This is a genomic window from Streptomyces cavernicola (assembly GCF_029968035.1).
GTDB lineage: Bacteria > Actinomycetota > Actinomycetes > Streptomycetales > Streptomycetaceae > Streptomyces > Streptomyces cavernicola.
Genome location: NZ_JASCIQ010000019.1, coordinates 55882 through 111603, shown reverse-complemented (window position 1 = coordinate 111603; position 55722 = coordinate 55882). Strand labels below are relative to the sequence as shown.

The 55722-nt window shown below is 70.4% G+C and carries 55 protein-coding genes, 1 other RNA gene and 2 pseudogenes (2 of these 58 cut by a window edge); 23 read left to right on the top strand and 35 right to left on the bottom strand.

Features of this window, described 5'->3' with window-relative positions:
* Both QIS96_RS19300 and QIS96_RS19295 read right to left on the bottom strand, forming a co-directional pair.
* Positions 1-305, bottom strand: the beginning of a protein-coding gene (locus tag QIS96_RS19300) for a TetR/AcrR family transcriptional regulator (protein WP_282543888.1). Its footprint begins 355 nt before the window's first position; only the first 305 of its 660 coding nucleotides appear in the window; the start codon lies at positions 303-305; the stop codon falls past the left edge of the window.
* Positions 306-440: 135 nt separating this feature from the next.
* Positions 441-773: a nuclear transport factor 2 family protein gene (locus QIS96_RS19295; protein ID WP_282543930.1), complete on the bottom strand. Its 333-nt coding sequence runs from the start codon at positions 771-773 to the stop codon at positions 441-443.
* A gap of 249 nt (positions 774-1022) precedes the next feature.
* Here QIS96_RS19295 and QIS96_RS19290 point away from each other — a divergent pair, with 249 nt between their 5' ends.
* The 4 genes from QIS96_RS19290 (at position 1023) to QIS96_RS19280 (ending at position 4035) form a co-directional block, all read left to right on the top strand.
* On the top strand, positions 1023-1913 hold the full coding sequence (locus QIS96_RS19290) for a glycosyltransferase (protein WP_282543887.1): 891 nt from the start codon (positions 1023-1025) through the stop codon (positions 1911-1913).
* 1019 nt (positions 1914-2932) lie between these two features.
* Positions 2933-3091 (top strand): NPCBM/NEW2 domain-containing protein, encoded by a 159-nt coding sequence (locus QIS96_RS37885; RefSeq protein WP_408907215.1) that lies wholly within the window; start codon positions 2933-2935, stop codon positions 3089-3091.
* 88 nt (positions 3092-3179) lie between these two features.
* Entirely contained in the window at positions 3180-3758 is a 579-nt protein-coding gene (locus tag QIS96_RS19285) for a hypothetical protein (protein WP_282543886.1), read from the top strand.
* A gap of 25 nt (positions 3759-3783) precedes the next feature.
* Positions 3784-4035, top strand: coding sequence for a hypothetical protein (locus QIS96_RS19280; protein WP_282543885.1), 252 nt, complete (start codon positions 3784-3786; stop codon positions 4033-4035).
* Positions 4036-4253: 218 nt separating this feature from the next.
* On the opposite strand, the gene QIS96_RS19275 is transcribed toward QIS96_RS19280, so the two are convergent.
* From QIS96_RS19275 to QIS96_RS19250, 6 genes are all read right to left on the bottom strand, one after another.
* Positions 4254-5267 (bottom strand): protein-L-isoaspartate O-methyltransferase family protein, encoded by a 1014-nt coding sequence (locus QIS96_RS19275; RefSeq protein ID WP_282543884.1) that lies wholly within the window; start codon positions 5265-5267, stop codon positions 4254-4256.
* Between the two features lie 17 nt (positions 5268-5284).
* The gene (locus QIS96_RS19270) at positions 5285-5692 is read right to left on the bottom strand and encodes a lasso peptide biosynthesis B2 protein (RefSeq protein ID WP_282543883.1); all 408 of its coding nucleotides are present in this window, start codon (positions 5690-5692) and stop codon (positions 5285-5287) included.
* A gap of 8 nt (positions 5693-5700) precedes the next feature.
* Positions 5701-5988 carry a PqqD family protein gene (locus QIS96_RS19265; RefSeq protein WP_282543882.1) on the bottom strand — a complete coding sequence of 96 codons (288 nt, stop codon included), beginning with the start codon at positions 5986-5988 and terminating at the stop codon, positions 5701-5703.
* A complete protein-coding gene (locus tag QIS96_RS19260; RefSeq protein WP_282543881.1) occupies positions 5981-7735 on the bottom strand; it encodes an albusnodin/ikarugamycin family macrolactam cyclase in 1755 nt (584 codons plus the stop codon). Before QIS96_RS19260 ends, QIS96_RS19265 begins: the two co-directional genes overlap by 8 nt.
* A 72-nt stretch (positions 7736-7807) precedes the next feature.
* A complete protein-coding gene (locus QIS96_RS19255) occupies positions 7808-7954 on the bottom strand; it encodes a hypothetical protein (protein ID WP_282543880.1) in 147 nt (48 codons plus the stop codon).
* Between the two features lie 148 nt (positions 7955-8102).
* Complete coding sequence (locus QIS96_RS19250; RefSeq protein ID WP_282543879.1) at positions 8103-8573, bottom strand: ATP-binding protein; 471 nt, start codon at positions 8571-8573, stop codon at positions 8103-8105.
* A 132-nt stretch (positions 8574-8705) separates the two neighbouring features.
* Between QIS96_RS19250 and QIS96_RS19245 the strand changes: the two genes are divergently transcribed.
* Together QIS96_RS19245 and QIS96_RS19240 are read left to right on the top strand one after the other, a co-directional pair.
* Positions 8706-9872, top strand: coding sequence for a helix-turn-helix domain-containing protein (locus QIS96_RS19245; protein WP_282543878.1), 1167 nt, complete (start codon positions 8706-8708; stop codon positions 9870-9872).
* Complete coding sequence (locus QIS96_RS19240; RefSeq protein ID WP_282543877.1) at positions 9869-10615, top strand: 5-formyltetrahydrofolate cyclo-ligase; 747 nt, start codon at positions 9869-9871, stop codon at positions 10613-10615. The genes QIS96_RS19245 and QIS96_RS19240 overlap by 4 nt, the downstream gene beginning before the upstream one ends.
* Before the next feature lie 424 nt (positions 10616-11039).
* Here the strand turns inward: QIS96_RS19240 and rnpB are convergent.
* Positions 11040-11443: RNase P RNA component class A (gene rnpB / locus QIS96_RS19235), an RNA gene on the bottom strand.
* A gap of 77 nt (positions 11444-11520) precedes the next feature.
* On the opposite strand from rnpB, the gene QIS96_RS19230 reads away from it, so the two are divergent.
* Entirely contained in the window at positions 11521-12303 is a 783-nt protein-coding gene (locus tag QIS96_RS19230) for a MerR family transcriptional regulator (protein WP_282543876.1), read from the top strand.
* Positions 12300-12962 carry a hypothetical protein gene (locus tag QIS96_RS19225; protein ID WP_282543875.1) on the top strand — a complete coding sequence of 221 codons (663 nt, stop codon included), beginning with the start codon at positions 12300-12302 and terminating at the stop codon, positions 12960-12962. Before QIS96_RS19230 ends, QIS96_RS19225 begins: the two co-directional genes overlap by 4 nt.
* Here the strand turns inward: QIS96_RS19225 and QIS96_RS19220 are convergent.
* A complete protein-coding gene (locus tag QIS96_RS19220) occupies positions 12913-14406 on the bottom strand; it encodes an RNB domain-containing ribonuclease (protein WP_282543874.1) in 1494 nt (497 codons plus the stop codon). The two genes, QIS96_RS19225 and QIS96_RS19220, sit on opposite strands and share 50 nt — an antisense overlap.
* Before the next feature lie 175 nt (positions 14407-14581).
* On the opposite strand from QIS96_RS19220, the gene yaaA reads away from it, so the two are divergent.
* Complete coding sequence (yaaA, locus tag QIS96_RS19215) at positions 14582-15382, top strand: peroxide stress protein YaaA (protein ID WP_282543873.1); 801 nt, start codon at positions 14582-14584, stop codon at positions 15380-15382.
* A gap of 97 nt (positions 15383-15479) precedes the next feature.
* Positions 15480-16103, top strand: coding sequence for a bifunctional 4-hydroxy-2-oxoglutarate aldolase/2-dehydro-3-deoxy-phosphogluconate aldolase (eda, locus tag QIS96_RS19210; protein ID WP_282543872.1), 624 nt, complete (start codon positions 15480-15482; stop codon positions 16101-16103).
* Positions 16104-16119: 16 nt separating this feature from the next.
* Here eda and QIS96_RS19205 read toward each other — a convergent pair whose 3' ends face one another.
* The 4 genes from QIS96_RS19205 to QIS96_RS19190 all read right to left on the bottom strand — a co-directional run bounded on the left by QIS96_RS19205 (position 16120) and on the right by QIS96_RS19190 (position 20197).
* Positions 16120-17442: a bifunctional RNase H/acid phosphatase gene (locus QIS96_RS19205; RefSeq protein WP_282543871.1), complete on the bottom strand. Its 1323-nt coding sequence runs from the start codon at positions 17440-17442 to the stop codon at positions 16120-16122.
* Positions 17443-17445: 3 nt separating this feature from the next.
* Positions 17446-18189: a zinc ribbon domain-containing protein gene (locus tag QIS96_RS19200; RefSeq protein ID WP_349017400.1), complete on the bottom strand. Its 744-nt coding sequence runs from the start codon at positions 18187-18189 to the stop codon at positions 17446-17448.
* On the bottom strand, positions 18186-19049 hold the full coding sequence (locus QIS96_RS19195; RefSeq protein ID WP_282543869.1) for a Nif3-like dinuclear metal center hexameric protein: 864 nt from the start codon (positions 19047-19049) through the stop codon (positions 18186-18188). Before QIS96_RS19195 ends, QIS96_RS19200 begins: the two co-directional genes overlap by 4 nt.
* Before the next feature lie 92 nt (positions 19050-19141).
* A complete protein-coding gene (locus QIS96_RS19190) occupies positions 19142-20197 on the bottom strand; it encodes an ABC transporter substrate-binding protein (RefSeq protein ID WP_282543868.1) in 1056 nt (351 codons plus the stop codon).
* Between the two features lie 567 nt (positions 20198-20764).
* On the opposite strand from QIS96_RS19190, the gene QIS96_RS19185 reads away from it, so the two are divergent.
* Both QIS96_RS19185 and QIS96_RS19180 read left to right on the top strand, forming a co-directional pair.
* Positions 20765-21931 carry a hypothetical protein gene (locus QIS96_RS19185; RefSeq protein WP_282543929.1) on the top strand — a complete coding sequence of 389 codons (1167 nt, stop codon included), beginning with the start codon at positions 20765-20767 and terminating at the stop codon, positions 21929-21931.
* A gap of 222 nt (positions 21932-22153) precedes the next feature.
* Complete coding sequence (locus tag QIS96_RS19180; protein ID WP_282543867.1) at positions 22154-22330, top strand: hypothetical protein; 177 nt, start codon at positions 22154-22156, stop codon at positions 22328-22330.
* Between the two features lie 364 nt (positions 22331-22694).
* Here the strand turns inward: QIS96_RS19180 and QIS96_RS19175 are convergent, their stop codons facing one another.
* The 3 genes from QIS96_RS19175 to QIS96_RS19165 all read right to left on the bottom strand — a co-directional run bounded on the left by QIS96_RS19175 (position 22695) and on the right by QIS96_RS19165 (position 25949).
* On the bottom strand, positions 22695-23636 hold the full coding sequence (locus QIS96_RS19175; RefSeq protein ID WP_282543866.1) for a 3-oxoacyl-ACP reductase: 942 nt from the start codon (positions 23634-23636) through the stop codon (positions 22695-22697).
* Positions 23637-23682: 46 nt separating this feature from the next.
* On the bottom strand, positions 23683-24768 hold the full coding sequence (locus QIS96_RS19170; protein ID WP_282543865.1) for a Zn-dependent alcohol dehydrogenase: 1086 nt from the start codon (positions 24766-24768) through the stop codon (positions 23683-23685).
* Between the two features lie 287 nt (positions 24769-25055).
* On the bottom strand, positions 25056-25949 hold the full coding sequence (locus QIS96_RS19165) for a MaoC/PaaZ C-terminal domain-containing protein (protein WP_282543864.1): 894 nt from the start codon (positions 25947-25949) through the stop codon (positions 25056-25058).
* A gap of 258 nt (positions 25950-26207) precedes the next feature.
* Here QIS96_RS19165 and QIS96_RS19160 point away from each other — a divergent pair.
* Positions 26208-26660, top strand: a pseudogene (locus QIS96_RS19160) (response regulator); the annotation flags it as partial.
* A 35-nt stretch (positions 26661-26695) separates the two neighbouring features.
* Here QIS96_RS19160 and QIS96_RS19155 read toward each other — a convergent pair.
* The 3 genes from QIS96_RS19155 to QIS96_RS19145 all read right to left on the bottom strand — a co-directional run bounded on the left by QIS96_RS19155 (position 26696) and on the right by QIS96_RS19145 (position 31736).
* Positions 26696-28075 (bottom strand): MFS transporter, encoded by a 1380-nt coding sequence (locus tag QIS96_RS19155; protein ID WP_282543928.1) that lies wholly within the window; start codon positions 28073-28075, stop codon positions 26696-26698.
* A gap of 230 nt (positions 28076-28305) precedes the next feature.
* On the bottom strand, positions 28306-29493 hold the full coding sequence (locus QIS96_RS19150) for a lipid-transfer protein (RefSeq protein WP_282543863.1): 1188 nt from the start codon (positions 29491-29493) through the stop codon (positions 28306-28308).
* 23 nt (positions 29494-29516) lie between these two features.
* Positions 29517-31736 (bottom strand): acyl-CoA dehydrogenase, encoded by a 2220-nt coding sequence (locus QIS96_RS19145; RefSeq protein WP_282543862.1) that lies wholly within the window; start codon positions 31734-31736, stop codon positions 29517-29519.
* A 130-nt stretch (positions 31737-31866) separates the two neighbouring features.
* Here QIS96_RS19145 and QIS96_RS19140 point away from each other — a divergent pair, with 130 nt between their 5' ends.
* Entirely contained in the window at positions 31867-32463 is a 597-nt protein-coding gene (locus tag QIS96_RS19140; protein ID WP_282543861.1) for a hypothetical protein, read from the top strand.
* Between the two features lie 81 nt (positions 32464-32544).
* Here the strand turns inward: QIS96_RS19140 and QIS96_RS19135 are convergent, their stop codons facing one another.
* The 3 genes from QIS96_RS19135 to QIS96_RS19125 all read right to left on the bottom strand — a co-directional run bounded on the left by QIS96_RS19135 (position 32545) and on the right by QIS96_RS19125 (position 33949).
* Complete coding sequence (locus tag QIS96_RS19135) at positions 32545-32757, bottom strand: hypothetical protein (RefSeq protein ID WP_282543860.1); 213 nt, start codon at positions 32755-32757, stop codon at positions 32545-32547.
* 102 nt (positions 32758-32859) lie between these two features.
* Entirely contained in the window at positions 32860-33141 is a 282-nt protein-coding gene (locus QIS96_RS19130) for a DUF397 domain-containing protein (protein ID WP_282543859.1), read from the bottom strand.
* Positions 33101-33949, bottom strand: coding sequence for a helix-turn-helix domain-containing protein (locus QIS96_RS19125; RefSeq protein WP_282543927.1), 849 nt, complete (start codon positions 33947-33949; stop codon positions 33101-33103). Before QIS96_RS19125 ends, QIS96_RS19130 begins: the two co-directional genes overlap by 41 nt.
* A 142-nt stretch (positions 33950-34091) precedes the next feature.
* Between QIS96_RS19125 and QIS96_RS19120 the strand changes: the two genes are divergently transcribed.
* From QIS96_RS19120 to QIS96_RS19100, 5 genes are all read left to right on the top strand, one after another.
* Entirely contained in the window at positions 34092-34460 is a 369-nt protein-coding gene (locus tag QIS96_RS19120) for an ATP-binding protein (RefSeq protein WP_282543858.1), read from the top strand.
* Between the two features lie 53 nt (positions 34461-34513).
* Positions 34514-34783, top strand: coding sequence for a type II toxin-antitoxin system Phd/YefM family antitoxin (locus tag QIS96_RS19115; RefSeq protein WP_282543857.1), 270 nt, complete (start codon positions 34514-34516; stop codon positions 34781-34783).
* Positions 34776-35231, top strand: coding sequence for a PIN domain-containing protein (locus QIS96_RS19110; protein WP_282543856.1), 456 nt, complete (start codon positions 34776-34778; stop codon positions 35229-35231). The genes QIS96_RS19115 and QIS96_RS19110 overlap by 8 nt, the downstream gene beginning before the upstream one ends.
* A gap of 154 nt (positions 35232-35385) precedes the next feature.
* Positions 35386-36429 carry an FG-GAP repeat protein gene (locus tag QIS96_RS19105; protein WP_282543855.1) on the top strand — a complete coding sequence of 348 codons (1044 nt, stop codon included), beginning with the start codon at positions 35386-35388 and terminating at the stop codon, positions 36427-36429.
* A 32-nt stretch (positions 36430-36461) separates the two neighbouring features.
* A complete protein-coding gene (locus QIS96_RS19100; RefSeq protein ID WP_349017401.1) occupies positions 36462-36821 on the top strand; it encodes a hypothetical protein in 360 nt (119 codons plus the stop codon).
* A gap of 1798 nt (positions 36822-38619) precedes the next feature.
* On the opposite strand, the pseudogene QIS96_RS37880 reads toward QIS96_RS19100, so the two are convergent.
* From QIS96_RS37880 to QIS96_RS19070, 6 genes and pseudogenes are all read right to left on the bottom strand, one after another.
* Positions 38620-42939 (bottom strand): annotated as a pseudogene (locus QIS96_RS37880) (putative T7SS-secreted protein); the annotation flags it as partial.
* Positions 42939-43355, bottom strand: coding sequence for a hypothetical protein (locus QIS96_RS19090; RefSeq protein WP_282543854.1), 417 nt, complete (start codon positions 43353-43355; stop codon positions 42939-42941). The pseudogene QIS96_RS37880 and the gene QIS96_RS19090, both read right to left, overlap by 1 nt.
* Positions 43277-43609, bottom strand: a complete 333-nt coding sequence (locus QIS96_RS19085; RefSeq protein WP_282543853.1) for a hypothetical protein — start codon at positions 43607-43609, stop codon at positions 43277-43279. The genes QIS96_RS19090 and QIS96_RS19085 overlap by 79 nt, the downstream gene beginning before the upstream one ends.
* A 73-nt stretch (positions 43610-43682) precedes the next feature.
* Positions 43683-43808 (bottom strand): hypothetical protein, encoded by a 126-nt coding sequence (locus tag QIS96_RS37720; protein ID WP_349017397.1) that lies wholly within the window; start codon positions 43806-43808, stop codon positions 43683-43685.
* Positions 43809-44407: 599 nt separating this feature from the next.
* A complete protein-coding gene (locus tag QIS96_RS19075) occupies positions 44408-45346 on the bottom strand; it encodes an N-acetylmuramoyl-L-alanine amidase (RefSeq protein ID WP_282543851.1) in 939 nt (312 codons plus the stop codon).
* Positions 45347-45392: 46 nt separating this feature from the next.
* Positions 45393-45989, bottom strand: a complete 597-nt coding sequence (locus tag QIS96_RS19070) for a class I SAM-dependent methyltransferase (protein WP_282543925.1) — start codon at positions 45987-45989, stop codon at positions 45393-45395.
* A gap of 303 nt (positions 45990-46292) precedes the next feature.
* Here QIS96_RS19070 and QIS96_RS19065 point away from each other — a divergent pair, with 303 nt between their 5' ends.
* Positions 46293-47099, top strand: a complete 807-nt coding sequence (locus QIS96_RS19065) for a DUF5336 domain-containing protein (RefSeq protein WP_282543850.1) — start codon at positions 46293-46295, stop codon at positions 47097-47099.
* A gap of 149 nt (positions 47100-47248) precedes the next feature.
* A complete protein-coding gene (locus QIS96_RS19060) occupies positions 47249-48259 on the top strand; it encodes an LLM class F420-dependent oxidoreductase (RefSeq protein WP_282543849.1) in 1011 nt (336 codons plus the stop codon).
* Positions 48260-48294: 35 nt separating this feature from the next.
* On the opposite strand, the gene QIS96_RS19055 is transcribed toward QIS96_RS19060, so the two are convergent.
* The 4 genes from QIS96_RS19055 to QIS96_RS19040 all read right to left on the bottom strand — a co-directional run bounded on the left by QIS96_RS19055 (position 48295) and on the right by QIS96_RS19040 (position 52383).
* Positions 48295-48903, bottom strand: coding sequence for a hypothetical protein (locus QIS96_RS19055; protein WP_282543848.1), 609 nt, complete (start codon positions 48901-48903; stop codon positions 48295-48297).
* A 123-nt stretch (positions 48904-49026) separates the two neighbouring features.
* Positions 49027-50103, bottom strand: a complete 1077-nt coding sequence (locus QIS96_RS19050; protein ID WP_282543847.1) for a prenyltransferase/squalene oxidase repeat-containing protein — start codon at positions 50101-50103, stop codon at positions 49027-49029.
* Positions 50100-50843 (bottom strand): class I SAM-dependent methyltransferase, encoded by a 744-nt coding sequence (locus QIS96_RS19045; RefSeq protein WP_282543846.1) that lies wholly within the window; start codon positions 50841-50843, stop codon positions 50100-50102. Before QIS96_RS19045 ends, QIS96_RS19050 begins: the two co-directional genes overlap by 4 nt.
* Positions 50844-51003: 160 nt before the next feature.
* Positions 51004-52383: a glycosyltransferase family 4 protein gene (locus QIS96_RS19040; protein WP_408907213.1), complete on the bottom strand. Its 1380-nt coding sequence runs from the start codon at positions 52381-52383 to the stop codon at positions 51004-51006.
* A 223-nt stretch (positions 52384-52606) separates the two neighbouring features.
* Here QIS96_RS19040 and QIS96_RS19035 point away from each other — a divergent pair, with 223 nt between their 5' ends.
* Entirely contained in the window at positions 52607-53251 is a 645-nt protein-coding gene (locus tag QIS96_RS19035) for a TetR family transcriptional regulator (protein WP_282543845.1), read from the top strand.
* Positions 53252-53783: 532 nt separating this feature from the next.
* On the opposite strand, the gene QIS96_RS19030 is transcribed toward QIS96_RS19035, so the two are convergent.
* Together QIS96_RS19030 and QIS96_RS19025 are read right to left on the bottom strand one after the other, a co-directional pair.
* Positions 53784-54017 (bottom strand): ferredoxin, encoded by a 234-nt coding sequence (locus QIS96_RS19030; RefSeq protein ID WP_282543844.1) that lies wholly within the window; start codon positions 54015-54017, stop codon positions 53784-53786.
* Between the two features lie 12 nt (positions 54018-54029).
* Positions 54030-55487 carry an aldehyde dehydrogenase gene (locus QIS96_RS19025; RefSeq protein ID WP_282543843.1) on the bottom strand — a complete coding sequence of 486 codons (1458 nt, stop codon included), beginning with the start codon at positions 55485-55487 and terminating at the stop codon, positions 54030-54032.
* Positions 55488-55673: 186 nt separating this feature from the next.
* Between QIS96_RS19025 and QIS96_RS19020 the strand changes: the two genes are divergently transcribed.
* Positions 55674-55722, top strand: partial view of an MBL fold metallo-hydrolase gene (locus QIS96_RS19020; protein WP_282543842.1) — the 5' portion only. Its footprint extends 995 nt past the window's final position; 49 of the gene's 1044 nt are visible here — the first part of the coding sequence; it begins with the start codon at positions 55674-55676; its stop codon lies beyond the right edge, outside the window.

Sequence of the window (55722 nt, the reverse complement as noted above, 5' to 3'; positions counted from 1 at the left end):
GCGGCGTGCGCCTGCGGGTCGGGGTCGGCGGCGAGGTCGGCCGCGAGGCGGTCGGCGGTGCGGCCCTTCCACACCTCCAGGAGGGCGAGCAACAGCCCTTCCTTGCCGCCGAAGTGGCTGTAGAGGGCCCCGGTGGTACGCCCGGCCGCCCCGGCGACGGCCTCGGCGGACACGGCGTGGAACCCCTTGGTGGCGAAGAGCTCGGCGGCGGCGTCGATGAGCCGGGCCCGCGTCTCGACCTTGCGCTGTTCCTGCGTACGGCGCGGTGCTTGCGTACGGCGCGGCTCTTGCGTACGGCGAGCCATGGGCCCTCTCCCTCCCCCACGCACCGCGGGCAGATATATCGGGGCGGCGATATAACCGACAAGGAGAGGAACCCACAGAACTGACAACTCGTCAACTACTAGGCATGAAAGGGAAGATGAGAATCCTGAGAACTCCTATGCCTGCCCCGTCTCGAACCGGGCGACCTTCCCGCCCTCGACGGTGAACTGCCAGCGCGTACGCATCTCGCCATAGGTGTCGTTGCGGTAGCGGGCGGTGAGGGTGAGCCCGTCGTCCGACTGCGTCTCGACGTCCATGTGACCGTTGGAGGAGAAGATCTCCCGCTCGGTCCAGTCACCGAGATCCCGCTCCGTACCGTCGTCCGACATGGTCGCGCCGGGCGCGAGTGCATCCTGGAAGGCCTTCCTGTCCTGGGTGTTGAGCGCCGCGACGAAGGCGCGTACGGCGGCGTCGGCGAGCAGCTCGACCGGCAGAACGTCGTCGTTCATCTCGCTCACGGGGACTCCTTCGCTCGGTTTCGGGGGCAGCCCGAGACGTACACCAATCACCCACGCGGGCAGCGGACCTTGGTCCGGTCGCGGCGGGTCGTGGGCGCGGCGGCCGGGCGGCGCACGGTGACACTCAGCGTGGACCTGGACACGAACACGAAGACAGCGGCGGACCGGGGCAGGGCGAACGGCTAGCATCGCGCACCCGAACAAGCCGGAACCGCCCCACTCCACTCGCCCGGAGGCGTCATGCCACTCCCCCCGCCCCGCCTCGGCGTAGCCGTCGTGACCATGGGCAACCGCCCGCGCGAGGTGGCCGCCCTGCTCGCTTCGGTGGCCGCGCAGGACGTACCCCCGGACCGCGTCGTGATCGTCGGCAACGGCTCCCCGCTGCCCGAATTCTTCGGCCTGCCGGGCGAGTTGACGGTGATCGAGCTGGCCGACAACCTCGGCTGCCCCGGCGGCCGCAACGTCGCCCTGCGCAGGCTGCGCGCGTTCGGCGACGTGGACGTGGTGATCGAGCTGGACGACGACGGGCTGCTCGTGGACAAGGGCGTCTTCCGCGGCGTACGGGACCTGTTCGCGAGCGACCCGCACCTCGGCATCGTCGGCTTCCGCATCGCGGACGAGCACGGCGAGACCCAGCGCCGCCACGTACCGCGGCTGCGCGCGCAGGACCCGATGCGGCGCGGCCTGGTGACGACCTTCCTCGGCGGCGGCCACGCCTTCGCCATGCGGATGCTCGAGCAGACCGGAGACTGGCCGGAGGACTTCTTCTTCACCCACGAGGAGACCGACCTCGCCTGGCGCGCCCTGGACGCGGGCTGGAAGATCCTCTACGAGCCGACCCTGCTCCTCCAGCACCCGAAGACATCCCCGGCCCGGCACGCGGTCTACTTCCGCATGACAGCCCGCAACCGAGTCTGGCTCGCCCGCCGCAGGCTCCCCCTCCCCCTGATCCCCCCGTACTTGACCACCTGGACCCTCCTCACCCTCAGCCGCACGTCGTCCCTCGGCGGCCTACGTGCATGGGCGGCCGGCTGCGCGGAGGGGGTACGCACTCCGTGCGGCGAGCGAAGGCCCATGCGGTGGCGCACGGTGTGGCGGATGGCCCGGTTGGGGCGGCCGCCGGTGGTCTGAGCGCGCTTGCGGCCGCGCCTTGCTCAACGGTCGCAGTACGCCCCCACACGAAGGGCGTTGCGATGCTCGCCGACCCGGTCGGCACAGGGGAGGTGGGGCGGACGAGTCGGCCTGTACGCCGGGTTTAGTCACCTGGGGAGCGGCTGGCTGGGGCGATGCCGGGAGCATGCCGCCTGAGCTGCGGAAACGCCGTTTCAGGGCGTTGCGCGCGTGGCTGCGCTTTCCCGGCTCGCACTCCCCCGGCGCTCCCCGGACTCCCCAGAGACTCCCCGGGAAACGCGCTGGATTCGGGCCGGTCGAGGTCTTCAGGCCGGCCGCTCATTTCTTCACCCCATCGTTCGCGCTCGGACTGACGGAGCTGGCCAGACCGCTCTGGGGTTGGTGGGACCCATGGAGGGCGGCGGGTGACTTACCGCCCCCGCTGTGACTGAGCGCCCCACTTGGCTCGGCGAGCGCGAAAGCTGGCCACGGCGGGCGCTCAACTCCAGTGGCGGCCCGCAGCCTCCAGATGGACAGTCGAATACATGGGTTGAGTTCTGGCTTGGGGACCACCGATACCCCACCACCGTCAACCTTGAGGCCCAGTTCCTTGACCGGCAATCTCAGCCACAGCGGGCGACGATCACTGAGGGACGATCCGGCAGTGTGGGCTCGCATGCTCCATTCAGGCGACGTATGAGGTGCGACCGGTTCACGCGACGTACATGGTGGACGGGAAGGCCGCTGTCAGCCCGCTCACGACCAGGCGGAACATTCCGATTCGCCCCACGGCCCCAGCAACGAGTGACGGGGCGTGCTCCACGCACGCGCTAGGCGGGTCACGCCGCATGCCCGTGAAGCGAAACCGGCCGGTGCATACCCGACTGCTGCGAGTTTCGTCGAGGTGATGGTACTGATGGATAAGGGTCCGAAGATGCATTCAACCTTCGCGCGGATGACGCGGGCTGCCGGGGCCTGCATTGCAATCGCCGTTCCCCGACTGGGAGCGCGTTGACGTTCGAGGTTTTGGCCGATGGTAAATCCGTACACAAGAGACAACCCACCTCGGGGAGTCGCGGAATCTCAACCTCGATATCACGGGTGTTCTTCGCCTCAAGCTCGTTGTCACCTATGCCTCATCAGTCGATGTGGCCACCTATTCCCATGGCGCGTGGGGAGATGCACGTTTTGAGTCGTAGCGCCTTCGGCTAATAGCTCTTCTCGGCTCAGATTGCGCCCGCTCATTGGAGGTCAATTATGACTTACGGGAAAGCAATCAGTGCTTCGGTGACTGCAACCGTCTTGCTCGGTCCGGTGGCGGCTTGCAGTGGCAGCGAAACCTCAAATCCGGAGGGGCCACGCAGCACGGCATCCAGTGCCCCCCATGGATTGGTCACCGAATCAGACGCTGAACATATTCTGAATTCACCTGTTGACCGTGATCCTTACACGATCAAACCAGAGGATGTACCTGACCTCCCAGGATGTCCCGCCTACACACGCATTGCTGATCAGTTCGAGCAGCATGTCACTTATGTGTCTAGCGAAGGGGAGCAGATCGGTGAACGCGTGGTAAGAGACGGAAAGGATACGGAACCCCTGGAGGACCTCCGGACTTGTTCCGGGGGAACGGCAGCAGACGGCACAGAAATCGCCATTCAGGTCACTTCCGCGCCGGGTGGACCGGGTAATATCAATGGACAAACCAAGGTGGATGGCGAAACTTTCGAGTTGCGAGCACGGGTCGTTGACGGTGACAATATCTATATCATTGGTATTGGAACGCCGGAGCAGGCCGATACCGCCATTGAGTTCGCCGTAGCCCGCTACAGCGGCGCCCCTCTTCCGGAAGATCATTCCAGCTGACTGCCGCGATCAGTGCGCTTCGACCGTGGCCTACCATCTGGACCGGCTGTGTGCGCAGGGCGTCGTCGTGGAGACGCGCGAGCGCCTCAGCGGGCGCTGCCCGCACTGCGGGCAGCGAACGTGCGGCCCGCCCGCCGAACCCCAGTGGGTCGACGGGCGCGCCAGTGAGCCGCGCGAGCCACTCCCACCCATGCTCGGTCAGTGCCCCCGCCGCAAGATAGCCGCGCAGGCCGGCGGCCGGGTACTCGATGACGTCCTCAGGGAGCTCGTGGACTGAGAACCATTCGAGAGCCAGGCACTTCGCCGGCTCGCTGTTGACCTGTTCGCCCTCCCACTCGATGGCCTCGAAGAACAGGCCGATACGCTCCATTTCAGCGCTCTGCCTGTGGTGGACGACGTGCACGAGTCGCAGGTGCTCGGGTCGACTTCGATGCCGGTCACCTTGCGTAGTTCACGGGCGGCGACGTGGCGAGCGGGCTCGCCCTGGTCGAGCCTCTAAAGGCGAGACACGCTGGCGCGCCAAGTGCCGTCATCGCAGCTGAGCTTGGCTCCGAGTTCGTGAGTGCGGAGGGCTCCCTCGTCCAGCCACTGGCCAATGAGGGATTGGAGGCGTTCGAGCGCGGGTGAGTCCGGGGCATCCGCGATGATGAGTTCGTCGGTGGCGATGGCCGCGTGTGCCGAGCCGTCCGCGGTCCGCATACCGACACCGATGCCGACTCCCTCGTCGTGGACCGCTTCGAGGAGTCCCTGGGGGCCGGCCGCGATGAGCCAGTTCTTGAAGTGGAAGTAGTCGTCGCCGACCACGAGCCCTTGGATGGTGTGCGGTCGGTCTCGGAGCGCGGTCAGGAGTGCGGCCGCCGTGCGCGTTTGGTCGGCTCCGAGGAGGATCAGCTCGAACTCGGGCCGTCCCGGATCGACCGCTCGGGAGACCGACGGGGCGGGCCGCGGCGCGACCATCGGGGTGTATCCGCCATGGTGAACGACGACCTGCTGCGGCAAGTGGTGTTCGTCGACCGTGACATGGGCGATGGCGTAGGCGCCGGGCAGGTCGGCGATGCGTACGCCGCTGATCAACGACCCATCGGGCTTGAGTTGTTGGAGCCACGCATCCGGGATGGCCGGCGGGGTGGTCCCGACGAGGATGCGGTCGTACGGCGCCTGGGCGGGGTAGCCGAGGAGACCGTCTGCGGTGACGGCCCTGACGCTGTAGCCGTGCTCGGCGTACAGCTTCTCGGCGCGCTCGGTGAGCTTGGAGTCGATGTCGACGGTGGTGACCTGTCCCTGTGGTCCGACGATGTGGTCCATGAGGGCGGCCGAGTAGCCGGACCCGGTGCCGATCTCCAGGACGTTCGCGCCGGGGCGGAGATCCAACATGCGGAGGTGTCGGTGCGTGACGGCGGCCGGGGTGCACGGTCGTACGGCCTGGCCGTCGGCGCCGTGGTAGGTCTCGACAGGAACGGCCCTGTCCGCGTTCGCGACGGCGTCCTGCTGGGGTGTTGCTTCGGTCATCGGTCGGTCCTCGGTCGTCAGATGCGAAGGGTGACGTGGAAGGGGCGGTCGGGGGTTTCGGGCTCTCCGACGGGGCCGGATTCCGCTTCGATCCAGGCGTGGGACTCGCAGGGGTCGAAGCGGCAGCCTATGCACCAGTCCACGGAGCGACCGCGCAGCGCCAGAGCGAGGAACGCCGCCAGGGAGATCTCCAGGCAGGCGGCCCTGCCGGGAAAGAAGCGGCTGACCCAGTCGCGGGCGGCAACGGCCCTCACGCCCTCCTCCGCAGTGGCAGGCCGGTGGGCACACCTCTTCGTGATACGGGCGACGGCGAGGGTGCAGCGTAGGGGCGCCGCCTGGACGAGGGCACTGGCCACGGCGAGTGCAGCGATGGCGCCGAGGCGGTCCGGCAGGGGCGGTCGTTCGGTTCGCGTGGGTACGGCCATGGGGATGCTCAACGATGCCACCGCCTCCGAGTCGGAGCACACAACATGCGGCAGTCGACGAGCTGTTGGGCGAGAGCGTGCATGTCGGCGCGTACCTGTTGCGGGTCCGCGCCAAAGGTCTCGGCTACGCGGTCGGCCGCCTGGTCAACGGTGGCGCCTTCGTCCAGGTAGCGCCACCAGAGCGCGCCGGAGAGCGTGAGCGCGTACCAGCGCCCCTTGCCGCGGAGGTCGAGGAGCATGCCGCCGCGATCGGTGATCGTGGCGCGCACCGTGGCAGCCGGTCGGAGGTCAGGCATCCTGCATCGCCACCGTCGAAGTGCGCTGCCGCTGGAGCCAGAGTTCCGTAGTGATGAGGGCCTCCAGCGCTGCGAGGTTGCCGGGTACGCCGGCGGCGAGGCGTTCCAGTTCGACACCGGCCACAGCGCGGTCGATCCAGCCCTCCGCCGCGAGCCGGCTCTCGGCGAGGAGATGGCGCAGTACGTCGACGTTCCTGCGCAGCCCGGTGTAGGCATTGCCGTCGTACGCGCCCTTGGTACGGCGGGCGAGCAGCCAGTCGGGCACCAGGCCCTTGAGGGCGGCGCCAAGGAGCGGTTTCTGTGCCGTAGTTGAAGCGCGCTCCCGTACAGGGATGGCCATGGCCGCACGTACGACGGCGCTGTCGAGGAACGGGGCGTGATGCGGCAGGCCGACGCCGTGGGACTGGTTGCGCAGCTCCGCTTCGTACGTGCCGAACTCGTGCAGTTCGGCCCAGGCGCGGTGACGGCTCGTCTCGCTGCTGGGGATGCTGCACCCCTCGGCAGCCGACGCCGCCCGGAGCGACAGGCACCGCCTCGCGTCCGGGGTGAGCCAAGCTGAAGCTCCCGAGGCTCGGATCCAGTGGAGGCGGGCCTGTGACTCCGGCCGTCGGCGGCCCGGCCGGGCGGCAAGGTCGTAGGCGAGGTGTTGCAGCGCGCGGGCATGCGTGGTCCGCGACAGCTGCGCTGCGCCGGCGGCCACGGCGTACGTCGGCAGGTGCCGGAGGCGGGCACGGGCCAGGCAGTGGCGCATGAGGTCGGACACCTTCCGTTCTCGGGCGAGATCGGCCAGGTAGAAAGGGGATGCGCTGAGCAGGGTGTCGGCGCCGGAGCCCGTCAGGTGCAGGTCGCTGCCGTGATCGGTACAGGGGCGCTGGTACGCAGCCCTCATGCGCCAGCGGGCAGCGTCCGGGAACGGCTGGTCGGTACCGGGGGCGCCCAGCAACTCCGAGAAGAACAGGCCGTCGGAGGCCGATACCAACTCGTGGCGCAGGCCAGGCTGGTCGGCTGCCGCACGCAGCGCGTACTCGACGTCCTCGTTGCGGCTCGTCGTGTCAGCGTGGGTGACGGCGAACACCTCGGCGCCTGCGGTCCCGGTGGCCAGGAGCGCCAGTGAGGTGGAGTCCAGGCCGCCGGAGAAATCGGCCGTGATCTTCCCTGCCGCCTGCGTGCGACTGGCGATCCCCGTGAGGAGCGCCTCGCGCAGCTCAGCCGCCGCTGCTTCGAACGGCACGGTGCGCGGCTCCTCGTACTTCTGGATTCGGTGCCGGCCGTCGCGCTGCACGAGCAGCACGTGGCCACCCGGCAGGCGTCGTACGCCCTCGAAGGACGTGCCGTCACCGACCACTTCGGGCACAGTGGGGCACACGAGTCGTGCCGTGAGGGCCTCGTAGTCCAGCGCGGCGTCGAAGCGTGAAGCGAGAGCGCGGGCCGAGGTCGACCACTGAGTTCCGGTCGGTGTCTCGGCGAAGTACACCGGGCGGGTGCCGGCCACGTCCGTGATCACTGCCATGGTGTCGCCGGTGTCCGCCACCACCCAGTAGCTGCCGGGCCATTCGGTCAGCCTGGCCCAGCGGCCGGACCGTACGTGTTCCAGACCGTCCCATAACTGCCGGTCGTCGGCGTAGCAGTTGCCCAGCACGAACAGACGGGTCGCACCGTCGAAGACGACTCGGCTCCGGCCATCGACGAGTGAACCCGCGGCTTCGGGCCAGCGGCTGGGCGGTTCCGGACTGCTCAGGTGATACATGCCATCCCCTTCTCCTGGTCCGACCAGGCGGGCGGGGCCGGAGGCGGCCCCACCCGCGGTGATCGGGTCCGCCTACTCGAAGTAGCGGCCCTTGTCGGAGCTGTCCTCGGCGTACTTGCCGAGCGTCACCTTCGACACCGCGTCCAGCTCGATGAGTTGAGGCGCCGCGTACTCCTCCTCGGGCTGGGCGGCCGTCTCGTTCGTGACCTGATCAGTCATCTGCTGTTCCCTTCTCTGGTGGGTGGGGTGGGCTGCCGTCGCCAGCGCCGCGAGGGCGGTCTGCGACGGTCATCTGAGGGGCCGCGGTCTCACGCGACCAGGCCGAACTCGGGGCACAGCACCGCACGGCATCCGGTTCACCAGGGCCTCACCTCGGCCAGGCAGGCTGATCCGAGCTTGAACTCGGCCCAAACCACCTTGTGTTGGCCGTCGGCTCCACGCCCCAGCCGTCCGCGCACTCGGCGACGAGGAAGAGTCCTCGGCCGGTGGCGCAGTCCTCTCCGGGGCTCTGCTGTTCGGGGAGGCCCATTCCGGCGTCACGTACTTCAAGGCGTAGCCGATCGTCGTCAACCGCGAGTTCTACGAGGAATCCGTCGGCCCCTGAGTGCACCAGGGCGTTCGTGGCCAACTCCGATACGCAGAGTTCGACGTCGTCGCTTCGGTCGGCGATGCTCCAGTCGGAGAGCGTGTCCGTGGTGAACTTCCGTGCCGCCCGCACCGAGACGGGGTCATCGTCGAACGCCTGTTGCCGCGGCGTGGGTTGCCGTGGCGCGTGTGCAGCCGAAGCCATGACGTTCTCCGTCCCGGTGAGGAGCAACTTGGTGCTGTGGACGTCCACGGAACCGCTCCTCGGAGGCACGAACCAGAGCAGAATTGCCGCATGCGTGAGGCATCCATGCCGCACACGCGGGCATGACCTGGGGTGCTTCCACTCTGAAATCAGCGTCGATCACGCGGGGAGACCGAAGCCATGGCACTGAAGCGGCACGCCTTCGCCCGCCGCCGCCATGCGGTGGGATACACGCAGGAGGCCCTGGCTGAGGCGCTGAGCGTGGAGCGATCCACCGTCTCCCGTTGGGAATCGGGACGCGTGGACCCGCAGCCGTACATCCGCCCGCGCATTGCCGCGATCCTTCAGGTCTCCGCCGAGGAGTTGAGCCGGCTGCTCGCCGTGTCGACTGAAGACGCGATGCCTGCCTCCGAGCGGACCCAGTACGCCATGCGGCACCCTTCGCGCGTGGACCTGGTCACCGTCGCTGAACTACGGGGCGGCATGCAGGACTTGGCTGAGCGCTACGACCGCATGCCTTCCGCGACCTTGCTCGCCCACGCCGGCCGACACGTGAATCAAGTCGAGTTCCTCGCAGGCGAAGCGCCGGCGGGCCGGGTCCAGCGCGAGGTGCGGGTTCTCCAGGCCGACGCCGCTACGTTCATGGGTCAACTCGTCTGGGACGCCTCACAACGGCGGGACCACGGCACAGCCCGGACGTACTACGCGCAGAGCGTGGACGTGGCCCGCCACCTGCGGGACCGGACGGCGGAAGGGCACGCGCTCTTACGCACCTGCTATGTCGCCCTCTACGGCGCCAACGACTACCGCGAAGGCCTCGACCTCGCCCTGCAAGCCGCCCACACGACACGACTCACGAGCCATGTGGTCACCGGACTTGCCATGCTGCATGCGGCCGAGGCGCACGCCTACCTCGGTGAAGGCCGCGAGTGCGAGCGGGCCCTCGCCGGTGCCGAAATGCACCTGGAACAGGCGAGCAGTACGGACGCGGCCCACGACCTGCTGTCCCCCACCCACTTCGGGCGGCTCGCCGGATCGTGCTACCTCACGCTCGGCAAGTACGGCAGGGCGCAACAGCTCCTCGACGAGACCGCCACGGAGCTCCAGGACCGCCGGAAGTCCCGCGCGATCGTCGTCGGGAACCTCGCTCTCGCCTGGATTCGCCAGGGAGAGCTCGACGCCGCCCTCACCGCGTTCAACGACGCCGTAAACGAACTGCACGGAACCCGCGGAGGTGGTGGGATGAACATCGTCTTCCGCGCCGCCCGCGAGCTTCGAACCTGGCGGAACGAGCCAGCGGTGCAGGAGGCGCAGGACCGGCTGATGGCCCTGATGGAAGCGGCGTGAAGGGGACCGAGGTGCGCACACTGATTGATGAAGAGAAGCAGCGCGTTCGCGAGCGGGTCTGGGATCTGCTCGACAACGCCGACGCCGTCCACGACGCCTCGGTTCACGGCCGCATCCCGAACTTCAAGGGCTCGGACGAGGCTGCTACACGGCTGGCCGGCCTTCCTGCCTGGCGTGACGCCGAGTTCATCAAGGCCGTGCCCGACAAGGCACAGCTTCCGGTGCGCGCGCGTGCTCTGTCCGAGGGGAAGACGGTGTTCATGGCCGTGCCCAAGCTCGCCGACCCGCGCCCCTTCTACCTGCTGGACCCGGCGGCCCTCACCGTCCAGCCGGTGGAGGCCGCGTCGAGCAAGATCGCGGCGACCGTCGCCCCGAAGGTGGACGTCGATGCCCTACGGCCCGTGGACATGGTGGTGGTCGGCAGCGTTGCCGTGAACCGGGCCGGCGTTCGCATCGGGAAGGGCGCCGGGTACTCCGACCTGGAGTTCGCCTTCCTCATGGAGGCCGGACTGATCAGTCCACAGACAATCGTGGTGTCCACGGTCCACACTCTCCAGGTCGTTGACGAAGAACTGCCCGCCACCGAACACGACTTCGGCGTGGACCTGATCGTCACCCCGGACGAGGTGATTTCCTGCAGTTCGCCACATCGGCCGGCGGGACTCGTTTGGGAACACCTGGACGCGCAGAAGATCGCATCCATTCCAGTCCTCGCGGCACGGGCTCCATCGGCTGGACGCTGAGCGGCGAGCAACAACAAGAGTGCCCCGCCCACGGCACGAAGCCGTGGGCGGGGCACAGTTCGTTCATCTGGCAGCGCGCCTTCGATTCGAGACGACGGAGGCGTTCTTGTGTTCACCCTGGGAGTCGTTTCTGTCATCGCCCTGCTCATGGTGCTGGACCCGAAGCTAGGCGCGGCTATCGCAGTGGTTGGCGCTACGTTCCTAGTCGCATCCTGGGCCAGGCAGTTCGGTCTGCCAGGCGGGCAGGACGGCGGTACAGATCGCACCGGATGACAAGTGTCAGGAGCCAGCCAGGTCCAGCGCCGAGGACGGTGGCCCGTTCGCCGATCGCGTTGCCGATGGCCGAGAAACGTGCCGGTGATCGGGAAGGAGATGACCTGCTGCTGAGGCGCAGCCCTCCGCCGCAGGTCACCGGCGGAAGGGGCGGACGAGTCGGCCTGTACGCCGGGTTCTGTCTCCCTCGGGCCTTGCGGACCGGGGGGAGGCGGTCATCCATCTGGGGCCGGCGTTGCCGTCGGCCTCGTGCGGTCTACCCGCGGACTCGGGCGGGCAGCCCTCGATCATCCGCGCAGAGTGCCTGTTACAGCACCCCTCTTGACCTTGCTCCGGGTGGGGTTTACCTAGCCGCCTGAGTCACCTCAGGCGCTGGTGGTCTCTTACACCACCGTTTCACCCTTACCCAGCACCGAAGCGCTGGGCGGTTTGTTTTCTGTGGCACTGTCCCGCGGGTCACCCCGGGTGGCCGTTAGCCACCACCCTGCCCTGTGGAGCCCGGACGTTCCTCGGAGAGAGTCCGAAGACCCTCGCCGCGACCGCCCGGCCGGCTCGTCCGCCGTGCCGACCATGCTACCCGCGTCGCGGAGAGCGGTTGACCTTGCCGCAGCGGCAACGTTTCTACTGGGCTCATGCGGATCGGAGAGATCGCCGCGCTCGCCGGGGTCACCACGCGGGCCGTGCGCCACTATCACCAGCAGGGGCTGTTGCCGGAGCCGGAGCGGCGGGGCAACGGGTATCGGGAGTACGGCCTTCGGCATGCCGTGGAGCTGGCCCGGATCCGGCGCCTTACCGAGCTCGGGCTTGGCCTGGCCGAGGTCAGGGATGTGCTCGCGGACGACGCCGGGCGTGAACTCGTAGAAGTACTGGAGGAGTTGGACGGGGATCTGGCGCGGCAGGAGGCGGCGGTCCGGGAGCGGCGGGCGCGGCTCGCCGAGCTGCTCGCGCAGGCTCGGGCCGGGGAGTTGCCGCCGGAGGGGCCGGTCTCCGCGGACCTGGCCCGGCTGTTCGCCGCGTTCGGGCCGACCGAATCGGCGATCGCCGCGAAGGACCGTGCGCATCTGGCGCTCTTCGACCAGGTCGGCGGCCCCGCGAGCGGCGGGCTGATCGCGGCGCTGCGGCCGCTGGCCGAGGATCCGGAGTTCGTGCGCCGGGTGGAGGGGCTGTACGGGCGGTTGGACGAGCTGGCGGAGGCCGGCGAGGACGATCCGCGGATCGGGCCGCTCGGGGAGGAGCTCGCCGCCGCCATGCCGGAGGACGTGGTGCGGCTGATCGCCGGAGCCCCGGCCGAGGAGTCGCTGAGCGGCGGCTTCGGGGCGGCGTTCCTCGGGGACTTTCCGCCCGCGCAGGCGGCGGTCGTACGGCGCATGATCGCGGGGCTCGCGGAGCGCGCGCGTGGGGGTGGGCGGCCGTGAGCGGCGCGCGGGTGCTACGGGCCGTACAGCGGCTCACCGTGCTCGAACTGCACGGGATGCACAGCCTGTTGCTGTGGGTCGCGCGGCGGCGGCACGGGGTGTCCGAGGGGGCGCGGGCCTTCGCGTACACCGGGCCGCAGACAGCGATGCTGTTCGGGCTGCTGTTCGTGGCCGTGCTCGAAACGGTCGCGCTCGCGGTGCTGATCCCGTGGCCCGCGGTGCACGCGATCGTGCTGTTCCTCGATGTGTACACCGTGCTTCAGGTGCTCGCGCTGCACGCCGCATGTGTGGTCCGGCCACATGTGGTGGGCGCGGACGGTTCGCTGCGCATCCGGTACGGGCACCTGCTCGACCTGCGCATCCCCGCCGAGGGTGTGGGCCGCGCACATGTGGCGCGGCACTACCCCGCCGGCAAGCGGGTCCAGGAGCACCCGGACGGCAGCCTCGACCTCCTGGTCGGCTCGCAGACGACGGTGACGGTGGAGCTCGCGGCGCCCGTGACATTCGTACGGCCCCTTGGGCGGCGGGTGGAGGTGACGACGGCGGTGCGGTTCCACGCGGACGATCCACAGGCCCTCGTCGCGGCGCTCAAGAACGGTCGGCCCACGCTCACGCCGGGGCGAACCGGACCTTCGCCGAGCCCGGGTCGGCCTGGGTGAGGCGGACGCGGAGGCGCTCGCCGAGGGGCAGCTCCGCGGTGCCCTCGATGCGGGCGACGACCGCGGGGTCCTCCAGGTGCACGGTGCCTACGGCGGGTTCCTGCTCCTTGACGTCGATCACGGTCGCCTCGAAGGTCTCGCCGATACGGTCCCGGAGCAGCGCGGCCTCGACGATGTCGATGCTCTCGCGCTCCACGGTGTTGGCCCGCCGGGTCCCGTCGGCCATCTCCTTGGGCAGCTCGGGCAGGGCGTCGAGCACCCACTGCGGCGGGTCGTCCCCGGCGCAGGCGGCCAGGCAGATCTCCCCCGCGTACCGGTCGACGAGGCGGCGCAGCGGGGCCGTGCAGTGCGTGTACGCGGCGGCGACGGCGGAGTGGACGCGCGGCTCGGGCAGCTCGCCGCCGGTGAAGGCGGTGTAGCCCGCGCCGCGGAGCAGGGTCGTGCACTCCTGGAGGAACGCGGCGTGGTTCGGCTCGCGCGGGTCGAGTGCGCGGACGAGGTCGGCGTACGGGACGTGGTGCGGCCAGTCCACGTGCAGGGCGGTGGCGGCGCGGCGGAGGCGGCCGACCGCGCCGTCGGGGGCGGCGGGCAGGGTGCGCAGGATGCCGGTGCCGTGCTCGGTCATCAGGTCAGCGGCGGCGATGCCGGTGAGCAGGGAGATCTGGGCGTTCCAGGCGTCGGCGGGGCGCAGGGCGCGGTAGGTGAGCGCGTAGTGGCCGTCGCGTTCCACGATCTCCTGCTCGGGGACGTTGAGGGAGATCCCGCCGCGTTCCACCTCGCGCTGTTCGCGGAGCAGCCCGATGTCCTCGAGCAGGGCGAGGGGCTCTTCGGCGGTGCCGGTGTCGATGGCCTTCTGGACGCTCTCGTAGTCGAGTTTGGCGCGGCTGCGGACGAGGGCGCGGCGGACGTCGAGGGCGGTGCGGTGGCCGTCCGCGTCCAGGTCGATGGTCCACAGGAGGGCCGGCACGTCCTGGTCGGGGAGGAGGCTCGCGGCGCCCTCGGAGAGCAGCGGCGGGTGCAGGGGCACCTTCTCGTCGGGGAAGTACAGGGTGACGGCGCGGGCGTGGGCCTCGCGGTCGAGGGCGCCGCCGGGGGTGACGAAGGCGGCGACGTCGGCGATGGCGTACCGCACCCGGTAGCCGCCGCCGTCCCTGCGGGAGAGGTGCATGGCCTGGTCGAGGTCGGTCGCATCAGAGGGCGGTCGCGAAGCGACTCGTTGGAAGGGTGGTGGCGGGAGACGGGTGGGCGGGTCGATCGTGAAGAACGGGATGTCGGTGGCGTCGGCGTCGGGCAGCCGGGGCTCGCGCGCGGCGGCCTCCGCCTCGGCGAGGACCTCGGGCGGGAACTCCTGCGGCACGTCGAGGTCGGCGCGCAGCGCGTGGAGGGCGGCGCGCAGCGGGGTCGCCTCCGTGGCCGGGGGCACGTGCAGGTGACGGCGGGGCATGTGTGTGAGCGTATTTCGTCTGCCCTGTTTCCTCCCGTTCTGGGCGTTCTGGCTCGCTCCCTGGACGCGGTCCTGGCGTACCGCGTCCGGCCGTTACGCTGCCTCGGGGGCCGCACCCCGTATCACCTGGGGGCCGCACCCCCCGCCTCGTACCACCGCAGAAGGAGAACCCGTCGTGCTCGTGCTCTTGCCTCCGTCCGAGGGAAAGGCCGCTTCCGGGAAGGGCGCGCCCCTGAAGCCGGAGGAGCTGTCCCTGCCGGGTCTGGCCGAGGCGCGGCAGGCAGTGCTCGACGAGCTGGTGGAGCTGTGCCAGGCCGACGAGGAGAAGGCGCGCGGGGTGCTCGGCCTCAGCGAGGGTCTGCGCGGCGAGGTCGCGAAGAACGCGGAGCTGCGCACGGCGGGGGCGCGACCGGCCGGGGAGATCTACACCGGCGTCCTGTACGACGCGCTCGACCTCGCCTCGCTCGACGCGGCGGCGAAGCGGCGGGCCGCGAAGTCGCTGCTCGTGTTCTCGGGGCTGTGGGGCGCGGTGCGGGTCACCGACCGCATCCCCTCGTACCGCTGCTCGATGGGCGTGAAGCTGCCGGGGCTCGGCGCTCTGAACGCGTACTGGCGCGGGGTCATGGCGGACGTTCTCCCGGAGGCGGCCGGGCAGGGCCTGGTGCTCGACCTGCGTTCCTCCGCGTACGCGAGCGCGTGGAAGCCGAAGGGCGAGGTGGCGGGCCGGACGGCGACGGTGCGGGTGCTGCACTCGCAGCTGGTCGACGGGGTGGAGAAGCGCTCCGTGGTGAGCCACTTCAACAAGGCGACCAAGGGCCGGATCGTGCGCGACCTGCTGCGGACGGGCGCGTCCCCCGCGTCGCCCGCGGAGCTCGTGGAGGCGCTGCGCGGACTCGGGTACGCCGTGGAGGCCGAGGCTCCGGCGAAGGCGGGGAAGGCCTGGCAGCTGGACGTGGTGGTGACGGAGATTCACTGAGCCGGGAGAGCCGGGAGAGCCTGGAGACCCGAGAGGGTGCATTGCAACATGTGCAACGCTCTTTGCGCATGCTGCACACGGCGGGCAGGATGGTGCCATGACTTCGCGCTCTGTCCTTGACCTCGCCCCCGTCGTGCCCGTCGCCGTCGTGGAGGACGCCGCGGACGCGGTGCCGCTCGCCCGAGCCCTGGTGGCGGGCGGCCTGCCCGCGATCGAGGTGACGCTGCGCACCCCCGCCGCCCTCGACGCCATCCGCGCGATCGCCGCCGAGGTGCCGGACGCGGTGGTCGGCGCCGGCACCGTGATCTCCCCTCAGAACGTCCGGGACTCGGTGGACGCGGGTGCGAAGTTCCTGGTCAGCCCCGGCTGGACGGAGGCGCTCCTGGACGCGATGAAGGCGTCGGGCGTGCCGTTCCTGCCCGGCGTCTCCACGACGTCCGAGGTGGTGGCGCTGCTCGAACGCGGCGTCAGCGAGATGAAGTTCTTCCCCGCCGAGGCCGCCGGCGGCACCGCCTACCTCAAGTCCCTCGCGGGCCCGCTCCCCCAGGCCCGCTTCTGCCCGACCGGCGGCGTCACGCCCGCCTCGGCGCCCTCGTACCTCGCGCTGAAGAACGTCGGCTGCGTGGGCGGCAGTTGGATGCTTCCCGGCGACGCGGTCGCGGCGAAGGACTGGGCGCGCATCGAGGACCTGGCCCGCGAGGCCGCGGCCGTACGGGGCTGACTCGCGCCCGTGCCGCTCAGCGCAGGTGGGACGTCTCGTTGAGGAGCCGCAGCGAGGCGTTCCCGTCGCCGTAGTACGCGATGGCCGAGAGCGACGCCGCCGACAGCTCCATCCGGAACAGCGCCTGCGGCGGCGCCCCGAGCGCGAGCCGCACCAGCGTCTTGATGGGCGTGACGTGCGTGACGAGCAGGACCGTACGCCCCGCGTACCGCGCGACGAGGCGGGCCCGCGCCTCCTCGACCCGCGTCGCGACCTCGGCGAAGGACTCACCGCCGGGCGGGGCCGCGTCCGGCGCGGACAGCCAGGCGTCCAGCTCGTCCGGGTAGCGCTCGCGGGCCTCGGCGAAGGTCAGGCCCTCCCAGACCCCGAAGTCCGTTTCCCTGAGGCCCTGTTCGACGGTGACGCCCAGGCCGAGGCGGGCCGCGACGGCGTCCGCGGTCTCGCGGCAGCGGCGCAGCGGTGAGCTGACGATCTCCTGGACGGTGCCGCGCGCGGCGAGGGCGGCGGCGACCCGCTCGGCCTGTTCGCGCCCGATCGCGGAGAGCTCCGGGTCGGATCCGCCGCTGCCGGAGAACCGCTTCTCGGGCGTGAGCGCGGTCTCGCCGTGCCGCAGCAGGACGAGGGTGACGGGCGGGCCCAGATCGGGGGCGGACCAACCGGCGGCGGGGGCCTGCACGGTGGGTGCCTGGGCAGTGGCTGGGGCCTGCGCGGCGGGTGTCTGGGCAGCGGCAGGGGCCTGGACCGCGGCCTCCGTCACCGCGCCCGTACGCGAACCCGCAAGCGCGGCCCGCGCCTTGGCCGCTCCGGCCGTCGCGTCGCCGGGCGGGCCCTCGGGCTCGGGGAGGTTCGCGGAGGTCTTCCCCGCATTGCGCGCGGCGCGGGCGTCCTGCGCGTCCAGCTCGGCCGTGGAGTCGGCCGCCGTCCACTGTTCGCCGCGCTTGCCCGCGTCCATCGCCTCGTTGGCGAGCCGGTCCGCGTGCTTGTTCTCCGCGCGTGGGATCCACTCGTACGTGACCGTGCCCGGCGGGAAGATCCCGCGGGCCCGAGCGGCGAGCGGGCGCATGTCCGGGTGCTTGATCTGCCAGCGGCCCGACATCTGCTCGACGACCAGCTTGGAGTCCATCCGGACCGCGACCGAGGCGTCCGGGTCGAGCTCATGGGCGGCCGTCAACCCGGCGACCAGGCCCTTGTACTCGGCGACGTTGTTCGTCGCCACACCGATGAACTCGGCCCGCTCGGCGAGGACTTCACCGGTGGTCGCGTCCAGGACCACCGCGCCGTACCCCGCGGGGCCCGGGTTGCCCCGGGACCCGCCGTCGGCCTCGACCACGAAGCGCATGGACTACAGCCCGGACTCCGCCGTACGGACCAGGATGCGGCGGCAGTTCTCGCAGCGCACGACCGCGTCGGGGGCGGCGGCACGCACCTCGTTGAGCTCGGTGATGTTGAGCTCCAGGCGGCAGCCCTCGCAGCGGCGCTGGTAGAGGCGGGCCGCGCCGACGCCGCCCTCCTTCTCGCGCAGCTTGTCGTAGAGCTTCAGGAGGTCGGCCGGGACGGAACCGGCGACGACCTCGCGCTCCTTGGTGACCGTGGCGGCCTCGCCGTCGATCTCCTCGAAGGCGGCGTCACGGCGGGCCGTGGCGTCGTCGATCTTCGCCTGCACGGAGGAGACGCGCTCGGTCAGCTCGCCGACGCGCTCCTGCGCGGACTCGCGGCGCTCCATGACCTCCAGGACCACGTCCTCCAGGTCGCCCTGGCGCTTGGCGAGCGAGGCGATCTCCCGCTGCAGGTTCTCCAGGTCCTTGGGGCTGGTGACCGCGCCGGAGTCCAGGCGCTGCTGGTCGCGGACGGCGCGCTGGCGCACCTGGTCCACGTCCTGCTCGGCCTTGGTCTGCTCGCGGGCGCAGTCGCTCTCCTCGGTCTGCGCGGCGACGAGCAGGTCCTTGAGCTGCGTGAGGTCCTTGGTGAGCGACTCGATCTCGGCGTGCTCGGGCAGCGCCTTGCGCTTGTGCGCGAGCTGCTGCAGGCGTACGTCGAGCGCCTGGACGTCGAGGAGGCGGATCTGGTCGGCGGGCGCGGCGTTCAGTTGGGGGCTCCAGTTGAGTCAGTGGGTGCGGAGACGGACGACGCCGCGTGGGCGGTCCAGGGGTCGGTGACCGTACGCGAGACATGGACCCGAAGGCCCCATCCGTTGCGGTCGGAGATCTCGTCGAGCTGGGCGGCGGCCTGCTCGCACCAGGGCCACTCGGTGGCCCAGTGGGCGGCGTCGAACAGCGCGAGCGGAGTCTGCTGGGTGGCCTCGGAGGCGGGGTGGTGGCGCAGGTCGGCGGTGAGGAAGCCGTCCACGCCGGCCGCGCGGACCGCGTCGAAGAGGCTGTCGCCGGAGCCGCCGCTCACCGCGACGGTACGGATCACGGCGTCCGGGTCGCCGGCCGCGCGCACGCCCTGTGCGGTGCCGGGCAGCCGCTTCGCCGCGCGGGCCGCGAACTCCCGCACGGTGAGCGGGTGGTCGAGCTCGCAGATCCGGCCGAGCCCGCGACGGCCCGCGGGGTCCGTGGCGTCGGGGACGAGCGGGCGCACGACGCGCAGGTCGAGGGCGCCGGCGAGGGCGTCGGAGACCCCCGGGTCGGCGGTGTCGGCGTTGGTGTGCGCGACGTGCAGCGCCACGTCGTTCTTGATCAGGTCGTGCACGGCCCGGCCCTTGAAGTGCGTGGCCGCGACCGTCGTCGTACCGCGCAGGTAGAGCGGGTGGTGCGTGACCAGGAGGTCGGCGTCCAGCCGGACCGCTTCGTCGACGACCTCCTGCACCGGGTCGACGGCGAACAGGACGCGCGTGACCTCGGCCTGCGGGTCCCCGCAGACGGTGCCGACGGCGTCCCACTGCTCGGCCCGCTCCGGGGGCCACAGAGCGTCGAGGGCGGCGATGACTTCAGACAGACGGGGCACGGGTTCAGGCTACCTGGCCTTGCGTGGTCCGATCACTGGGCGTTGCCTGCGAACGGACGGGGCCGGGGGCACGAGCCCCGGGCCCCGTGCGATCACTTCGCCAGGTACTCGTCGAGGTCGTCCAGGACCTCGTCCGCCGCCGTCACGCCGAGGCCCAGGTACCAGGTCTCGTCCGGGACGTTCTTCGCCCGGCCGTTCTTCACGGCGTCGAGCTTCTTCCACAGCGGGTTGCCCTCGGCCGTGGAGCGGTCGGTCTTCTCGGCGTCGCCGTAGACGCCGGTGAAAATCCAGTCGGCGTCGGCCTCGTCGATCTTCTCCGGGCTGATCTCCGCGGCGAGGTCGTTGATCTGCTGGTTCTTCGGGCGCTCGACGCCGGCGTCGTCGAGGATCGTGCCGATGAACGAGGCCTTCGCGTAGAGGCGGATCATGCCGGGCATGTAGCGCAGCATCGTGACGGTGGGCTTCTCGCCGCTCTTGTCGACGGCCTCGCCGAGCTCCTTCGCCTTCTTCTCGTACGCGGCGAGCTGCTCCTTCGCCTCGGCCTGCTCGTCGAGTGCGGCGGCGTTGAGGAGGTAGTTCTCCTTCCAGGTGAATCCCGGGCGAATGGAGAACACGGTCGGGGCGATCTTGGAGAGCTGCGGGTACATCTTCGCGGCGCGCAGCTCGCTGCCGAGGATCAGGTCGGGCTTGAGCTCGTTGATCGCCTCAAGGTTGAGGGCGTTGATGGTGCCGACGTTCTTGGGCTTGCCCGCGTCCTTCGCGAGGTAGCCGGGGATGCCGTCGTCGCCCTCGGTCGGCGCGTACCCGACAGGCTTCAGGCCGAGCGAGACGACGTTGTCCAGCTCGCCGACGTCCAGGACGACGACCCGCTTCGGCTTCGCCTTCAGCTCGGTCTTGCCCATGGCGTGCTCGATGGTGCGCGGGAACTCGCCGGGCTTCGCGTCGGTGCCCATCTTCGCGGTGTCCTCGGCGGCCTTCGCGAAGTCCTCGCCGCCCTGGGCCACGGACTTGCTGCCGTTGCCGTCCTTCTTCCCGGCTCCGCCGTCGGCACCGCCGGAGCCGGCGTCGCCGCTCGAACAGGCGGCGAGGGAGAGCGAGGCGGCGACGGCGAGTGCGACGGCTGCGGTGCCGCGGCGGCGTATGGACATCAAAGCTCCTGCATGAGGAAGGCCCGGTGGGGACGGGGAGGGGGCCCAGGTTCTTAGGGTGGCCTTACTTTAAGCCAATTTCGGTTCAGCACAACCACCTCGGCTTTCTCAGGCGAATCTGGACATGGCCACCCTTTGGGGTGAAGCGGTGGGCCGCTCGTGCCACGGCAGCGCGTGCGAAAACTAGCTTTCTGGGCCGGAGGTGACAGCTCACTCATGACCACGACGGCCTGTGCCACGAAGACCGCGACCGGCCCGCAAGTGACCGGTGACAGCGACGAGTTCGACGAGAACGACGCGTACGACACGTACGCCACGTACGACGGAGACGAGTACGACGGGCACGACGGCAGCGCTGAGGACCCGGTCACGGGGATTCCGCTCACGACGGAGGAGCCCACGCAGAGCACCGCCTCGGACACCGCCCCGCAGGACACGGACGCCGAGGACGCGTCAACTGCCGAGACCGATACGGAAACCGACACGGAGGCCGAGGCGGAGGCCGGCGCCGACGGCTCCGAAGACATCGCAGCCGAAGACGTCGCAGCCGAAGCTGCCGAAACGGTCCTGCAGGAGCTCCCGCCGCGCCCCGCCCACCCCCCGATCACACCCTCCTTCGCCATCACCGCGAACGGCTCGTACGCCGCCCGCCTCGCCCCGCGCCGCGCCGCAGCAGAGGAAACGGGAGAGGCGGGAGAGGCCGCGGAGATCGTCTGGTGCCCCGAGCGCTGGACCCTCGACGGCCCCGAGCCCTACGCCGTCCCGCTCCCCCTCGACCAGCCCGAGGAGTACGGCACCGAGGTGCTGCCGATGGCGGACGGCCGGGTCCTCGTGCACCGCACCGTCGCGGAGCGGCAGTCGTTCTCGCTGCTCTACCCGACGGGGCCCGGCACCGGTGAACACGTCCTGGGCGCCCTGGAATGCGAGGAGTTGAGGCTCCTGCCGCCCTCGCCGAGCGGCTCCTGCGCGTACGCCCTGACCGTCGGCCCGCACTCCTCGGCGGTCTGGCTGGTCGCGGGCGGGGCCTTCGGGCCCGAGCGGGTCGCCGAGGTGCCGGGCCGCTGCACGGGCGGGGTGTGGCTGGATCGCACCGGTCGGATGCTCGCCCTCGACCAGGAGCTCGACGGCCGGACCAAGACCGTCGCCCTGGACCTGGAGCGCGGCGGCGAGGTGACGCCGCTCCTTCAGATCGCCGAGGAGAGCGACGACCGGCTGCTGCTCGCCGACGCCGCGAGCGGGCTGATCCTGGTGCGCTCCGACGCCCCCGGGCACGACCGGCTCGGCTGGGGCGTGCTCGGCTCCACGCTGCCGGTCCGCTTCCCGGAGTGCCTGCGCCTGCCGGACTGCGCGGTGACGCCGTTCGCGATCCAGCCCGGCCAGGCGCTGATGCCCGAGCATTGCGCGGTGGCGCTGCGCATCGACGGCCCGGCGGGCACGTGGATCGGGCTGTGGCGGCCGGTGGAGCGGCGCGTCCAGCACGTGGCCGCGCCCGTGGGCTGGCTCACCGGCGCCGGGATCTGGACGCCCGAGGGCGAACTGCGGCTCCCGTACGCGACGGACGCCGAGCCCTGCGGAGTGGCCCGGGTCGTGGCGCCGCCGCCGGCCCCGCCCGAGCCGGCGCCCGCGCCCGCGTCGGCTGCCGCGCTGCGTCCGGTTCCCCTTCAACAGGCCCCGCTCCAGCAGGCGTTGACGATGCGCCGGTTCGCGCGTCGGGGGCAGCGCGTCGAGGCGTGAACGGCCTTGCGCCCCAAGGGTTTTCACGGCCCGTTCACCGGTCCTCCAAGGGATACCGACGGGTACCGCAAAGGGCCTGAACGGCGTGGCGGGGAGGGCGTCCGAACCGTTACGAAGGCGTGTCACAACCCGTTACGCACCCGGCGTGTCTGCCGCGTACAGGACAGTTAGACTCGCCCGGCTGTCCTTTGACGATCTTCTTACGGGGTGACGTTTTTTCCCATGGCCGAGAACAGCAACGCGTCCGCTGAGCAGAGTGCGGCGGACGCCGCGGCCGAGCAGCGTGGGCACGGTAAGCACCGTGGCCAGGTCTCCGTCCAGGAGGCTCCGGAGCACGCTCCGGCGCCGCGTGGCCGCCACCGCAAGCCGTCCGACGAACGACACTCGGAAGCGGCGTAATCCTCCCCTTCCGACCTGCTGCCCCCGGACCCCGCCCAGGCGTCCGGGGGCACGCTTTTTCCCCACCCCGCCCCTTCCCGAAAGTCCTGCCGGACAGCCCCCGGGGGCCGGCCCCCGGCCCCCCTCCCCCAAGCTCTCGGCTTCGCTCGACCAGGGGGGACCCCCATCTCAAACGCCGGAGGGGCTGAAATGTGCGGGGTGGGGCTGCGATGAGTGCCCCGTCAGGGGCGCGGGGAACTGCGCGAGCAACCACGACGGCGGGAAAGCCGAACAACGACCGGGTTCGGGGCGAAGCCCCGGTCTGTGTTCAGGGGCGCGGGGAACTGCGCGACCAGCCACGACGGCGGGGGGAGGAGGAAAAAATTCACCCCTTCTTCAGGCCAAGGACCTCCGACGCCGCGAACGTCTCATTCGCCGGCCGCTCCTCGTAATAGGGCGACAGCAACCCCTCCAACTCCTCGTACGAGAAGACGTCCTTCGACGTGTCGAACTTCGCAGCCACCCGCGGGCGTTCGACGACCGCGACCATCCCGCCGTGGACGACGAGCAGCTGCCCGTTGACCTTCCCCGCGGCAGGCCCGGCGAGGTAGCCGACCAGTGGGGCCACGTGCTCGGGGGCCAGCGGGTCGAGCTCACCGGCACCGGGCTCGTTGAAGCCGGCGAAGACGTCCTCGGTCATCCGCGTACGGGCGCGCGGGCAGATCGCGTTGGCCGTCACCCCGTACTTGCCGAGCGCGAGCGCGGAGGACGTGGTGAGGCCGACGATTCCGCCCTTGGCCGCCGCGTAGTTGGGTTGTCCGGCCGAGCCGGCGAGGAAGGCCTCGGAGGAGGTGTTGACGATCCGGCCGTAGACCGGGCCACCGGTCTCCTTGGCGCGGGCCCGCCAGTGCACCGAGGCGAAGTGGGTGGTGTTGAAGTGGCCCTTGAGGTGGACGCGGATCACCGAGTCCCACTCGTCCTCGGTCATGGAGAAGATCATCCGGTCGCGCAGGATGCCCGCGTTGTTGACCAGGATGTCGAGTTTTCCGTACGTGTCGGTCGCCGACTGCACGAGCGCGCGGGCCTGTTCGTGGTCCGCGACGTCGCCGAGGTGGGCGATCGCCTGGCCGCCCGCGGCGCGGATCTCGGCGGCGACCTCCTCCGCGGGTGCGGCCGAGGCCTCACCGGAGCCGTCACGGCCCGGCTGCCCGAAGTCGTTGACGACGACGCTCGCGCCGAGCCGGGCCAGCTCCAGTGCCTCGGCCCGGCCGAGCCCGCGGCCCGCGCCGGTGACGATCGCCGACAGGCCGGCAAGTGGCTGTGACATCAAAGTCCTTCCACAGTGAGGGAGTTGGGGAGACAGACCCGAGGAGTCAGAGCTCGATGATCGTGCGGAGCGCCTCGCCGCTGCGCATCTGGTCGAGCGCGTCGTTGATCGAGGCGAACGGGACGCGGTGCGTGATCAGGCTCTCCAGGTCGATCCGGCCGGCCCGCCACAGGGCGATGGCCCGCTCGTACGAGGTGAGGACGTCGCCGCCGCCGTACATGGACGGGAGGATCTTCTTCTCGTCGAAGAACAGCTCGAACATATTGATCTGCAGGAAGTCGTCGAGGGCGCCCGCGCCGACCACGCACAGGGTGCCGCCGCGCCGGGTCTTCTCGTACGCGGTGCGGGTGGTGGCGGACTTGCCGACGACCTCGAAGACGTAGTCGAAGCCCTCGCCCGCGGTGAGGCGCTGCTTGGCGTCGTCGAGTCCGTCCGGGGCGACGGCCTCCGTGGCGCCGAAGCGGAGGGCCGCCTCGCGCCGCGACTCGACCGGGTCGACGGCGACGATCTGGGCCGCGCCCTTGAGCCGCGCGCCCTGGATCGCGGAGATCCCGACGCCGCCGCAGCCGATCACGGCGACCGACGAACCGGCCGCCACGGCCGCGGTGTTGACGGCCGCGCCGAGCCCGGTGGTGACGCCGCAGCCGATGAGCGCGGCGATGTCGAAGGGCACGTCGTCCGGGATGGCGACGGCACACTTGGCGTCGACGACGACCTCCTCGGCGAACGTGCCGGTCCCGGCGAAGCCGAAGACGTCACCCGAACCGCCGCCCGTACGCCGGAAGTTGGGCACGCCCGCGTTCATGAACCCGGCGAGGCACAGCTGGGTCTGGCCGCGCTTGCACGAGGGGCACTCCCCGCAGGCGGGCAGCCAGCAGACCAGGACGCGGTCGCCGGGCTTGACGTGCGTGACGCCGTCGCCGACCTCGACGATCTCGCCCGCGCCCTCGTGTCCGGGCACGAACGGGCCGGGCTGCGGCAGCACGCCGCTCATCGCGGACAGATCCGAGTGGCACAGGCCCGTGGCCCGCACCCTGATCCTCACCTTGCCGGGCCCGAAGCCCACCGCCTCGACGTCGTCGAGGACCTCCAGCTTCTCCTGGCCTATCTCGTGCAGTACGGCTGCGCGCATGGTGCGGCTCCTCTCGTACGTCAACCGGCCTGTTCGTACGTCAACGGGCCTAGGGCCTGTCGTTTGGATCTTGCCGGGGTCGCGGGGTGTGGCACGCGCATCTGCGGCGTTGTCGTCGGTTGCCATGGCTCCGCCATGTCGCCCTCCTCCGCCTTGCAGCTGCACGCTCCCCCAAGCTCTCGGCTCCGCTCGAGCAGGGAGGTACCCCCATCACCCCGCTCGACTCGACCGATCGGCACCGCCGACCAGATCCGGCCTGATCCAAACGACAGGCCCTAGCCCGCAAGTCAGTTGTGCTCGACCACCGTGTCGGCGAGGACCGGTGCGTCGTCCCGCTCCGCCGCGCTCACGGCCACCTGCACGCGGCGCTCGTCCTGCCACATCCGCAGCCGCAGCGTCTCCCCCGGGAAGACGACCCCGGCGAACCGCGTCGTGTACGAGCGCACGCGCGACACGTCCCCGCCGAGCACGCTGTCGACGACCGCCTTGAGGGTCATGCCGTACGTGCACAGGCCGTGCAGGATCGGCTTGTCGAACCCGGCGAGCTTCGCGAACTCCGGGTCGGCGTGCAGCGGGTTCCAGTCGCCGGAGAGGCGGTAGAGGAGCGCCTGGTCCTCGCGGATCGCGCGCTCCTCGACGCGGTCGGGCGCGCGGTCCGGCAGCTCCAGGCGGGACGAGGGCCCGCGCTCGCCGCCGAAGCCGCCCTCGCCGCGGACGAAGATCTGGGTGTCGCAGGTCCACAGCGGGCCGTCGGCGTCGGCGACGTCGGAGCGCATCACGATGACGGCGGCCTTGCCCTTGTCGTACACCGCGGGGATCGTCGAGGTCTGAACGGCCTTGCCGGCCACGGGGATCGGGCGGTGCAGGGTGACGGTCTGGCCGCCGTGCAGAACGTGCGCGAGGTTCACGTCGACGCCGGGCGCGGAGAGTCCGCCGGCCGCGGCCATGCCTTCCCCAAGCTCTCGGCTTCGCTCGAGCAGGGGAGACCCCAATCCCGCGACGGTCGCGAAGCTGGGCAGGACGTGCAGCTTCGACTCCAGGGTGTAGCGCAGCTCGTCGGGGTCGGTGGCGGGCAGGCCCGCGCCGAGGCCCAGGTGGTAGAGCTGGACGTCCTTGTGGTCCCAGTCGATGTCGGTGCTGCGGGGCTCGGAGGCTACGGCCTTTGCGGCATCAATGGGCATGGGGACACGGCTCCTTGTCGTTCGCTTCATGGCGCGTGCGTAGGGCGAAGACCTCGGCGCGACCGTCCGCACCGTCGGCCGCACCGAGGCCGTCCTCGACCGGCCCGACGCCCTCTTCTAGAACGCGTTCTAGGCCGATGGGCACCATGTATAACGCAGCCCTCTGCCGTTGTGAAGACTCTCAACTGACGCAATGTCAGATGACGGCGGCCACTCCCCCAAGGATCGATTTTCGCCAAATGTCCTTAATCTTGGCTTATGAACGAGATGCCCCAGGAGTACCGCCCCACCAAGAGCGTGCGCGTCCTGCTCGCCGAGGACCCGAGCGTGACCCGCGGCGCGCTCGCCCTGCTGCTCGGCATGGAGCCGGACTTCGAGGTGGTCGCACAGGTCGGGGCGGGCGACCGGGTCGTGCCCGAGGCGCTGACCGTACGGCCGGACGTGGCGCTGCTCGACGTCGAACTGCCGGGGCGGAACGGCCTGGAGGCGGCGGCGGAGCTGCGGGCGGAGTGCCCGGACTGCACGGTCCTGATCCTGACGACCTTCGGCCGGCCGGGCCTGCTGCGCCGCGCCCTGGGCGCGGGCGCGGCGGGGCTGCTCGTCAAGGACGGCCCGGTCGGGGAGTTGGCGGAGGCGATGCGGCGGGCGCTGCGCGGCGAGACCGTCGTCGACGAGGCGCTGGCGGACGCGGCCCGCCGCGAGGAGCCGTCCGGATCGGCGTGAGAGGCCTCACGGGGGGGGAGACCTCAGCTTGCAGGGGTGCGGCGGTCCGTGCCGCGCGGCATCCAGAGCAGCATCACGACGACCCCCGCGAGCAGCAGGATCGAGCTGGTGCGGAACGCCGCCGCGTACCCCTCCGTCAGCGATTCGGGGCTGCCCGAGCCGTCCATGCGGGAGGCGGCGACCGTGGAGAGCACGCTCAGGCCGAGCGCGCCGCCCATGGTGCGGGAGGTGTTGATGAGGCCGGAGACGAGGCCCGCGTCGCCGGGGGCCGCGCCGGAGGTGGCGAGGGAGGCGAGCGGTGTGGCGGCGAGGCCCGCGCCGAGCATCATCACGATGCCGGGCAGCATGATCGACGTGACGTACGCGCCGTCCGCGGTCATCGTCGACTGCCAGCCGAAGCCCGCCGAGGCGAGCACGATGCCGAGCATCGACACGTTCTTCGCGCCGAGCCGCGGCATCAGGAGCGGGGCGAGCTTGGAGCCGATGACGATGGTGAGCGAGGACGGGATGAGCGCGAGCCCGGCGTTCAGGGGCGTGTAGCCGAGGACGTTCTGCGCGTACAGGGTCATGAAGAACCACATGGCGAACATGCCGCCGCCGCAGATGAACATCGCCGCGTTCGCCGCCGAGACCGACCGCACCTTGAACAGCTTGAGCGGCATGAGCGGCACCTTCGTGCGCGCCTCGACGAGCAGGAAGAGCAGGAGCAGTACGAGCCCGGCGGCGAGCGGCGTGAGCGTCGCGGCGGCCGTCCAGCCCTCGGCCTCGGTCTGGACGATGCCGTACGCGAGGGTGGCGAGACCCGCCGTGACGAGGACCGCGCCCGGCAGGTCGAGGCGGCGGGCCTGGCCGGAGCGGCTCTCGCTGAGCCAGACCGCGCCGGCGACGAGGACGAGCGCGCCGATCGGCACGTTGATGAGGAGCACCCAGCGCCAGGAGAGCAGGTCGGTGAGGACGCCGCCGACGAGCCCGCCGGCCGCGCCGCCGCCCGCGCCGACCGCGGACCAGGTGCCTATCGCCCGCACGCGCGCGGGTCCTTCGGGCACCGCCGACGTGAGGATCGTCAGCGTCGAAGGGGCGAGGATGGCCGCGCCGAGGCCCTGCACGGAGCGGGCGGCGAGCAGGTGCCAGTCGGCCTGCGCGAGCCCGCCCGCGAGGGAGGCGGCGGTGAAGAGCCCGAGCCCGAGGAGGAACATCCGCTTCCGCCCGAAGAGGTCGCCGGCCCGGCCGCCGAGCAGCATGAACCCGGCGAACGCGATCGAGTAGGCGTTGACGACCCACTGCAGGCCGACCGCGCTCATGCCGAGGTCGGCGCGCATCGACGGCAGCGCGGTGTTGACCACGGAGACGTCGAGGACGACCAGGAACTGGCCCGCGCAGGCGGCCAGCATGACCGCCCACAGGGGCGCGGACTTACGGGGGGGTGGAAGCTATGTGCGTATCCGGGGGGCTCTGGACCATGACGGCCATGTTCTCAGGAGGCAGACTCCGTTTTCACCAAAGCCCCGTAAGGGGCGCGGGGCTGTGACATCAGCGGCTTCGCCGCGGGGCGCGAGCAACCACGACGACGGGAAAGCCGAAGAACCAGCTCCGCAGGATTTCGGGAAGGGGCTGGTAGGGGAAAATCCACCCCCTACCGCCGCAGCATCGTCACCACAGCCGCCCCACCCAACCCAATATTGTGCGCAAGCCCCACCCGAGCATCGGGAACCTGCCGAGCCCCGGCCTCACCCCTCAACTGCCAAGACAACTCCGCAACTTGCGCAAGCCCCGTAGCCCCCAACGGATGCCCCTTGGAAATCAACCCACCCGACGGGTTGACCACCCACCGCCCCCCATAACTCGTAGCCCCGGACTCGACCAACTTCCCGGACTCCCCGTCCTCACACATCCCGAGCGCCTCGTACGTAAGAAGTTCGTTGATGGAGAAGCAGTCGTGCAGCTCGATCACGTCGACGTCCTCGATGCCGAGCCCGGACGCCTCGTACACCTGCTGCGCGGCAGCCTTCGACATGGGCTTGCCGACGACGTCGATGCAGGAGCCGGAGTCGAAGGAGTCCGCGGTGTCGGTGGTCATGGCCTGCGCGACGATCTCCACCGCCCGGTCGCCGAGGTCGTGCTGCTCGACGAACCGCTCGGAGACGACCACGGCCGCGGCCGCGCCGTCCGAGGTCGGCGAGCACTGCAGCTTGGTGAGCGGCCGGTGGATGGTCTTGGCGGCGAGGACCTCCTCGACCGAGTACACGTCCTGGAACTGGGCGTACGGGTTGTGCGCCGAGTGCCGGTGGTTCTTCGCGCCGACCGCCGCGAGCTGCGCTTCCGTCGTCCCGTACAGCTCCATGTGCTCGCGGGCCGCGTCGCCGAAGATCTGCGCGGTGGGCGGGGACATCTCGAAGCCGTGCTTGGCGGCCATGATCCCGTAGTGCCGCGCGACCGGCGAGGTCTTGAAGTCGCCCCCGTCCGCTCCCCCGCCGAGCGCCCCGCGCGCCATCTTCTCGAAGCCGAGGGCGAGCACGCAGTCGTTGAGGCCGCCCGCGACGAACTGGCGGGCCATCATCAGGGCGGTCGAGGCGGTCGCGCAGTTGTTGTTGACGTTGTAGATCGGCACGCCGCTGAGCCCGAGCTCGTACGCGGCACGCTGCCCGGCCGTGGACGGCTGGAAGCAGTAGCCGACGGGGGCCTGCTCCACCTGCTCGTACGAGATCCCCGCGTCCTCAAGGGCTTTGGTCCCGGCCTCCTCGGCCATGTCCCAGTACTGCCAGTCGCGGGTCTCGGGCTTCTCGAACCTGGTCATGCCGACACCGACGATGTACGTCTTCACAGCGAAGCCTTTCGTGGAAACGGTCAGATGAGGGGGCGCGGCTCGGGATCGCGCGGCAGGCCCAGGAGGCGCTCCGCGACGACGTTCAGCTGGACCTGGGTGGTGCCGCCGGCGATGGTCAGGCAGCGGGACATCAGGAAGCCGTGCACGGCCCGCTCGCCCGCGCCCTCGCGCACCGCGCCCGCCGGGCCGAGCAGTTCGAGGGCGAGCTCGGCGACCTTCTGCTGGTGCGGGGTCTGCACGAGTTTCCTGATGGACGCCCCGGCCCCGGGCTCGGCCCCCGCGACCTGGCGCATCGTCGTACGGAGCCCGATGCAGGCCAGGGCGTGCGCCTCGGCGGCGAGCGCGCCGATCCTGGTCCTGCAGGCCCCGTCGAGGTCGGCGGCGCGGGCGATGAGCGCTTCGAGGCCGGTGTCGAAGGTCATCTGGTCGGCCATGTGGACGCGTTCGTTGCCGAGGGTGTTGCGGGCGACCCGCCAGCCGCCGTTCACCTCGCCCACGACGGCGTCGGCGGGCAGCAGCACGTCGTCGAAGTAGACCTCGTTGAAGAGCGCGTCGCCGGTGATCTCCTTCAGCGGCCGTACGTCGATCCCGCTGGTGTTTTTCATGTCGACGAGGAAGTACGTCAGGCCCTTGTGCTTGGGCGCGTCCGGGTCGGTGCGGGCGAGGAGGATCCCGAAGTCGGCCCACTGCGCGGCGCTCGTCCACACCTTCTGGCCGTTGATCCGCCAGCGCCCGTCGTCGAGCCGCTCGGCGCGGGTCCGCAGCGAGGCGAGGTCGGACCCGGCCTCCGGCTCGGAGAACAGCTGGCACCAGAGCTGCTCGCCGCGCAGGGTCGGCCCGAGGTGCGCCTCCTGCTGCGCCTTCGTCCCGTAGGCGAGGAGCGAGGGCACGACCCAGGTGGCGATGCCCAGGTCGCTGACCTTGACCCCAACGGCCTTCAACTCCTCCTGGACGACGAGCTGTTGGACGGGTCCCGCGCCGAGCCCGTACGGGGCCGGAAGGTGCGGGGCCGCGTATCCGGTGGGCGCGAGCGCCTGGCGAGCGGCCTTGGGGTCGAGCCCGCGCGCCCCCTCGATCGCCTCGCGCGCGCTCTGGCGGTACGCGTCGGCCTCGGCGGGCAGGTCGAGCCGGAGTTCCCTGCGGGCCCCGGTCTCGGCGAAACGCACGGCACGCGCGCGGTGGCTGTCGCCCGTACCGAGCAACTGCCGGGCGACGAGGGCGCGCCGGAGGCGGACATGGGCGTCGTGCTCCCAGGTGAAGCCGATGCCGCCGAGAATCTGGATGCAGTCCTTGGCGCAGGAGTGGGCGGCGTCCAGGGCGGTGGCGGCGGCGAGCGCGGCGACGAGCCCGCGCACGTCGGGGGTGTCGGCCTCGGCGGCGCGGGCCGCGTCCCAGGCGAGGGCGCGCGCCTGCTCGACCCGTACGAGCATGTCCGCGCACAGGTGCTTGACGCCCTGGAACTGCCCGATGGGCCGCCCGAACTGCTCGCGCACCTGGGCGTGTTCGGCTGCGGTGTGCAGGGCCTGCTCGGCGGTCCCGCAGGCGTCGGCGGCGTACAGGGTGGCGGCGAGGTCGCGGACGAGGGCGGTGTCGAGGCTGCGCAGGACGCGCGCGGCGGGCACCTGGGCCTGGGCCGCGGTGACCTCGGCGGTGGCGCGGGTCGGATCGGCGCTCTCGTGCACCCGTACGGTGACGGCCTCCGCGTCGACGGCGACCCATACGGTGCCGGTCGCGGACTCGGCGGCGAGCAGCAGCAGGTCGGCCTCGCCGCCGGAGAGGACGGGCGGGGCGGTGCCGTCGAGCACGTACCCGTCGCCCTCTTCGACGGCGGTGAGCGTGCCGGCGCCCAGTGCGGCCGCGCCGATCCGCTCCCCCGCGGCGAGCTGCCGCGCCAACTCCCGCTGCTCCGCCCGGTGCAGGGCGGTGACGGTCAGGGCGTTGGCGAGGTACGGCCCAGGCAGGGCGCCCCTCGCCGCCTCCTCCAGGACGACGGCGAGGTCGACGAGGCCGCCGCCCCCTCCCCCGTACTCCTCGGGCAGGTGCGGTGCGAGCAGCCCCTGCTCGGCGAGGCCGTCCCAGTAGGCGGGCCTGCCGGTCTTCTTGTCCGGCGCGTCGAGCAGCTTGCGCAGCTCCTCCGGCGGTACGGCGCGGGCGACCCAGCCGCGCACCGCATCGGCCAACTCCCGTTGCTCTTCGGTGATTCCGATGCTTCCGATGCTTCCGATGCTTCCGATCGCCATGCGGGGCACAGTAGAACACGTTTCAATCTGACGGAAGGTCAGGAAGCCGGTGGACGTCGATCCGAACCTGTCGAGGAGATGGCACGATTTCCGGTACTGACCGATGGATCGATGAACGGCGGGGACGACGATGGGTGACTACTACGAGCGGATCGTCGACGTGGAGGCGACCCTCGAAGAGGCCGGGCGGCTGGCGGAGCGGATGGTCGACTGGCTGGTCTCCGAGGGCGTGATCACGCGTGAGCTGTCCGACGACGGGGTGTTCAGCCACCCGGTGACCGAGGGCTATGTGCGGGGCCCCAACTGGGCGCGCGCCGTTGCCGATTCCTCGAACCCGGACTGGCTGCCGCGCCCGGTGGCCGTCGTCGTCGGCCGTGACTACCACGTGGCCGGCCAGGGCGCCGACGAGGCGCAGTACGCCGTCTGCCCCCGCTGCCAGGCCAAGACGGTGGTCATCAACTACCCGTACGAGTTCGAGCGGGACGACAAGGTCTGGCAGCCGTTCAAGGACGGCATCGCCGCGTGGAAGAAAACGGGCGAGGGCAGCGCGCCCTGCCCCGCCTGCGGGGAGTCCGCCCCGATCACGGAGTGGCAGTGGGCTCCCGGGTTCGCCCTGGGCGCGCTCGCCTTCGACTTCTGGGACTGGCCGGAGCTCTCCGACGAGTTCTGTACGGCGTTCAGCGAGCAGCTGGGGCACGGGATCGCGCAGCTCGGCGGCAAGGTCTGAGGCCTGGCGGGGCTCCGTACACACGTAGGCCCCCGGAACCACGGGGTTCCGGGGGCCGACGTTACGCGCAGGGCGGCGAGATCAGCCGAGGGCCGAGCCCAGACCCAGCGGGATGTCCTTGACGGTGACCGACACGGAGTCGATGGAACCGTCGGTCAGCACCGGCAGACCGTTGGGGCCCTGGGCGAAGTTGGCCGTCAGGCCCTCGACGCCGCCGCTGACGGACAGGCCACCCGCGATGTTGTCCAGGTCGGCGTCGGCTATCTCAGCGGTCTCGATGCGCGAGGTGCTCATGATGATGAGTGTCCTTCGTGTCTGGTGGGAAGTCGTACCCCTGGACCCAATCACGCACGCTCAGCCCACCAACCACTCAACTCCCCATCTTTCACAGCCCGTTCACCGGAGCCCCGCACCCCGCTTAGCGTCTGCGACGAAGGCGGCGAAGGCGGCGGCACTGACGGTGAAGGCCCCGCCTTCGGGGTTCTTGGAATCGCGGACGGCGATGCGGGTGGGGAGTTCTGCGATTTCGACGCACTCGCCGCCGGTGTCTCCGCTGTACGAGGACTTACGCCAGGCGGCGCCGTTGAGGGGGGCGCACTCGATGCAGTCGCCGCCGGTGTCTCCGCTGTACGACGACTTACGCCACGCCGCGCCCGTCAGATCCTGGTTGGTGTGCATAACGCTCCTCCATCACTCGGGCGATCCGCTCCGCCGAGTCCTCCACGGAGAGCGCGGCGGCCCGCAAATGATCGTATCGGAGCGAACCCTCCCGGATGGCTTGCGGGTTGGCGGTCATGTGCCCCTGCACGAAGTCCTCGGTATAGACGAGGTCCGGGTCGCCCTCGAAGCGCAACATGTTGAAGGTGCCCATCAGCCCCGAGTGCGCTCCCGCCTCGAACGGCAGGATCTGGATCTTCAACCACGGCCGCTCCTGGAGATCCAACAGCCGCGCAAGTTGGCCTCGCATGACAGCCGCACCGCCGATCTCCTGACGCAGGACGGCCTCGCTCAGCACGACCCAGACCAGCGGCGGCTCATCCCGCTCCAGCACCCGCTGCCGCTCAAGTCGGGCCGCCACCTGGGCGTCAAGGTCGCCGTCGAACCGTACGCCTAGCACAGCCTTGGCATACGCCTCTGTCTGCAACAGCCCGTACACCAACTGCGCCTGGTACGTGGAGATGTAGGTCGCCTTGGCCTCCATGGCCGCGTACGCCTGGAACCAACTCGGCAACTGGCTGCGCAGCACAAGGCCGACCAGGCGGCTGAAGTGGCCGTCAGTGCCCAGCGCCGCGTCCAAGCGCTCGGACAGCTCCCGCGTAGGAACCTTGTGGGCGGTTTCGATCTGGCCGATGAGGGACCCCGTACAGAACACGATGGAGCCCAACTCGCCCTGCTTCAGGTCGGCTTCCACTCTCAGGCGGCGGAGTTCGGAGCCGTAGTAGTCCAGCGGGGATGCGCCGGGGTCGAGGTTGCGGATGTTGGCCATGCGGACGGCCACCCCCAAGTTCACGCTGTGCGAGGTTCGATTCAGCTGGTGGCCGAGCGTAATCAGCGCACCGCACGCTGGCCGCATGAATGGACCAACTGGCCGTGAAACAACGGAAATTGAGTACTGCTATCGGCTGAGCATGACGCTCGGTGAACACTCCGTGGGGCACTTCCGTCGCATCCTGCGCACGCTTCTCACGTCCTGGGGGATGCAGGAGCTGTGCGACGCGGCGGAGCTGGCGCTGACGGAACTGCTCACGAACGTGCTCCGTCACGTACCGGAAAACCCCCACTGCACGACCGAAATCCTGGGCTACGCGCGCGTGCTGAGGGTCGAGGTGACGGACCGCAGCACGAAACCGCTGCGCACCCGGCCCCAGGAGCCGCTGACCGAGTCCGGCCGAGGGCTGCTCCTCGTGGAGGCGGTGACGGACCGCTGGGGCACGTGCCCGCCCAGCGGCGGCGGGCCGGGGAAGACGGTGTGGTTCGAGTGCGAGACGAAGCGATGACCGCGCGACTTGCCGCACTGGGCACGATGTACTACGCGTACTACACTGGCGCTATGACCCAGAGCGTGCCGATAAGAGAGTTGAACCAGGACACGGCCGGCGTCATCGCGCGGGTGGAGGCCGGGGAGACCATCACCATCACCCGCAACGGCCGGCCCGTCGCCACCCTGTACCCCCAAGGCGTCCAGCCCGGCCCGGCGACCTATCCGTTCCGCACGGACCCGATGGGCCCACTCGACGACCTGCCCACGTTCGACGGCCCCGACCTCTCGGACGACGAGATCGACAGCACTCTGCGCGGGATGGGCGGCGACGTTGACTGAGCAGAGCGCCGTGGCGATCGGTGACACGAACGCCCTCTTCCGACTGTTCACCGCCACCAGCAAGGGCCACGCCGAGCACCGCGCATGCCTTGGCCGGGTCGGACATCTGGTCGTCTCGCCCATGGTGCTGGCCGAGCTCGACTACCTGTTGACGGAACGGATCAGCGCCCAGGCCGCGTCCGCCGCACTCGAATTCATCACCAGACGGATCGACGGCAAACGCTTCGAAGTGCCCGCCGTACAACCCCACTTGCACACTGCGCGCGCCGTCATGGACGGCTACCGCAACCTGGACGGAGGCAGCGGCATCGGCCTCACGGACGCCATGAACGTCGCCCTGGCCGCGCACTACCGCACCGCCGACATGTTCACGTCCGACGCCCACTTCCGCGTCGTCCGCCCGTTGGACGGCCACTCCGCTTTCCGGCTGCTACCTGAAGACCAATGAAGACCTCTGAAGCCCTCATGCCCTCTGCGGGGGCGTGTTCACCCAGCGGCCACTTAAACGCACCCCCGCGCACAACCCTCCGTACACCTCGCGAGTCACACCCCCGGGACCCATTCCCCCTCGCATTTCCCCCTCCTAGTACGGGAGTTCCACCTTGCGTGTACGCACCCTGGCCGCCACTGCCGTCGTCGCGGCGCTCACCGCCGCCGGTCTGACCCTGCCGCTGGCCGGGACCGCCTCGGCCGTCACGGCTCCGCGGTTCGACTTCAACGGCGACGGATACGCGGACATCGCGGTCGGCATGCCCGACGCCACGGTGGACGGCAAGGCCAAGGCCGGCTACGTCAGCGTGATCTTCGGCGGGCCGCAGAGCCCGAGCCAGTCGACGGGTGTCATCAGCCAGGGCGAGGCCGGGATACCGGGGACGCCGGAGGCGGGCGACCGGTTCGGCTCGTCCGTCGCGCCGGTCGACGTGAACGGGGACGGCGTCTTCGAGCTGGTCGTCGGCGCGAGCGGCGAGTCGCTCACCTCGGACCAGCTGAAGGACGAGGGCACGATCACCGTCCTGGACGGCTCGGAGTGGAACATCAAGGGCACGACGGTGGCGAGGGGCACGTCCCAGTTCAGCAAGATCGGCGGCACGATCGCCACGGGCGACTACGACGGCGACGGGGACACCGACCTCGCGTACGGCGAGAGCGGCGAGGAGGGCGGCTCGCTCAGGTTCCGTCCGGGCCCGCTCACCGAGGACCCGGTGACCCCGACGACGCTGCGCAGCTACGGCATGGGCGGCGGTACGCGCGACCTGGCCACCGGCGACTTCGACGGGGACGGCCGGGACGACCTCGCCACGACCTGGCGGGCGACGGAGGACTCCGGCACGTTCATCACGCGCTGGGACGGCCAGGGCGCGCCCGCGCAGTGGTGGGCCGACGCGGACCGCGGCAGCGCGCTCGCCGCGGAGGACATCGACGGGGACGGGACGGACGACCTGGCGGTCGGCCTCGTACAGCCCAACCCCGAGTCGGAGACGACGCATTGCGCGAACCGGCTCGGTGGTGCGGTGCTCGTGCTCAAGGGGTCCCGTCTGCCTCCTTCGGCTCGGCGAACGAGTGCTTCACGCAGTCCAACCCGGAGGTCGGCGGGGCTTCGGAGGACGGCGACGACTTCGGCGCGGCGCTCGCGGCCGGTGACCTGAACGGGGACGGCCGGCCGGAGCTGGTGGTCGGCGTGCCCGGCGAGGACGTCGGGACGGTCAAGGACGCGGGCGGCTACGTCACCCTCAACGGCACGGAGCACGGCCTCTACGGCGGCCTGGCCCGCAGCCAGAGCACCGCGAACATGCCGGGCACCGCCGAGGCCGGCGACCGCTTCGGCGCGCAGGTGACCGTCGGCGACCACAACCGCGACGGCCTCTGGGACACGGCGATCAGCGCCCCCGGCGAGAACGCGGGCGAGCCCCGCTCAGGCGGCGTCTGGTTCGCCCCCACCAGCACGACCGAGACGTACCCCCAGGGCAAGTCCCTCACCCCGTACGGCTTCGCCCTCCCGAACGGGGCGATCGGGTACGGCGAGGTGCTGGGCCTCTAGCCACGTCTCCGGCGTCGTGGGGTCGTCCTCGGCCGCCCCCACGACGCCGTGCAGAAGTAGACCCACCACAGCGGATTAACAAGCTTCCACCAGGACCTACGCCCCCTCAAGTGCCGCTCCCAGTAGGCGTCTTGCTCTCCCACGGACCCGATCAGCTCGGGCGGGGCGTACGCGAGCGTCTCCACCAGATCCCGCACGGTCACCGGCCGCCACATCCGCAGGACGTACACCACCCAGGCCCCATGCGAAGCCGCAAGCCCGGACGGCCGCACGTCCACCCGCGCCCCGTTGCAACAGACCCGCACCCCGCGCGGCTCAAGCTCGCCCCGCATCACCCGCAGAGCAGCGAACACACTCACTCCGACAGCAACGCACTCAACCCCGCCCGGCGACCGCAAAACGAGCTCATACGGCCCGTCCCCGTCGACAGCGAGCTGCCACTCCTGCTCCCGACCCTGCACAAGAACCCGCACAGGCCAAACCTCAAGCTCCCTCGGCTCCTGTACCAGTTCACTCGGAGACATGCAGCACCGTGTCCTCTCGAAGACCGTGTTCGCGAGGGAAGGCTGTGCGTACGCTGCAGGGGCTGCCTCGCCAGATCACCGCGAGGGTGCAACCGGGGCACGAGGCATCCTCGACCTCTCGTACGAGGGCGACCAGCGTGCTGTCCTGCAGCGCGAAGGGGAAGGTGAACCAGGGGCCCAGGTCGCCCTGAGTGACGTCGGCTCGCCCCAGCGGGACACGAGGAACTCCGTGACCACGTCGAGCTGAGCCACATACTTCTGCGGGCCACCTTGAGAGCGGACCACCGGGATCCGTTCCACTGCCCACGCCTCCCCATCTACCACCCTGGCCTCCACCCCTACCCGGAGGTACAGACGTAAACCCGAAGGGCATCCATGACCAGCCAACGCTTCGACTGTTGCCGAGCTTCGAGCAGAACTGGGACGGGCGCTGCGTCGGATGCATCTCGCCGAACCTGACGCACGCCTGCCTACGTGGCACCCACTCGCCGACCCTACATGCCTAGCGGAACAGGTAAACGTCCCTACCGCACTAGTCGACCCTCGAGAATGGGCCGAACCTCGACGGCGATCTTGCCCCGCCCTTATCTTCATGCCATTCAAAGTGGGTAGCACAAACAAAGAAGTCTTGATTGACAATAAAGATACGGACTTTCGAGGATTCCGGGTCAAGGCGGGGAATCAGCGACACTTCCTCGAAATCTGCCTCCTCAACGACAAGACTGGACAGGCACGCAGGGAGGTTTATCCGCTCTACGTTACTGAAGAGCACATCGACCCTACCCTCCTCCTCGGTAGATCCCAGACTGCGCAGGAGCAGTCTTGAATATCCGACCCCGTAACTCCAGATGCGAAAGTCACGGGGCCACGATTTCAGCAATTTCAAGCTAGTTCACCTCGGCGAATGGATTAGCTGGGCGCGGGAGTTTCTCTCCCTTAAAGTAGAAGTCTATACTGTCCCAAGTTCTCGCCTCCCGCCTTACCGACTCCCCCACAAGCCACATCTCACGCTCCGTCGTAAACCAATTATCGCCGCCACCTCGCGCGTACGCCGCCATAAATGCATCTAGCGGGTCCGACGTCAGGCGATCTTCCAAGTCCCGAAACCCGTCAATAGAAATATGGAGGTGCGCCTCTGGTCGCATATTCGCAGCGTGCCAGACATCCCCAAGGGATCCCTCTAGGGTATTATCAAGGAAATGTGTGAAACCCCTACTATCAGCAAAATCTCGCAAACCCGCCTCTTTCCGAGTCCCCAGGGCCACATTATTCGGGCACGGAGTCAGCCCGAGTGGATCGTGCCAGCGAAATGGATTGCGAACGTAGGAAGCCGGATTGGGAGCGGCAGCCAGGCCGATAGGGTCCTGGGTTAGATAGCGAGAACACTCAGGATCATAGAATCGGAAATAGTTGTAATGCAGGCCAGTTTCGGGGTCAAGGTACTGCCCCGGAAACCGCAACGGCGTATACGCAGTCCCTCCCCGCGCCCAAACCGTAGTCCCCCACAGAGTGGACCGCGCCCGCCACGCCAACTCGCCCTGCTCATCGACAAGTTCAGTCGGCGCACCGACCAAGTCCGTGACGATGGCGAAGAACCGCTGATCGACCTCGCTGTCCGAGAGGTGCTTGCGTTCCGTCTGGGCCAGCGGGCGGAGGTCGTCGTGATCCCAGGTGAGGGTCAACGCATCCTGGGCGTCCGTAATGCGGCTGGTCTGCTCGCACAGGACCGTGCCATCCCAGGTGAAGGACACCTCCTCCACCACCGCACCCGAGCCATCCGAAGCCAACCTCTGCTTCGCAATACGCCGCCCCAGCGGGTCGTACAGGTACCGCCACCGGGCCCCGTCCGGCGTGACCACCGACGTGAGGCGGTCCTCCGCGTCCCACTCGTAGCGCCAGGTGTCCGGCTTGCGGGAGAGGCGGGTCTTCTGGCGGAGGACCACTCGGCCCTGGGCGTCGTGTTCGTAGCGGACGCCGCCCGCGGTGCGAATGCGCGTGCCCTCGTATGTGCGCGGGCCCGTCGCGTCCTGGCTGCCCGGCATCGGGGAGGGCCAGGAGGCGTCGGTCTGGTTGCCCGCCTCGTCGTATGCGTACGTCTCCGTCCAGCCCGCCGCGCGGACCGCCGTGACCCGGCCCACCGCGTCCAGGTCGAAGTGGCGCGTGCCGTTCAACTGGTCGTCGATGCGGGTGAGATGGCCGTCGGCGCGGTAGCCGTAGGACCTGTGCTGGATGGGGGTACCGGTCCCTTCCGGCCCCGTCACCGTCTGGGCGGTCAGGCGGCCCAGGGGGTCGTACGTATTGGACAGGGAGAGGGCGTCCCCCACGCGGCGCGTCCGTTCGCGGCCCGACGCGTCGTGGTCGAACGTGATCGTCCGCCCGGCCGTCGTCAGCTCCGTGCGGTTGCCCGCCGCGTCATACGTCCACCGGCTCTCCGCCCCCGCCGGAGTCGTGCGGCCCACGCGACGGCCCAGCACGTCGTACTCGTACGACATCCTGCGGCCGTTGACCGTCTCGTACTTGAGGCGGCCCACACTGTCCCTGAGCAGCTCGAGCGAGACCTCCGGCCCTCGGGCCTCGGCCAGCTGGTCCGTCAGGTCGTACGCAAAGGTCGTGACCTGGCCCGCCGCGTCCTTCCGCGTGATCTGGCCCAGAGCGTTGCGCTCGAACGTGATCCTCTCGCCGAGGCCGTTCGCCCGGGAAATCAATCGACCCGCCGCGTCGTGCGCGTACGTCAGCGTGCGGTCGTCGAAGTCCGATTCAGATATGAGGCGGCCGGCGGGGTCGTATGCGTAACTCCACGTCAGACCCTGCGGGTTGGTGACGCCCGTCAAGCGCAGCTCCGCGTCATGGCCGAACTCGTACCGCACACCGTCCGGGCCCGTGCGGGCCTTGAGCAGGTCGAAGTGCGTGTACTCGAAGTGCGTCACCCCGCCCATCGGATCCGTGTGCGTCGTGCAGTTGCCCTCACCGTCGTACGTCCAGGACTCCGACGAGCCGTCGGGGGCGGTGCGGCGCACGAGCTTGCCCTCGACCGTCCACTGCAGGTGAGTCGTCGCACCCAGCGGGTCGATCACCCGCAGCGGGCGGCCGAACCTGTCCCGGTCGTAGCGCGTGGTCGCGCCCAATGGGTCCACGACCTCCACCGGCAGACCCGCCTCGTCGCAGCGCACCTGTGTGGTCGCGCCCAAGGCGTCGGTGACAGCGGCCAGGTGGCCCGCCTCGGTGTATGCGTACCGCGTCGTCGCGCCGGTCGGAGCGGTCACCGCCGTGCGGTTCCCCCGCTCGTCGTAAGAGTGATGCCACACTGTGCCATCACTTCGCACCACCCGTGTCGGCAGGCCGAGTTCGTTGTACTCCGCCTGCGTCTCGCGACCGTCCGCACGCGTTGCCGCCGCCAAGCGCCCGTTCTCGTCATAGCGGTACGACGTCGTGTGCCCGAGCGGGTCCGTGTGGGTCAGCAGACGGTTGTAGCGGTCGCGTTCGAAGCGTGTCACCGCTCCCAACGGGTCTACCTGGGCGACCACTTGGTGCCGGTCGTTGATCAGATACCGGCGTTCGTGGCCTTCTCCGGTGATCGCGCGCGTCACGCGCAGGCCGGTCGCTTGGTCCACCGTGTCGTAGTCGAGGCGCAGCGCCATGTGGCCTTCGCTGCCGCCCTCGGCGACGCACCGGTCGGCCGCGTCGTACTCGTACGTATAACTGCGGTCGTTCGTGTCCGTCCACGAGGTGACACGACCCGACTCGTCGTACGTGAACTGCAGAGGCCTGCCAGAGGAGTTGGTGACCTCCGTGAGGTTGCCGGCCTCGTCGTAGCCGTAGCCGAGGAGTTGCTGGTCCGTGCCGTCAGCCGCAGCGCCCGCCAGGTGGAGTGCCGTGACTCGGCCCTCCGCGGTCGTGAGCCGGAGGTGGTAGCCGCCGCAGTGGTTGATCTCCGTGGGCGCGCCGTCGGCGTCGTACGAGAACGTGATCCAGTTGCCCTTGCGGTCGTCGATCTGCTCCAGGAGCGAGAGGTCGGAGCCCCGGTCGGTGAAGTGCCGGACGCGGCCGGTCTCCGGGTCGGTCACCGTGTAGCCCGCCCCGTCCTCGGCCCGGTCGAGCGGCCAGCGCGGGCCATGGCTCGGCATGACCGGAACGCCGGGCGCCGGATGCGGATAGGACAGCAGCAGGCCGTCCTCGTCGACCAGCACGACGCCCTCGGAGTCGATCTCCAGGCGTTGGTCGACCGTGCTGGTCCAGGAGGGACCGAACCAGCGGCCCAGCTGGTAACCGGACTCGACGCGCCGTTTGAAGACCAGCGGGAGCACACCCGGCAGCGTGACGTCGGTCTGCGGCAGGTACATCTTGCCGGTGGCGAGGTCGATCGGGTCGGTGCCTTCCGACTCGACGGAGTCGCCGTCGCGCGAGCGTCCCGCGGGGTCCTCCTCGACCGCGTCCCGCGCCCCCTTCTTGCCGCCGCTCTCGGCCAGATCCGCGCCCGCCTTCGCGCCGTGGCGGAACGTATTGCGGGCCAAGCCCGCGCCCTTGCTGCCGATCAGCTCGGGCAGCAGACGCCCGAGGAATTCGGACGGATCCCTCTTGAACCCGTCGATCGCGCTCTTCACCGCACGGTCGGGATGCGCCGCTGTCGACACCAGACCGCTGGCCGTCAGACTCAGGTTCTGCATGTACGCGGCGGGGTGCGTGACGTTGTACGGATCGAACGGCACCAGGCCGCGGGCGAAGGTGAGCATCCCCGCCGCGCCCTTGACGATGCCTCCCGCGAAGTGGGTCAGCTCCATGCCTTGGCTCACGCCAAGGTCCATCAGGCCCTTGGCAGCCCTGTCCATGGGAGGCGGCTCGGCCGGCGCGTGGGTGAGCGCCTCCTTCACCGAGGCTGTGGCAACGCGCCCCATGTCGTCGCGCTGCCGTCGTGCCTCTTCCAGCAACTCGGCGGCCCGCTTCTGGTCCGCCACACCCGGGTCCGAGAACGGCTCCGGTTTCTGCCCGGGGTCCCGCTGGTCTGCGACAGCCGCGTTGTACGCGTCCACACGCTTGTTGTACTAGGAGACCGCCTGCTCCGACTCCGTCTTGCCGCGCTTGTACAAGGCAATGGCGTCCTCGGCCTGACGCTGGGCCCAAGTGACCGTCTCCGCATACCGGTTCAGTGCCTCGGCGGCCTTCCCGCAGGAGTCCGCGGCGTGCAGCCACTTTGTGGGGTGCATCGCGAACTTGTCACGGAAGGCCTCGGCCGCCTCACCTCGCCAGCTCGACGAGTCGAGGCCCCGCATCCCGCTGCCGACGCGCTCGAACGCGTCGTGGAAGTCCTTGAGGTGGGCTGCGCTCTCCCGGATCGCCTCGGCGTCGCCGTGAACGAGCTGCTTCGGGTCGTCGGTCGTGCCGAGTCAGTCCTCGGCCACGTCCGCGCCGAGGTCAGAGGCGACGTCGTCGCCCCAGCCCTCGACGTTGTCCGCGACGCCTTCGGCGCCCACGTAGTCCAGTACGTCGGCGCCTACGTTGGTGCTTGCGTCGACGAGTTCGCCCGCACCCTTCTTCAGTCCGTCGACGGCTCCTTCGAGCTTGCCGAGGCCGGAGTTGATCGCGTCTCCGATGCCCATCAGCCCTGAGCCCCCTGCTGCCCGTCCTCCATGGCCTGCCGCTCTGCGGCCTTCGCCCGCTCCTCAGGGGATGGGCCGAACTGCTCGTCGAGGGACCGCTCGTACTGCTCCTCGCTGATCCCGGCGTCTCTCAGAGTCGAGTCCCGCATCTGCGCGCCGAGCCCCACGTCCGAGGTCGCCATGTCCCTTCCCACATCCTGCCAGCCCTGCTTCATGTTCGCCTTGGCCTCTTCCAACGACTCCCGGCTGTAGTCCGGGTCGGCGAAGGCGTGGTTGCCCCAGACCTCGTCCCAGCTCTGGGCGGTGACCTCTTCCTCCGTCGCATGCGGATTGCCCATCAGGGCGTTCGCGCCGATCTTGAACGTGCCGTCGACGTACTGCTCGGTCTCGTGGTACGCCCCAGCAGCAAGGCCCACACCTTGCGCGAAGCTGTTCCCTCTACGAGAAGTGCGCGTACGCCCCATTCCCAGCGATCGCAGAACTCCTGGAAAGTCTTGGCCAGTTCGGTATGACCAAGCTGCACGCTGCTCAGCGAGACGTTCTCGAAGCCTCTGCCTGCCCCCGCGTCACCGATCGAGCCGAGTTCCCTCAACTCGTCGAGCGCGCCGTTGATGCCCCGCTCGATCTGGTCGAGCCCGTCGGCCTTCAGCTCTTTCCACTCCGCACCCATGCGTGCGTGACCTCCCCCGATACTGCGCTTGCATGTTGCCCGCGAAAGCCCGTCGTCGCCGGGCCCTGTCGCTCTAGGCGTCGATCGCCACCGCGTCCGGCACGACTCCCGTCACGGGTGGGAACAGCAGCGCGTCCTGCTCATCAGCCGTGTCGAGGGCGACTCCGCACGGCATCCCGTCGCGTGCCACGGCTGGCACAGCCACATCGAGGAGCCGGGCTCCCAGGACGGTCTGGTACTCCCAGGGGCGCGCACCTTCCCCACGTGCGAGGGCGAACCGCGCCAAGGCGCCCTCGTCGGAGAACCCGAGAATCCACCGGATGCCGCCGTGTTCAGCGGTCCAGAAGCCCCCGCCCTGGACTGCCCCCTCGGCCCCCGCGCCCCCACCGGTCAACGGCACAAGGACTGCGGTACGCCGGAACTGCCCCAGCAGCGAGGCGAATTGACGGCGCGCCTGCTCAGCGGTTGGTCCGCCGACTGCCGCAGGGTTCCCATGAGGCACGCTCGGCACCACGCTCGCTGGCGGCCCCTTCAGTCCCGGCGGACCGGACACGTCAAGGCCTGAAATCTTCGATGGCGGCACCCGTCCCGGCATGCCACTCCCACCCCCGTGGTCGCTCATGCCGACCACCCTCACACGAATGCATTTCCGAATGCAACGAGGGCCCCAGGCACTGGTTCGATCAGATCGCTTGAACCAGCCGACTTGAGTTAGACCTGCGCAAATCCCCTTCGAGTCAGGCCATGCCTCACATTTTGGCGGCCTGAACTAGACCCCAAACTCACGCCCGAATTGCGTCACTTGCGAAGAAAGTCGACCAGCCCGGAGCTGATCCCCTTTGCCGCCTTCCCCCGCCACCCCGCGCTCGTCAGGAGCTTCTCGTCCTCGGGGTCGCGCATGTTGCCGCATTCGAGGAAGACCTTCGGGACCTTGGAGAGGTTGAGGCCGCCGAGGTCGGTGCGGGTGTCGAGGCCCGTGCCGTCGCCGATGTAGTTGGAGGGGGCCGTGCCCGTCGTGCGTACGAAGCTTCCTGCGATGCGTTCGCCGAGGTCGCGGGAGGGGGCGACGATCTCGCCGGTGTCCGCCGCGCCCGCGTCGACCTTGCCCGGCATGATCACGTGGAAGCCGCGGTTGCCCTCGCCCGAGCCGTCCGCGTGCAGCGAGACCACCGCGTCCGCGTCGGCCTCGTTGCCGATCCGGGCGCGCTCGTCCACACAGGGGCCGTAGGGCCGGTCACCGTCCTGGGTGAACTTCACCTTCGCCCCCTCCTTCTCCAGGAGCGCGCGGACCTTGCGGGCCAGGTCGAGCGTGAACTCGGCCTCGCTGTAGCCGTCGTCGGTGGCCGTGCCCGTCGTATCGCATTCCTTCTTGTTCGTACCGATGTCGACGAGGCGCGCGATGTCGGCCGTGCGGTTGCGGTTGTTCGGGTTGTGGCCGGGGTCGATGACGATGGTCTTGCCGGTCAGTTCCCCCGATTCCCCGGCGGCGGGCGACTTCGACGCGGACGGTTTCGAGGGGGCCGGTTTCGAGGGGGACGCCGACGGCTTCCCGTCACCCGCACCCGCACCCGCGCGCGGCCCCGCCGGCTCCGCCCCACCGAGCCCCGACCACAGCAGCCACCCCGCCAGCCCGACGGGAACGAGCGTGGACACGGCGACGAGGCCGACGCGGCGGCGGGGGCGGTGCGCGGCGGTCGCGAAGGCGGGCGTGGGGTTGTCCGGATCGTCGTACGACACGAGTGCGAGCCTAACGGGGACCGGCGGCCGCCCTCAGACCCCGTCCTCAGACCCCCGCCCCGGTCCGCCGCAGCACCCGCAGGGACCCGTGCGCCGAGACCTCCGTGAACGCGCCGGAGGCGAGTGCCCGCAGGTAGACGCGGTACGGGGCCTGGCCGGTGAACTCGTCCACCGGGTCCGGGAACACGTCGTGGATGAGCAGCAGCCCGCCCTCGGCGAGGTGCGGCGCCCAGCCCTCGTAGTCCGCCGTGGCGTGCTCGTCGGTGTGGCCGCCGTCGATGAACACGAAGCCAACCTCGCCGCCCCACACCGCCGCGACCTGCGGCGAACGCCCCACGACCGCGATCACGTGGTCCTCCAGGCCGGCCTTGTGCAGGGTGCGGCGGAAGGTCGGCAGCGTGTCCATCACGCCGAGCTCCGGGTCGACCACCTCCGGGTCGTGGTACTCCCAGCCCGGCTGCTGCTCCTCGCTGCCGCGGTGGTGGTCGACGGTGACAGCTGTCACACCGCAGGCGCGGGCCGCGTCGGCGAGCAGGATCGTCGAGCGCCCGCAGTACGTGCCGACCTCCAGGAGCGGAAGGCCGAGCTCCGCCCCCGCCCGCACCACGGCCGCGTACAGCGCGAGCCCCTCGTCGAGCGGCATGAAACCTTTCGCGGCCTCGAAAGCGTCCACGATCTCGGGCGTCGGCTCCGACGAAACGGCGGGTGCGGGAACGGTCACAGAGGCCTCCTGGCAGGCGCGGAAAGAGCGGAGAAAAGGGCGGATCGGCGTGCGCGAACGGGCGGATCACAGTCGGGTGGCGGTCTTTATACCGACCAGACACCCCGGCCCGCCGGGCGATATTGTCATCCGTACGATGGGGGGTCATCCAACCCCCCACGCTTCGCGCACCGCGTACCGGCGACAGCGACGCCTGACCACTCGACCATTTACGAAGGACCTGAAGTGAACTTCCGCTCTCTCACTCGAGGCGACGCAGTGGTGATCGGAGCAGCGGTGTTGCTGTTCATCGCCTCTTTCCTGAACACCTCGAGCGGCGACTCCCCCTACACCGTCAGCCCGTGGGAGTTCCTCGGCAACGCGATCGGCCTCTACATGGTCGGCGTCATCGGCGCCGCCCTGATCGTCGTCAACCGTGCGCTGCCGCAGCCGAAGAAGGTCGTCGGTATCGAGCTCGGCCACATCGGCATCGTGCTCACCGTCGCGGTCGCCTGGCAGTTCTTCTGGACCATCCTCGACGCCTCGGGCGCCGGCCCGGCCATCATCCTCGGCCTCATCGCCGCGCTCGTGCTCGCCGGCGCAGCCGTCGCCACCCCGCTCGTCCCGGCGCTGAACGCCGACCTCATGGGCGCCCCGAAGCCGCAGCCGATGTACGGCGGCCAGCCGCAGCAGGGCGGCTACGGCTACCCGGGCTCCCAGCAGGGCCAGCCCTACCCCGGCCAGCAGCAGCCGTCCTACGGCGGCCAGCAGGTCCCGGGCCAGCAGCAGGCCGCCCCGCAGGACCAGGGTGCGCAGCCCCAGGCCCAGGCGCAGGCGCAGGCCCCGGCCGGCGGCGACTTCGCCCCGTTCTGGTTCGCCGTGCCGGTGCAGCGCCCGCTGTACGCCGAGGACGGCAACCCCACCCCGATCGCCGAGCTGGCGCCGGGCACCTGGTACCTCGCGGTCGAGCAGCGCGGCCCCGGCCTGGTGGCCCAGACGCAGGACGGCCGTCGCGGCGTGCTGCAGGACACCACGGGCATCCAGCGCGGCTGACCCGCCGAGCCCGACAGCTTCACGGCCCCCGTTCCGCACGTACGCGGAACGGGGGCCGTTGCCATGTCACGGCGACGCCCGTACAGTCGCCCCGCACAAGGAAACTGACGTACCGTCAGCTCAAGCGTGGCGATCGGTCGGGAGGGCGTATGCGGCTCGGGCTCGCACTCGGTTACTGGGGCCGCGGCCCCAACCCCGACCATGTCGCGCTCGCGCAGGAGGCGGAGCGGCTCGGCTACTCCTCGGTGTGGACCGCGGAGGCCTGGGGCTCGGACGCGTTCACCGCGCTGACCTGGATCGCCGCGCACACCTCGACCATCGAACTCGGCACCGCCGTCGCGCAGATGGCCGCCCGCACGCCGACCGCCACCGCGATGCAGGCCCTCACCCTCGACCACCTCTCCGGCGGCCGCATGGCCCTCGGCCTCGGGCTCTCCGGGCCGCAGGTGGTGGAGGGCTGGTACGGGCGGCCGTTCCCGCGCAGCCCGCTCACCGCGACCCGCGAGTACGTGGACGTGATCCGCCAAGTCCTGCGCCGCGAGGGCCCGGTGGCGCTCGACGGGCGCTTCCACCCGCTCCCGTACGACGGGGACGACGGCACCGGGCTCGGCAAGCCGCTCAAGCCGATCACCCACCCGCTCCGCGCCGGCCTGCCGGTCTTCCTCGGCGCGGAGGGCCCGAAGAACATCGCGCAGACGGTGCGGATCGCCGACGGCTGGCTGCCGCTCTACTGGTCGCCGCTGCGCACGGACGTGTACGAGGCGTCCCTCGACGGCGTACGGGACGGGTTCCGGATCGCCCCCATGGCGCGGGCCAAGGTCTGCGACGACATCGCGGAAGGCCTCCTCCCGGTGAAGGCGATGCTCGGCTTCTACATCGGCGGCATGGGCCACGCGGCGAAGAACTTCCACGCGGACCTGATGGCGCGCATGGGGTACGAGGCGGAGGCGCGGCACATCCAGGAACTCTTCGCCGAGGGCCGCCGGGAGGAGGCGGTGCTCGCCGTGCCGGACGCGTTCGCCGACGAGATCTCGCTCGTCGGGCCGCGCGAACGGATCGCGGAGCGCCTCGAGTTGTGGCGCAAGGGCCCGGTGACGGACCTGCTCGTCCTCGCACCGGACCGGGAGACGCTGCGGGTCCTGGCCGAGCTCAACGCCTGACCGGCGCCGAGCTCAACGCCTGACCGGCCGGGCCGTCAGCCGCCGCGCAGCTCGGAGAGGGACGGCACCTTCTCCTTCACCGGCGCACCGGCATCCTTCCCCGCGTCCTTGACCGAGTTGATGACGCTGTCGAAGACACCCGACGCGTCCTCCGCGCCGTTGCCCTTGCGGAGCTTGGACGGCAGGTCCTTGAGGGACTCGATGCCGGCCGCGAGCGGGGCCACGGCCTTGGCGAGGAGCGGGTCGCCCTGGGCGTTCTTCACGGCCGCCTTGAGCCGGTTGTACGCGAACGCGCCCGCGAGGCCCGCCTTGATCAGCGTGAACTTCCGGCCCTTCGCGCCCTTCTTGAACTTGCCGTCGCGGGCGGGCTTCACGATCCACTGGTAGGCGGCGCCCGCTGCGAGTCCCGCGTTCGCGACGAAGCGGGTCTTGGCGAACTTCTGCTTCTCCTGCTGCTTGGCCGAAGATGTCGGCTTCGGCGTCTGCTCCGCAACAGCTGCGGCCTTGACGTCCTCGCCGCTCTTCGCGGGGGCCGCCCCGCACGCGGTGCCTCCGGCGACGAGGGCACAGCAGAGGGTGAGGGCGAGGAGCAGCTGCCTCAGCTTTTGGCGGGGTATCGGGGCGGGGCTGTCGTTCCTGAACACGGGACCTCCGGGGGCCGGGGAAGTAGGCGCCCTCAGACTCGCCCCGCCCCCGGCCCTCCACTACTCGGGCGAGCCCGAACGGGTGGGGTCGGGGTCGTTTCCCCCCCCGTACCTACGAACCCCTCAACAGCACCCCGGCTCCAACCCCGCCGGCAGGCGATCCGCCCCGAACACCGCACAGGTCGCCTCATGCCCCCCGAGCGCCGCGACCGCCAGCAGCAGCGCCCCCGCCGTCCAGGCGGTCTGCTCCCGCGGCCAGATCGCCGCGTCCTCGAAGACGTACCCCGTCCAGTACAGCCCGGTCGCCGCATCCCGCAGGTGCCCGATGGACTTGAGGATCTCCAGGGCCCGGTCGGACTCCCCCATCACCCAGAGGGCGAGGGCGAGTTCGGCGCTCTCGCCGCCGGTGACCCACGGGTTGGGGACGACGCAGCGGACCCCGAGGTCCGGCACCACGAAGCGGTCCCAGCCCTCCTCGATACGGGACTTGGCCGCGGCGCCCGTCACGGCCCCGCCGAGGACCGGGTAGTACCAGTCCATGGAGTAGCGGTCCTTGTCGAGGAAGCGCTCGGGGTGCTCGCGGATCGCGTGCCCGAGCGCACCGGCCGCCAACTCCCAGTCGGGCTGCGGCTCTTCGCGCGCCTCGGCGATGGCGAGGGCGCAGCGCAGCGCCTGGTGGATGGAGCAGGACCCGGTGAGCAGCGCGTCGGTGACGACGGCGCCACCGTCCGCCACCGGCTCGCGCTTCCAGCCGATCTCCCCGCCCGGCTGCTGCAGTTCGAGCACGCACTCCATCGCCGCGACGACCGTCGGCCACATCCGGTCGAGGAACGCGTCGTCGCCGGTGGCGAGGTGGTGGTGCCAGACGCCGACGGCGACGTACGCGCAGAAGTTGGACTCGACGCCGAGGTCGGTGGGCCGCTCGAAGTCCCCGTCCTCGTACGCCGCGTACCAGGATCCGTCCGGGTTCTGGTGCCGGGCCAGCCAGTCGTACGCGCGCGCCGCGGCCTCGTGCTCGCCGGCCGTGTCCAGGGCCATGGCGGCCTCGACGTGGTCCCACGGGTCGAGGTGGTGGCCGCGGAACCACGGTATGGCGCCGTCGTCGCGCTGCCCGGCGAGGATGCCGCGGACCGTCTGCGCGGCCTGCTCGGCGGTGAGCACCCCGGGCAGGACGAGGTGGTCGGTACGGGGCGTCGTCACGAAGCGTCCGCCACAGCGGTCTTGGGCAGGTGGGGCTTGGTCGCGTACGCCACGAAGCTCTTGCCGATGAGCGGGTTGAGGGCCTGCTCGGCGACGCGGGTGGCGAGCGGCTTCTTCATGATGTCCCAGACCAGGAGCTTGTGGTACGCCCGCACGGGCAGCGCCTTGTCGTTGTCGACGCCGAAGGCGCACTTGAGCCACCAGTACGGGGAGTGCAGCGCGTGCGCGTGGTGGGTGCCGTACGGCTTGAGGCCCGCCTCCTTCATCCGGCCGAGCAGCTCCTCCGCCTTGTAGATGCGGATGTGGCCGCCCTCGACCTCGTGGTACGCGTCGGAGAGCGCCCAGCAGACCTTCTCGGGCCCGTAGCGCGGCACGGTGACAGCGATGCGCCCGCCGGGCTTGAGGACGCGCACCATCTCGGCGAGCACACCCTTGTCGTCGGGGATGTGCTCCATCACTTCGCTGATGATGACGACGTCGAACGACTCGTCGGGGAAGGGGAGTTGGAGCGCGTCGCCCTCCATCGCGGTGGCCGTCGCGCCCTCGGGGGCCTCGCCGGCCTCCTTCATGGCGGCGAACCACTTGGCGACCTCGCGGATCTCCTCGCCGTTCTGGTCGAGCGCCACGACGTGCGCACCGCGCCGGTAGCACTCGAAGGCGTGCCGCCCGGCACCGCACCCCAGATCGAGGACACGGTCGCCCGCGGCGAGCGGGAAGCGGGTGAAGTCGACGGTCAGCAAGTGGGCCTGCCTTTGGGGTTGAAAATTGAGCCTGTCCTGGGGGTACCGCCCAGCGGTAGCTGGGGGAGATTGAGGACGAGCCCGGAGGGCGATACGGGATCCGGGGCGGAGCCCCGAGGCCGTCCGCAGGACTTTCGAGAAGAGGCGGGGCGGGGACAACTCATCGCGCACGCACCGCAGCGGACCGCTCCATCGCCGCCCGGTACCGCTCAGCCGTGCCCTCCGCCGCCCGCGCCCAGGTGAAGTTGGCGAGAACCCGCTCCCGGCCCGCGGCGCCGAGCCGCACCCGAAGCTCCCGGTCCCCCAACACCCGGCACAGCGCAGCGCTCAGCGCCCCCGCATCACCGGGTGGCACGGCGAGGCACGTACGCCCGTCCTCGCCCGCGACCTCCGGGATCGCCCCGCCGGTCGTCGCGACCAGCGGCGTCCCCGTCGCCATCGCCTCGGCGGCCGGCAGCGAGAACCCCTCGTACAGCGAAGGCACACACGACACCTGTGCGCTGCGCACGAGGTCGACCAGCTCCCGGTCGGAGATGCCCTTCACGAACTCGACGGCGCCTTCGAGACCGTACCGCTCGATGGCCGCGGCGACCGGCCCGTCCTCGGCACGCTTGCCGACGACGACGAGGTGCGCGTCGGGCTGCTCGGCGCGGACCTTGGCGAGCGCCTCGATGAGGAAGACGAGGCCCTTGAGCGGTACGTCGGCGCTGGACGTCGTCACGATCCGCCCCGGCACCTCCGCGACCGCCGGGTCGGGCGAGAAGAGGTCGGTGTCGGCGCCGATGTGCACGACGTGGATGCGGTCGGGGCGTACGCCGAGGTGGTCGACGATCTCCTGGCGCGAGGTGCCGGAGACGGTGAGCACCGAGGGCAGCCGGCGGGCTACGCGCTTCTGCATGCGCGTGAAGCCGTACCAGCGTCGCTTCGAGAGGCGGCCCTTCCAGTCCTCGGCGGCGTCGATCTCCAACTGCCGGTCGACGGTGATGGGGTGGTGGATCGTCGTGACGAGCGGCGCGCCGATGGCGGAGGGTCCGCCAAGGAGCCCGTATCCGAGGGTCTGGTTGTCGTGCACGACGTCGAACTCCCCGCTGCGGGCGGCGAGATGGCGGCGGGCACGCAGCGAGAACGTCAGCGGTTCGGGGAAGCCGCCGGTGCGCATCGTGGCGAACTCGACCGCGTCCACCCAGTCCCGGAACTCCTCGCGCTTCGGCGTACGGAACGGGTCGGGGCTGCGGTACAGGTCGAGGCTGGGCAGCTCGGTGAGCGGGACGCCCTCGTCGAGCACGGGGTACGGCTGCGCGCCGATCACCTCGACGTGATGGCCGAGGCGGGCCAGCTCGCGGGAGAGGTGCCGGACGTACACGCCCTGGCCGCCGCAGAACGGGTTCCCCTTGTAGGTGAGCATCGCGATCCGCAGCGGGCGGTCGCCGTCGCGCTTGCCGTCGCGCTTGCCGTCGTGCTTCACGGTCACGCCGGGGCCCGCGAGGGTCCCGGCCACACGGCCCGTTCCGGGGCCTGTCTCCATGGCCTCAGCGGTCACGCGCGGCCCCCTTCTCCCTGCGGCTCCCGCGACACTACGTCGGGACGCTAACCTAGAACAAGTTTCAGACTTGATCGCTTGAGGAGCATCGAATTTACCGGCAGGTAACCAGACCGGAAGACCCGGCTCAGGTGATTCGCGCCACGGCGGAGCCCCTGCCATGCTGTGCTCCGCGCGGGCCCGGCTCCCAGGCCCCCTGGATCGGCACCACGGAACGGGACATATGACTGCAGAAGTGGAACTGAAGGACTCCGGCGCGGCATCCCCTCCCCTGACCGAACGTCAGGAAGCCCGGCGGCGCCGCATTCTGCACGCCAGCGCGCAGCTGGCCAGCAAGGGCGGCTTCGACGCCGTGCAGATGCGCGAGGTCGCCGAGTCCTCCAGCGTCGCCCTCGGCACGCTCTACCGCTACTTCCCGTCCAAGGTGCACCTGCTGGTCGCGACGATGCAGGACCAGCTCCAGCACATGCACACGACACTGCGCAAGCGCCCGCCCGCCGGGGACGACGCGGCGGAGCGGGTCTCCGAGACGCTGATGCGCGCCTTCCGCGCCCTGCAGCGCGAGCCGCACCTGGCCGACGCGATGGTCCGCGCCCTGACCTTCGCGGACCGCTCGGTCTCCCCCGAGGTCGACACCGTCTCCCGGCTCACCACGGCGATCATCCTCGACGCGATGGGCCTCGACGCCGAGCCGACCCCGCAACAGCTGTCCGCGGTCCGCGTCATCGAGCACACCTGGCACTCGGCCCTCATCACGTGGCTCTCGGGGCGGGCCTCGATCGCCCAGGTGAAGATCGACATCGAGACGGTGTGCAAGCTGATCGACTTGACGTCACCGGGTGCGGCCCCCGGTCACCCCGGCACCTGAACCGGGGCTCCGCCCCAGGCCCCGGCCCCTGCCCCACGGGGGCATCGTTCGACTGCGGCGTCGTCGTGGCTGATCGCGCCCACGCGGCGCAGCCGCCAATGTGCCACAGCCCCGCGCCCCTGCCGGGCGACACCCCAACCCGTCCAGCGCTTGAGGCGGGGCTCCGCCCCAGGCCCCCGGCTCCTGCCCCGCGGGGACATCGTTCATCTGCGGCGCCATCGTGGCTGATCGCGCCCACGCGGCGCAGCCGCCAATGTGCCACAGCCCCGCGCCCCTATCGGGCAAGCCCGCCCGGGGCCTGAGCCGGGCCCCCGCCCCAGGCCCCGGCCCTTGCCCCGCGGGGAAATCGTTCGACTGCGGCATCGTCGTGGCTAGTCGCGCCCACGCGGCGCAGCCGCCAGTGTCACAGCCCCGTGCCCCTGAAAACCCGCCCCGCCAAACTCAGCCCGTCCGGCGTTTGAGGACGTGGCCGCCAGGCCGGTGGAGCGGGGTCCGGGGGTGCAGCCCCGGTGGCTAGCCCCGGACCAGCGGGCTACTCCTCCGGCGGGAACACCGGCTCCCCCGACCCCCGCATCACGATGGAAATCGCCTCCACCGGGCAGCCCTCCGCCGCCGCGAGCACCTCCTCGTCGGCGTCCGTCTCCGGGGAGACCGGGTGGGACTGGCGCGCGGAGTCCAACCGGAACCCCTCGGCGGCAGCGTTCACGCACATGCCCGAGCCGATGCACAGGCTCCGGTCCACCTCGACTTGCCAGCGGTCACCCATGGACGCAGCACCTCATCCCTCGTAGCCGGACGGCAGGTGGATCATCTTGTGCTCGAAGTACTCCCCGTACCCCTCGGGCCCGAACTCCCGCCCCAGGCCGGAGTTCTTGTAGCCGCCGAAGGGGCCGAGCATGTCGAGGCTGAAGGTGTTGACGCTGTACGTGCCGGTGCGGACCCGGCGGGCGACGTCGATGCCGCGTTCGACGTCCGCGGTCCAGACGCTGCCGCTGAGCCCGTACTCGGAGTCGTTGGCGATCTGCACGGCCTCGGCCTCGTCCCCGTACGGGATGAGGCAGATGACCGGGCCGAAGATCTCCTCGCGGGCGATCCGCATCGAGTTGTCGACGTCGCCGAAGAGTGTGGGCTCGACGTACCAGCCCTTGTCCAGGCCCGCCGGGCGGCCGCCGCCGGCGAGGAGCTTGGCGCCCTCTTCCTGGCCGATGCGGATGTAGTCGAGGGAGCGCTGCTGCTGGCGTTGCGCGACGAGCGGGCCGAGTTCGGTGGCCGGGTCGAGCGGGTCGCCGACCTTCAGGCCGGAGGCGACCGCGGCGAAGGCCTCGGCGAACTCGTCGTAGCGGGTGCGCGGTACGAGGATGCGGGTCTGGGCCACGCAGGCCTGGCCGTTGATCATCCAGGCGAAGGGCGCGATGCCCTGCACGGCGGTCGCGGCGTCGGCGTCCGGCAGGACGATCGCGGCGGACTTGCCGCCCAACTCCAGGGTGACGCGGGTGAGATGGCGGGAGCAGACCTCCATCACGCGCTTGCCCGCGGCGACCGAGCCGGTGAAGGAGACCTTGTCGACGCCGGGGTGCCCGACGAGGTACTCGCTGACCTCCCGGTCGGCGGGGATGACGGACAGCACGCCCTCCGGCAGCCCTGCCTCGGCGGCGATCTCGGCGAGCAGATAGCCGTCGAGCGGCGTCTCCGGGGAGACCTTGAGGATCACGGAGCAGCCGGCGAGCAGCGCGGGCGCGAGCTTGGCGGCGGCGGTGAACTGCGGGACGTTCCACGGCACGACGGCCGCGACGACCCCCACGGGCTCGCGCCGCACGAGCAGTTTGCCGAGCACGCCGTCGCGCTTCTCCTCGTAGGTGAAGTCGCGGGCGGTGGTGATCGCGGAGTCCCAGGCCATCATCGCGGCGAGCGCCTGCACCATGATGCTCGACGTGTACGGGGTGCCGTTCTGGCCGCTGATGACGCGGGCGATCTCCTCGTGCCGGACCGCGAACGCGTCCTTGATCCGGGTGACGACCTCGATCCGCTCGTCGAGGGAGAGGCGCGGCCAGGGCCCCTCGTCGAAGGCGCGGCGGGCGGCTGCGACGGCCCGGTCCACGTCCGCGGGGGCGGCGTGCGGCACCCGGCCGACGACTTCCTCGGTGTGCGGGGAGATCACCTCGATGACGTCCCGGCCGAGGGGGTCCACCAACTCCCCGCCGATGAACAGCTTCTGATGCTCCACGAGCTCGGTCATGGCCGTCTGCCTCCCGGGGGGCGTACCGTTTCTGACGCGCTACATCTGACGGTGCTTCAGAACTGATACCAGTTCTAGTTCTACTAGTCCACGGGCTCAACAAGCTTGCACGCGACACCCGTTGGGCAATCATTGAAACCAGTTCTAGTTATAGTGTCCGCCGGACGAGCCCCGCAGGAGGACCGGATGACGACGGTGATCGAGCACGGCGGCGGCGTATGGAGCATCAAGGTGC

Bases quoted from the DNA above. Each gene is read 5' to 3' on its own strand.
- QIS96_RS19295 (WP_282543930.1), bottom strand. From the start codon at position 773: ATGAACGACGACGTTCTGCCGGTCGAGCTGCTCGCCGACGCCGCCGTA.
- QIS96_RS19290 (WP_282543887.1), top strand. From the start codon at position 1,023: ATGCCACTCCCCCCGCCCCGCCTCGGCGTAGCCGTCGTGACCATGGGC.
- QIS96_RS19275 (WP_282543884.1), bottom strand. From the start codon at position 5,267: ATGACCGAAGCAACACCCCAGCAGGACGCCGTCGCGAACGCGGACAGG.
- QIS96_RS19270 (WP_282543883.1), bottom strand. From the start codon at position 5,692: ATGGCCGTACCCACGCGAACCGAACGACCGCCCCTGCCGGACCGCCTC.
- QIS96_RS19265 (WP_282543882.1), bottom strand. From the start codon at position 5,988: ATGCCTGACCTCCGACCGGCTGCCACGGTGCGCGCCACGATCACCGAT.
- QIS96_RS19260 (WP_282543881.1), bottom strand. From the start codon at position 7,735: ATGTATCACCTGAGCAGTCCGGAACCGCCCAGCCGCTGGCCCGAAGCC.
- QIS96_RS19255 (WP_282543880.1), bottom strand. From the start codon at position 7,954: ATGACTGATCAGGTCACGAACGAGACGGCCGCCCAGCCCGAGGAGGAG.
- QIS96_RS19245 (WP_282543878.1), top strand. From the start codon at position 8,706: ATGGCACTGAAGCGGCACGCCTTCGCCCGCCGCCGCCATGCGGTGGGA.
- QIS96_RS19230 (WP_282543876.1), top strand. From the start codon at position 11,521: ATGCGGATCGGAGAGATCGCCGCGCTCGCCGGGGTCACCACGCGGGCC.
- QIS96_RS19220 (WP_282543874.1), bottom strand. From the start codon at position 14,406: ATGCCCCGCCGTCACCTGCACGTGCCCCCGGCCACGGAGGCGACCCCG.
- eda (WP_282543872.1), top strand. From the start codon at position 15,480: ATGACTTCGCGCTCTGTCCTTGACCTCGCCCCCGTCGTGCCCGTCGCC.
- QIS96_RS19205 (WP_282543871.1), bottom strand. From the start codon at position 17,442: ATGCGCTTCGTGGTCGAGGCCGACGGCGGGTCCCGGGGCAACCCGGGC.
- QIS96_RS19190 (WP_282543868.1), bottom strand. From the start codon at position 20,197: ATGTCCATACGCCGCCGCGGCACCGCAGCCGTCGCACTCGCCGTCGCC.
- QIS96_RS19180 (WP_282543867.1), top strand. From the start codon at position 22,154: ATGGCCGAGAACAGCAACGCGTCCGCTGAGCAGAGTGCGGCGGACGCC.
- QIS96_RS19175 (WP_282543866.1), bottom strand. From the start codon at position 23,636: ATGTCACAGCCACTTGCCGGCCTGTCGGCGATCGTCACCGGCGCGGGC.
- QIS96_RS19170 (WP_282543865.1), bottom strand. From the start codon at position 24,768: ATGCGCGCAGCCGTACTGCACGAGATAGGCCAGGAGAAGCTGGAGGTC.
- QIS96_RS19165 (WP_282543864.1), bottom strand. From the start codon at position 25,949: ATGCCCATTGATGCCGCAAAGGCCGTAGCCTCCGAGCCCCGCAGCACC.
- QIS96_RS19145 (WP_282543862.1), bottom strand. From the start codon at position 31,736: ATGGCGATCGGAAGCATCGGAAGCATCGGAAGCATCGGAATCACCGAA.
- QIS96_RS19140 (WP_282543861.1), top strand. From the start codon at position 31,867: ATGGGTGACTACTACGAGCGGATCGTCGACGTGGAGGCGACCCTCGAA.
- QIS96_RS19135 (WP_282543860.1), bottom strand. From the start codon at position 32,757: ATGAGCACCTCGCGCATCGAGACCGCTGAGATAGCCGACGCCGACCTG.
- QIS96_RS19130 (WP_282543859.1), bottom strand. From the start codon at position 33,141: ATGCACACCAACCAGGATCTGACGGGCGCGGCGTGGCGTAAGTCGTCG.
- QIS96_RS19125 (WP_282543927.1), bottom strand. From the start codon at position 33,949: ATGGCCAACATCCGCAACCTCGACCCCGGCGCATCCCCGCTGGACTAC.
- QIS96_RS19120 (WP_282543858.1), top strand. From the start codon at position 34,092: ATGACGCTCGGTGAACACTCCGTGGGGCACTTCCGTCGCATCCTGCGC.
- QIS96_RS19115 (WP_282543857.1), top strand. From the start codon at position 34,514: ATGACCCAGAGCGTGCCGATAAGAGAGTTGAACCAGGACACGGCCGGC.
- QIS96_RS19085 (WP_282543853.1), bottom strand. From the start codon at position 43,609: ATGGGTGCGGAGTGGAAAGAGCTGAAGGCCGACGGGCTCGACCAGATC.
- QIS96_RS19070 (WP_282543925.1), bottom strand. From the start codon at position 45,989: ATGCCGCTCGACGAGGGGCTCGCGCTGTACGCGGCCGTGGTGCGGGCG.
- QIS96_RS19060 (WP_282543849.1), top strand. From the start codon at position 47,249: ATGCGGCTCGGGCTCGCACTCGGTTACTGGGGCCGCGGCCCCAACCCC.
- QIS96_RS19035 (WP_282543845.1), top strand. From the start codon at position 52,607: ATGACTGCAGAAGTGGAACTGAAGGACTCCGGCGCGGCATCCCCTCCC.
- QIS96_RS19030 (WP_282543844.1), bottom strand. From the start codon at position 54,017: ATGGGTGACCGCTGGCAAGTCGAGGTGGACCGGAGCCTGTGCATCGGC.
- QIS96_RS19025 (WP_282543843.1), bottom strand. From the start codon at position 55,487: ATGACCGAGCTCGTGGAGCATCAGAAGCTGTTCATCGGCGGGGAGTTG.